The sequence below is a fragment of the Bacillus paramobilis genome (genome assembly GCF_038096195.1).
GTDB classification, from domain to species: domain Bacteria; phylum Bacillota; class Bacilli; order Bacillales; family Bacillaceae_G; genus Bacillus_A; species Bacillus_A mobilis.
Map to the genome: position 1 here is coordinate 3,480,267 of NZ_CP151108.1, position 57,671 is coordinate 3,537,937.

Below are 57,671 nucleotides of genomic sequence, written 5' to 3' on the forward strand. Positions count from 1 at the left end.
ATTTCTACATTCTTGTCTCTTTTAGAAATTTGAATCAAAATCTGTTTTCCGTCTTTCCCATAAATAATACTATTACTAATTACATTTTCGAACAGCCTCACCATAAGCGCTACATCCATTTCCACATGTAACTCCTTATCCCCATTAATACAAAAGCTCATATCGGCATCATCTAGTTGTGGTACAAAATCAATCATGATTTGTTCAATGAACGCTTTCATATTTACTACACTTTTATGTAATTCAATCTCCCTATAATTTATTTGACAATACTCTAATAAATCATCTACTTGATTTTTTAATTCATAACTTTTTCGCTTTAATATACTTACATACTGTTCACATTCTTCTCTATTTGAATGAAGCTGATTTCCTAACAGGTCCGCATAACCGATTAGAGATGTTACAGGTGTTCGTAAGTCATGAGAAATATTACTAATCATTTCAGTTTTCATTTCCTGCGATTTTTTTTCATTTTCGATAGACTCTTTTAAACTTTTAGCCATTCTATTAACATTCGCTGCTAATTCACCAATCTCGTCATTTTTCGAAATAGGTATATGTATTTCCAAATTACCATTACTTATTTCTTTCAAGTTCTTATTTATTTCAGATAACCTTTTCATCATTGTTTTTGTCATGAATGCAAAGTATATTGTAGTTAAAATTAAAAAAGCTATTACATATAAAAGTGAATATTTTTCCTCTAACGCAGTAACATGACTATATATATTTCCAATTACAATTTGAAACGCTATTATACTTACAGTTGCTAACAGAATGCTACATATGAATGTGATAAAAAACTTAGTTCTAATGCCTTGTAATGATTTAATCTTCAATTTTATATCCGACTCCCCAAACATTTTGAATAAACTTCGGCTCTTTTGGATTCTCTTCAATTTTATTTCTTAATCTTGCAATATGAACCATTACTGTATTATTACTTTCATAGGCCCTTTCTTTCCAAACGCTCTCATATATTTCTTCAATAGTGAACACACGATTCTTTGCAGCGGCCATTAAGTACAAAATATCATATTCAGTTCTCGTAAGATTGATTGTTTCTCCATATAACATTACTGTTCTAGACACTTCATCTATTTCTAAACCTCTAATGTTTATTTTCTTTTCTATTTCTTGGACAGCATTTTGATTAAAATATGTATACCTTCTTAATTGAACTTTCACCCTCGCTATAAATTCAATTGTACTGAACGGCTTCACAATATAATCATCTGCTCCAGTACTAAATCCTATTACCTTATCTACGTCCGATGATTTTGCGCTTAAAAACATAATTGGTAAACTATGTTTCTCTCTAATCCTTCTACACAATTCTATTCCATCCATTTGTGGCATCATAATATCCAAAATAGCAAGTTGAATTCTGTTATTATTTATAATTTCTAAAGCCTCTTCTCCATTATGAGCACTAAAAACTTTAAAACCTTCTTGCATTAAATTCGCGTTCACAAATCGAACAATATCTTGATCATCATCTACAATTAAAATTGAATTTTTCTCCATATACAAACCTCTTTTTGAAATATATTCCACAATCAATTTTATCACAAATCATAACCATGCTGCCCTCTTGAATAATCTTTATTTTCAGATTACATTATATAATAACAACACATTCTAGTTTCAGAAGAAATGGAGTGAAAGCATGTTTCCTATATTGAAAACCGACCGACTCATTTTACGAGAACTTACCGAAGAAGATGCACCGGGTATACTACAATGCTTTTCTAATACTGACGTACTGCGCTATTATGGCCAAAAACCATTACAAGATGTTGATCAAGTGAAACAAGTCATTCATAACTTTAAGCTCAGTTACAATGCAAGAAGCGGTATAAAGTGGGGAATCGAATTAAAAGACAAAAAAGAGCTCGTTGGAACAATCGGGTTTCATGATTGGTCTTCTGAACATAAACGAGCCAATATAAGTTATGCCTTTCTCCCTGAACACTGGGGAAATGGATATGCGACGGAAGCTGTTTCTGACGTTATATCATACGGTTTCCACACACTTCATTTAAAACGGATCGGTGCAATTGTCTTTCTTGAAAATGAAGCTTCCAATAAAGTGCTATTAAAACTAGGGTTTGAAAAAGAAGGCGTTCTAAAAAATTATATGTATCAAGATGATATCCCATATGATACGAATTTTTATTCTTTATTAAAATCGGTTTAATAGAATGTATGCGCAAAAAACCTTACTTTTAAAAAGTAAGGTTTTTTGTATTTATTCATTTGCGATATAAGCATTCTTATACGTATAAACACCACCAAATTGGTGCTTCTCAATTCCTTTTACATAATCTTTTTGTACGTAAGCAGAGCCCATTTGATAAAGCGGTGCAACTGCAGCATCCTCTAGTAAAATACGCTCGGCCTCTTGCAATGCTTCCCATCTTTTCTTCTGATCCAGTACTAAATCGCTTTTCGCTTTCTTTATTAATTCATCGTAGTGACGGTTAGAATAATTCATTTTGTTATTTTGATTATCCGTCGTAAAGAGTTCTAAATAACTAATTGGGTCTTTATAATCTGGTCCCCAATTTGCCATAGATATATCGTAATCTCCCATTTGTTCTAACTGTAATTTTTGCTTAAATGGCTGTTGTTTAATTTGTATCGCGAGTCCTGGCAAATGCTTTTCTAAGTCACCTTTTATATATTCTGCCATACGTTTTGCATTATCTTGTTCATATGTTAAAAATTCGAGGTTTACTTCGTCTACTCCCAGTTCTTTTTTCGCTTCTGCCCAAATCTTTTTCGCATTTTGCAAATTATAAGGAGAAAGATCTCCGTTTTCTTTTCTAAAATCTTTACCAGTCTCTTCATGTATATGACCAGCCGGTACAAGTCCGCTTGCAGACTTGGCCCCGTTATTAATAAAGTGAGCAACGAAATCTTCTTTATTTAACGCGAATGAAATAGATTGACGCACCTTTTTATTTGCTAACGCATTATTTTTCTCATTAAAACGTAGCATAGCCATTCCAGGTTCGCTCGACATATGTAATTCCTTATTCCCTTTATACTTATCTACAAATTGAGAATTAATAGGCACCCGGTCTAAATTACCAGCTTCGTATAAATTAACAGCTGTCATTGTATCCTTTACAATCTGAAAGTTTATCTCGTCTAATTTCACTTTCTTTTCATCCCAATATGTAGCATTCTTCTTTAATTGAAACTCTTGTTCATGCTTCCATTTCTCTAATACAAATGGCCCGTTATATATGAGATTACTAGGTTCCAATGCATAATTCTTTCCTTGTTCTTTCAAAAATGATTCATGCTGTGGTAAGTAAATAGGTAGTGATAACAACTGTAAAAAATACGGAATTGGCTGTTCGATTTCCACTTCTAACGTATAATCATTTATTGCTTTAACGCCAAGGTTATCAAGAGCCATTGTTCCTTTATTAATTTCTTTCGCATTTTTCACATGAAAGAGCATGTACGCATATTGAGACGCTGTTTCAGGGTTAATTGCGCGTTTCCATGCAAACATAAAATCATTTGCTGTCACACTGTCTCCATTTGACCATTTTGCATCTTTACGCAAATCAAATGTATATTTTTTACCATCTTCACTTCTTTTAAACGATTTTGCTACCGCTGGAATAGGCTGATCTTGATCATCTAATACATACAAACCTTCAAATATGTTTTGCATAACGTGTGCTGATGTACCATCCATCGTTTTCGCAGTATCAAGAGAAGGAATTTCTTCTGATACTGTTACATTTAATACTTGTTTTTTTGCCTCTGTGTCACTTTTATTCGCTTTATTATTACAAGCTGTTAATAATAAAGATGTAACAAGTGCCATTACCATTAAATGGCTCTTTTTTCGCTTCATGAGTTGTTCTCCTTAAGTATAAAATATTATAAAGCGTTATATATTATAGCAGAAATATGAATAGAAAGATGCGACATTCTTTTGAATATTTATTCGTTCAAGAAAAAAGCGATCCTTTAAAAAAAAGGATCGCTTTTCCTTAATAAAATCAAAACTAATTGTGCCCTCAATTGTATGAAGGAAATGTTCTTTCGGAACTAACTCTTCAACAGAAACTGATACACATTCGTCACAATGATTATTAAAGTACCATCCTAAGAAATCTCTCCTTATTCTCTTTTTATCAGTGTTAACACATAAAAAGAAGCTCAGATAGAAAGTGGTATTTGACAAACCTTATACACTTAAGGTTTTTGTAAGGATCAAGTAAGAAAAACGAGAGCTTTGTTTCGTATAGTCAAAATATGAAGTGAAGGAAGAAAGAGAGATTAAGAGTTACCAGAGTTATTAAGACAAAATCAGTACGGTTGGTTTTAGATGAACATATCAATGGATTAGGCCTTTTTGCACCAGAACCATAATTACCCTGCCTGTTTTTACAATCACATATTGGAGGTTAAAATATGAATAAAAAAAAGAAAATACAAAAAACAGTACTTTCCTTTACCCTGCTCTTTTCTTTTGGCATTTCATCTTTCCCGCTTACAACAGCTATTCACGCAAATACACATGCGAAACAATCTACAGAAAAGGAACGAGTCTCTTTAACAGAGCGTACATCGTTATTTTTTGAATATCTCCAGCAAGGTAAGTATGCAGAGGCACTTCAGTTGACGTCTGCTGCTTTTCAATCTAAGTTTACAGCAAACACATTACAAAACTGGTGGAAACAAAGTGACTGGAGCGGGATAAAAAGTATGGGAACCCCCGTGATAAAAGAACGAAACTTGGTCCATCAGATGGTGGAAATTCCAGGAACCACCCAAGGAGCTACCATACTGTTACTCCTTAAATTCACACCTGGTGGGAAAGTAGATGAAGTTGGGGTAAGGACGCCTCCAGAATCTTATATTATCCCGCAGCCTAGCTACGATCAACCTGCTTCCTATAAAGAACGTGAAATCGTCATTGGAAGTTCTACCTATCCGTTACCTGCCACATTAACGGTTCCGAAACATAAACCTGGTGAAAAGGTACCCGTAGTTGTTCTTGTTCATGGTGCTGGCATCCATGATCGCGATAGTACATATCTGGGAACAAAAATCTTACGAGACATTGCGGTGGGCCTTTCGTCCAACGGAATTGCGGTGTTACGCTATGAAAAACGCACCTTTGAACACACATTAAAGATGAGTGCAGAACCCGTTACGTTAGACCGTGATACTACAGATGATGCCATATATGCAGCAAAATCAGCAGTGCAGCAGGAAGGCATTGATCCAAATAATATTTTCATTCTCGGACATAGCCAAGGAGCTGGCACAATGCCGCGAATACTGAGCAAAGCGCCTTCCTCACTTGTTCGAGGAAGTATCTTACTCGCACCACCTGCACGCCCTTTGACTGACACTGCCATTGATGTGAGTCAATACCTTGGGGCGCCAAAGGAAGTAATCGATGAACTAAAAAGACAGTTCGCTTTTATCCTGGATCCTACTTTCGATCCTGACCATCCGCCAGCTGGCTACAATTTTCCATTTCCGTCTCCTCATTTTATGTATGATGTTACTAGGTGGCGTCCAGTTGAGGAGGCAAAATCACGAAAAGAGCCTTTGCTGATTCTGCAAGGGGCACGCGATTATCAAGTAACAGTAAAAGAAGATTATACAAAATGGCAGGAAGGACTTTCAAACCGCGGGAATGTTCAGTTCAAAGAATATCCGAAATTGAATCATTTCTTCACGGAGGGTGACGGGGAATTGAGTCTTCCAAGTGAGTACGAAATTCCTGCAAATGTTCCCGAGTACGTCATCCAGGACATTATTACATGGGTCAATGAGACAAAAAAATAAGAAAACATCAAAAACCTTCATGCAATCATTATTGCGTGAAGGCTTTTTTGAAACTAGTGATTTTATCTAAACCATTCTCTTCTGTTTTATTAATCAACACTCATAAAAAATTTCTCCTTTCCCTCTTTTTATCAGTGTTGACACATAGCACAGGGAAAGGTACAAAAACAGGCTGTGGAGAAGCACTTCTCCACAGCTTGAAATTACCTATCTTTGTAAACCTCGTTTATAACGACTCGCTTCAAATATAATACGCTCTTCATCTAACGTTTTACATTCGCCATTCCAAACGACTCGTTTTCCGTTAATAATTACATCGCTTATATCTTTTCCACTAGCAGCATATACAAGGTGCGATAATACTTCATCTGCTGGTTGTAGATGCGGCTTATTAGATGGATCAATTGTAATAAAATCAGCACATTTTCCTACCTCAAGTGATCCTGTTTGTTTCATGCCGATTACTTCAGCAGCCCCTTTAGTCGCAAGTGTAAGAGCTGTTTCAACTGGTAATGCTGTTGCATCTTGATGTATACCTTTTTGTAATAATGTTGCTATACGCATTTCTTCAAACATATCTAAATTGTTGTTAGATGCCACACTATCTGTTGCAATTCCTACTTTCATTCCTGCTTCTAACATCGCTTTTACATTCGCTATACCAGATCCTAGTTTTAAATTACTATTCGGGTTATGTGCTACTCGAACATCATGTTCTGCTAAAAATGCACGCTCATTTTCATTTAATACTACACCGTGTGCAATAACTGTTGGACGTTTAAACAATCCGCAACTTGCTGCATATTCTACTGGACGTTTTCCGTACTGTGCTTCAATATCACGTACTTCACGCTCTGTTTCCGAAAGGTGAATATGAACCATCGTTTGATTTTCTACTGCAATACGTGCACATTCTTCTAACAATTCTGTAGAACATGTATATGGGCTATGTGGTGCAACCATCGTAGTTAACATACCACTTTCGTTATAGTAACGCTTCACATATTTTTCAGCTTCTTCGATTGCTTTCTTTTCATCATCTTTCGTTCCGAAGCTAAATAAAGTTCTTGAAACAGCAGCTCGCATCCCACTCCTTGATACCGTTTCCATAATTGCATCTTGATCTACTCCAATTGGATTAAACATGTCAGAGAATGATGTTGTACCACTTTTCATCATTTCAAGTAATCCTAATTCCGTACTAGCAACTGCAAGCTCTGGAGTAAACTGACTTTCAAGTGGCCAAATTCTCGTCTCAAGCCATGGCTGTAATAACATATCATCGCCAATACCTCTTAAGAGACTCATTACAACATGTGTATGTGTATTTACAAGCCCTGGTAATACCCACTTTCCTTTCATGTCAATTACTTCATCTACTACAAAATCATTAGCGAATTCTCCGCTCTTTACATCTATAATTTGATCATTTTCTACAATGATATATCCATTTTCTATCACTTCATTTTGTTCATTCATCGTTACGATTGTAGCGTTTACATAAGTTGTTTTCAAAAGTATTTCCCCTTTCAACTCTATGAAATTCCCTTTAATAAGTTACCACCATTATAGTAACTTATTAAAGATTAAGAGTCAAAAGATAATTTCAATTCTTTCATTATCTTTTCCTTCAAAATGCTATATTGTTTTTCATTTGTATCTGCAAGTGCTTCTTCCCGATTTGATTCCATATCCAAATAATTCAGGTTTTCATTGAATTGAGTCTCTGTAAAATCAAACCTCTCCCCATCTATACAGTTATAAAAGTGCCACTCCTCTCCTATTTTTGTCTTCTTAATTTCCCCTCCGTATATATCTTGAACGACTAAAGCCGTTACACCACACTGTCCCTTTGCTGGATTTTCACTTGTCCACTTTGAACTCGTTTCAATCGACCATGATTTTATTAGTGCTTCATATATTCTTTTTGTCTTTACTTTATCCATTCTCAGCTTCTCCTACTATTAATTGTTTTACACATCATATTTCAAAAGAGGCAGTAAACGATCCTCAAAAACCGTTGATGGTGTCTCTCCTATTAACTTCGCTCCCATCTTCAAGTAAAACCCTTTTGCATTCGGATCACTATCAATTGTAAAACTTTTTATTCCTAGTTCATTTGCTTTTTCTAATACATACTCCCAAAGTATTTTCCCGTACCCATTCCCTTTGTAACGAGGATGAATGTATAAGAAATCGAGAGCTTTATTATTACGTAAAAATGAGAAAAATCCAATCTTCGTATTATCGTTTTCTAAAACATATACAAAATTGTTTTTTATGTACTCATCGGTAATTGTTAATTCTTCCTTACAAGCAAGTATGAATTCTTCGCTATAGTTCCACGTTGCTTTTGAATGTAGTGCGAGTTCACTTAATTCATTTGCTTCACTTAATAATGCTTTTCTTATCTTCATGATTCTTTCTCCTCACCTTCAATATGTAAGCTATTAAAATGATTCGAAAAAATAATTTAAAAAACCTCTTATTTCCGTAAATAAGAAATTACTTTTATAATTCTTCAGAATAGGTAACAATTTATTAAAAGAAAAAGAACGCCATTCCTGAAAATTGGCGTTCTTTTTCTTTTAACCTTTATGGCATATTATATTAAGAATCATTTTTGCACTTCTAAACAGTTTCTACTACCTCTTCAAGCATTGTTCCATTTTTAGCATAATTCGTATGCCAAGAAAAAGCTTTTTCTAAAACATGAGGAGTTTGTCCACCTCTTGTTTGTGCTTCTTCGAAATAAGCTCTTAGCTGGTCACGATACATTGGATGTACGCAATTCTCAATAATTAGTTCCACTCTTTCTCTTGGGGCTAGTCCTCTTAAATCAGCATAGCCTTGCTCAGTAACGATAACATCTACATCGTGTTCCGTATGGTCTACATGTGAAACGAAAGGAACGATACTTGAAATGTTACCAGCTTTCGCTATCGATTTAGTAACAAAGATAGCTAGGCGTGCATTTCTTGCAAAATCGCCAGAACCACCAATACCATTCATCATTTTTGTACCTAAAACGTGAGTAGAGTTAACATTTCCGTATATATCTAATTCTAACGCCGTATTAATCGAGATTAATCCAAGGCGACGAATGATTTCAGGATGATTAGAAATCTCTTGCGGGCGCATCATTAATTTGTCACGATATTTTTCAAAGTTGGAAAATACTTTTTGCATTTTCTCTTCAGAAAGCGTGATCGAGCAGCAGGAAGCAAAATTAACTTTCCCAGCGTCCATAAGATCAAAGACTGCATCTTGTAAAACTTCAGAATACACTTCTAAATCTTCAAACTCCGAATCTAGCATGCCGTGCAATACTGCATTAGCCACTGAACCAATTCCCGATTGTAACGGCGCTAAACGATTTGTTAATCGGCCTACTTTAACTTCTTCTCGAAGGAATTCTATTAAATGTTGTGCCATAATGACAGTTTCTTCATCTGGAGGAACAATTGTCGATGGTGAATCCAGTTGATTCGTAAACACAATCCCCTTCACTTTTTCAGCATCAATCGGGATACCGATCGTTCCAATTCGATCATCCGTTTTTACGAGCGGAATTGGGAGTCTTTCCCCTTGTTTACCTGGTTCATATAAATCATGTAGCCCCTCTAGTTGCGTAGATTGAGCCATATTCATTTCAATAATAATGGACTTAGCATTTAAGGAAAATGCTAAGGAATTTCCAATTGAAGTGGTTGGAATAATCATTCCGTCTTCAGTAATCGCAACCGCTTCCAAAATAGCGACATCTATATCCATAACGTCGGCACGAAGTAACTCTGCTGTATGAGATAAGTGCTGATCCACAAATAAAAAGTCTCCGTTATTAATTCCTTTTCTCATAGTCGCATCAGCTTGGAAAGGCAATCTTTTCCCTAAAATTCCTGCCTCAGCAAATAATTTATCTACATCCGAACCTAAGGAAGCACCGGTATAAACATTTACTTTAAAAGATTTATCATTCTTTACTCGGTTTACAAGTGCAAACGGGACTGCTTTTACATCCCCAGCGCGTGTAAATCCACTTAAACCTAAAGTCATTCCACTTTCAATCCATGAAGCTGCCTCTTCAGGTGTAACTACGCGATCTTTGAAACGTTGATCCCTAATTCTGTCTAAATTATTCTCCATATGTAATCCCTCTCTCAATGAATATTCATAATTATTTTACACATTGACACCATCAAAATATGAATTTTCGTACACAATGCCGAAAATTCAGATAAAACAGCAAATCTAGGTTCTAAAGCAGATAAATTTAGAATCCTAGAAGCTTACGAAAATAGCTAGCGTATGATTGACTCACTGGTACCCTCTCTCCGTTATCCATAGAAAGTAAAAAAGTAGAATGCGTATCAGGGTAAATCGCTTTAATATGATTCACATTTACAATAAAGGAACGGTGGCATCTAATAAAGGAATCTCTCGGCAGCAAGTATTCGAATTCTTGTAGCGAGTACTTATGTGTTCCTGTTAACTCTTCTGAATTCACATATGTCTTTTTATCTTTAGCCTCTAAATACATCACCTTTGAGAAAGGAACTGGAACCCAGCCGTCTGTTGTTTTTAAAGTAACGACTGACTTTCCATCCGTTAAAGCGGGATAAATTGCCGTCACGCACCCTTCAATCTTCCCATTATTTGAAAACGGTACGGCCATTCCATGATAAGGAATACCGAAAACGTCCCGGTTAATAAACTCAGAGGCTTTTTGCTTCGTTACCATTGCTTTATGAGCAATGGTCCCTTCCTTAATAGGATCCCCGGCGCTAATCTTTAAATCAATTCGTTTACTTGGCCGATAGTAAATATATTCTTTCGTATTCGAAACGGCAATTGATATTTCATCTGAAAATAATTCCCCAACTACATCTAGTAGTATACCTAACGTTTTATCTTCCATAGTATGAACACCTCATTTACTATTATACTACTATTATGAACGGGCAACTGTTGCTTTTACATGTAGTGCAAGTTCACTTCATTCACTAGCTTCAATTACTATCAATTTTCTTACTTCCATAATTGTTTCTCTCCACCTTCAAAATATGAACTACTAAAGTATTGCCCCACTCAATAAAAAAACCTTTATTTTTATAAACTTTAAATCAACTTGCTTCTTATATTACTTGCATTATAAAATAAAAATTAATATAAAAACATTTCATTTAGGGGGGATTGCCTATGCCGTTGGATTCCATTTCAGGTAACGAATATTCCAAAATTTAAAGGAGTGCCTGAAATTTGTTAAACTCATATATTAATTCATTTTTATATAAAAATAATGAAAAATTTAACGGAACAATTTTAATAGCCCATAAAGAAGAGACTCTTTATAAGCAGTCATTTGGAAAAGCTAATTATAATTGGGACATACCTAATACATCTACAACGAAGTTTCGTATCGGATCAATAACTAAAATCTTCACAGCAGTTTCAATTTTAATGCTTGTGGAAGAGGAAAAATTACAGCTACATGATACTTTAGATCAATTCATTCCCGATTTCCCAAAAGGAAATCAAATTATGATCAAGCATTTACTAAATCATACTGCTGGAGTTGGTAATATTACTGCTCAACATGATTTTTTATTACAATCTTTACAGCCTCGAACGCCAGATGAATTAATACAATGGATTATTGCGTGTCCCTTTGAATCTAGCCCTGGTGAAAAATTCAATTATTCGAATTCAGGTTATATTATATTAGGAAAAATTATTGAAGTTATAAGTGGAATGTCTTATGAGGAATTTCTTAAAAAGAGCATTTTCTATCCACTCTCTATAATAAACACAGGCGTTGATTTGAATCATATGATTCAAAAGCATAAAGCAACTGGATATGCGTTACATCCAAACCATGGACTACAGAACGCATCATTTATTCATATGTCTAATTCATATGCAGCCGGCGGATTAGTTTCTACAGCCGAAGATTTATATAGATTTGATAAGGCACTAAAAGAAAATCGCTTCTTATCAAGTAGAATGACATCTCGTATGTTTACTGCGGAATCTTACGGATATGGTTACGGTTGGAATATTGTTATGACTGAGAAAAATAATAAGCTTATATTCCATCACGGCGGAATTAACGGCTTTACGTCCTCCTATTTACGATTAATTGACAAAGAGGCTACAATCATCATTTTAAGCAATGTATCTACACTATTAACATCGACTCTTGCTAATGAGATAGCTTCTTATATGGAAAATAATTTTTAAATCTATTATGATTTGTAAAACCGTTCAACAATTTGAACGGTTTTACAAACAATTTAGTTCACCTTAGCCCCATAGCATCTAGCTACCGCAACTGCCTGTGCTATATCTAATTTTACATTTTTCAAATCAAAACTTGTAAAATCAATTCTATCAACTATCGCCCCTTTTAAATTTGCACCGCTAAGTTTCGCCTTACCTAATTGTGCACCGGTTAAATCCGCTTCACGTAAATCTGCTTTTTCTAAATTACATTCATATAGGTCCGCTTCCATGAAACGTATACCCTTTAACATTTGTTTACTTAAGTTCGCAAACCTTAAATTCGTATATGACCAATCACCCGATATGATAGTTATTCCGTCTAAATTCGCTTCTTCAAAATCAGAACCAGTCATTTTACATTCTTCAAACTTCGATACGAATAAATTCGCACCAACAAACTTACAATTCGCAAATGTAGTTCCTTGATGAATAGAAGCGTTAAAAAGAGCACCGGTAAAATCACATTCTATGAAGTTACAATTTTCAGTAGAAACTTCCGATGCATCTATCCCTCTAAAACGGCATTTTATGAATGTACTATTCTTCAATTCCTCTTCTTTAATCAAAACATCTTGAAAATCTATTTCTACATATTCTTTATTAACAAATTCACTCATAACTATTCCTCCAGCTCCTTAAAGAAACCTCACTTCAAAAAGTGAGGTTTCTTCTCATACAATATGCTTATCTAACCAAGAAATCAAATCTTGAAATACTTCATCTTTATTTACTTCATGGAACATTTCATGTCTGCCATTTTCATATAAACGCAGCGTTACATCTTTCACTTCACATTTTTTAAAGTTTTCATATACTTCTTTTACACCTTTCCCCATATCCCCAACAGGATCACGATCTCCTGAAAAAATATGTATTGGAAGGTTTTTCGGTGTTTTTTTGAACTCTTCTAGTTTATTTACTTCTAATACACCAGAAAATAATTCTCGATAAAAACTCGTTGTACAAATGAATCCACATAATGGGTCCGCAATATATTTATCTACTTGACTGTTATCTGAAGATAACCAATCAAATTTTGTACGATTTGGTTTAAAGTGTGAATTGAAGTTTCCGAAAGATAAAAAATTTAACATTGGACTTTTCGTTTTTTCCCCGCGTAATTTCATCTCAATTGTCGCTACTTTATGACCGATACTTCCTAAAACCCCTGGATTTCCACCAGTTCCTGAAATAAGGAATCCATCATATAATTCACCTTTCAGTTGTACAGCACGTCTTGATAAAAAAGAACCCATACTATGTCCAAGTAAAAATAACGGGCATGTCTGCTCTTTTCTTATCGTTTCTGATACAAAAATAACATCAGAAACAGCCTCATTCCAACCTACATTTGGTTTAAAATGACCATAATCTTCTTCTCTTTTCACTGTTTTCCCATGACCTTTATGATCATGTGCATAAACACCATACCCTGCTTTTAATAACGCAGCAATAAAGTCTGTATAAACACCTGCATGCTCTGTCATACCATGTGCAATTTGAATAATCCCTCGCGGATCTCTTTCTGGTAGCCACTTACGTAAATAAATTTCCGATCCATCCAATGCCGTAACGAAACTTTCCTGTACGTTCATTTCGTCAGCCCCCAACTCTATTATGTATATCAAAAAATGAATATCCATTCATTATTCTTATTATGTATTATATGCAATTGCCTTCATTATGACAAATGACTCACTTTTCCAATTAGCTTTTAAACTAATATATTGACGAATAGAAAATAAAATTATATAGTTACTTACATAAAGTAATTATTATATTTTTGGGAGGTTTCTATTATGATGCCATCATTATTTTTAGCACACGGATCACCGATGCTTGCTATTCAAGATACAGACTATACAAGGTTTTTAAAAACACTTGGAGAAACATATAAACCGAAAGCAATTGTTATTTTCACTGCTCACTGGGAAAGTGAAATATTAACGATTTCTTCATCAGATAACGAATATGAAACAATTTATGATTTTGGAGGTTTTCCTCCTGAGTTATACGAAATCAAATATCGTGCGAAAGGCTCTTCTAACATTGCATCTATGTTAGAAACGAAATTTAAAAACAAAGGTATTCCAGTCCATCATAATATGACGAGAGGTTTAGATCATGGCTCATGGACACTCTTGCACCGCATGTATCCAGAAGCAAATATTCCTGTCGTCCAAATTTCAGTCAATCCATTCCTTCCTGCAAAAGAGCAATTTAAGATTGGAGAAGCGCTTAAAGGACTTGGAAAAGAAGATATTTTAATAATCGGTAGCGGTGTTACCGTTCATAACTTACGAGCTTTAAAATGGAATCAAACGACACCCGAACAATGGGCAATTGAATTTGATGATTGGATTATTAAACATATGCAGACTACTAATAAAGATGCATTATTTAATTGGGAGAACAATGCCCCTCATGCACAATTAGCAGTACCAAGAGCAGAGCATTTCGTACCTTTATTTATCGCTATGGGAAGCGGTGAAAATAACGGTAAAATCATTCACCGCAGTTACGAACTTGGTACATTAAGCTATCTTTGTCTTCAATTTTAAAGAAAAGGATGAAGCAATCGTTGCTTCATCCTTTTCCTTTTTTATTCACTTAGTTAACTAACTTCCAAATGTCGTTTCTCTGATACCTCTTCGTTCTTATTATGAAAATAAACCCAAATGCACGCAATAAATAGTAATGATGAAGTAGAGAAGAAAACATATTGGAAGCCCGCATGTGCTGCAATTTGTCCACCAAGTACTGGTCCAATCATATTCCCTAGAAACTGAAACGATTGATTATATCCAAATATTCGTCCCGTTACATGGGTTGGTGTATGTTGTTTTAGTAGAGTTTGTACGGAAGGTAATAATCCTGCTTGTGCGATACCTAATAAAAACCGAAGAATTAATAGTTGCCAAGCTGAGGTTACAAATGCTTGCGGGATAAAAATAATTCCTGCAGCAAACAACGCTACAACTAACGTTTTTTGAGGACCGATTTGATCTGATAATCTTCCTAGTCTTGGTGCTGCCAAAATAACCGCTAACCCTGTCGCTGACATAACTGCGCCTGCAATCATTTCAATATGAGCTGTTCCTGATCCTTCTAAATTCTTTACATACAATGTAATAATGGGTTGAATTGACATGTTCGCAAGTTGAATAATAAATGTTGTTACAAATAAACTAATAATTAAATGCTTAGCTGGAACCATCGTCCATACTTTTTTCGGTTGTACTTTTTTGGCTTGAGCGGAGTGATTTTCTTCATGTAGGAAGAAAAAAACGATGAGAAAAGAAAGGAATAAAAAAGCTCCTGTAACAAGAAAAACATGGCGCATTCCAATTAACTCAGACAAATATCCTCCAAGTAATGGACCGAGTAAAGAACCGCTCACTCCACCAGTTGAAATTGTAGAAATTGCCCAACCTGAATGCTCTTTCGGAGTTTCTGCCGCAATGAATGTCATCGCTGTTGAAAGGAAACCAGATACTGCTCCCATCAAAAATCTTAGTGCGACTAGTTGATACACATCCGTGACAAATCCCATAAGCGTCATAATAATCGCCATACCAAGGCTCGCACGAATCAGCATCAATTTCCGTCCATGTATATCACCAAGCTTTCCCCATATTGGTGATACGATCGCACCCATTAAAAATGTTACACCAAATGCAAGTCCCGACCACTGTGCAATACTTGAAGTGCCAGTTACTCCTAATTCCTCAATATAAAAAGATAAAAAAGGAATTACTAAACTCATACCGGCTGCAGTGGTAAAACAACCTAGCCAACAAATCATCAAATTTCGTTTCCAGCTGGCCATTTTCACACCTTCTTTCTTTAGATACCCATTCTACACCCTTTCTTCTAAAAAGTTTAGTAATTTGCTTTATTTGTAAGATTTACTACAAAACCCGCTATTTTCTAGTAAAAATCACTACATTTCCACATTGTTTTCATAATAAAACCAACTCCACCTAAATGAAGTTGGTTAATTATCCATTATTGGTATTAAACGCGCATTACAACATCGCTCATAAAACTCACCGGACCTGCTTGTCCAATAATTGCGTATTCATATCCATCTTGCTTCATACTATGTAAACAGCGATGTAACAATTGCCTCCCTACACCTTTCACACGATTTTGTTTTGCTGTACCCATTGGACCAAACAATCCTTTCTTTCCTCTCACTACATCATAACAAGCAAAACCTACTATCACTTCTTCTCTTTCTGCTATGTAAATAGGTACATTTTCTTTATATGTACGAAATCCATATTCTATTGAACGTAACCAACGTTCACCAAATTCCTCATTAACAAAACTTGCTAATTTTTCAAAATCAGAAAGGTTAGCCTTTCTAATAGTACAAGGTATATCTTCATAAGTAGGAACAAAACATTTTAGATCAACCGCTAAATCTCTTGGCTCAGCTATAATACGTAATATATCTTTTTGTATTTGTGCATTTCCAATAAACGTATCCGCGCGAAATAGCGCATCTATAACATGCCCTTCATTTATTATTACTTGCCGAAAACGCTCCATACGTTTCTTCGCTATTTGTAAAATTTCTAGCACCTTATAAGATACCTTATATTGTCCTATTTTTTCATACTCTTGATCCATCAAATCATCTTGTTTTCGTAATGAAAGTTTTTCTAAAAAATCCGTACCCACGTTACGAAACAAATACATATGCAACTCGCTACATACTCCCGTACCTTCTTTACACATGCCGATAAACAGATGAGTTGGTTGAATAATATTACTTTCTGCCTCTTCTGCTGCAATATGCATTATGTTATGAACACGTTTCGTAAATTGAAATTCCTCCATATGTATCTCCACCCCCTATTACTTTACTATTAAACCGTAACCGTAAATAAGTGAAACAATTATACCAACTACCAATATACCTGGCAGTAAATTTGCCACCTTAATTTTAATAATACCAAGTAAATTCAATCCAATAGCGGCTATCATAATACCACCTGTCGCTGTCATTTCCACTATAAATTGATTCATTAATGCTTTCGGGACCAAACTATTAATTTGTGTTGCAAAAACAGCAATACCGCCTTCGTATAAAATAACTGGAATTGCTGAAAACACTACACCAATTCCTAAAGTTGTCGTTAATATAATAGAAATAAATCCATCGATAATCGCCTTTGTAAATAAAATATCATGATTTCCGCGAATCCCGCTGTCGAGTGCACCAAGTATCCCCATCGCACCAATGGCAAAAATTAAAGTAGCTGTTACAAAGCCTTCTGATATGCTTCCTTTCCCTTTCGATCCAACTTTATTTTCTAGCCAATCTCCTAACTGTTTTAACTTTCCCTCTAATTGTAGCCATTCCCCGATGACGGTACCAATTACAAGACTTAGTATAACAACAAGGAAATTTTCACTTTTCAATGCCATTTGAAGTCCAAGCACAGTAACCGCTAAACCGATTGCATGCATAATTGTTCCCTTCATGCTTTCTGGAATTCTACTACATAATTTACCTAGTAAAGTACCAAATATTATACAAACCCCATTTACAACTGCTCCTAATATAACCATTTCTCATTCTTCACCCTTCGAATTCTTTATTTCTATATTTTGGTTTATTCATTGATTTACAGGTTATCTATATGTTAACTTAATATTGAGAATATTAACAAATGTTTTTCACTACATAAACCGCAATTTTTTGTAGTTATACATAAAGTGAAACTTTAACTAGCGCGAGTTTTACTGCCTACAAATTGCGGTATAAACTCAAAAGGGAAGGTATTTATGAAAACTTTACTAAAACGATTTCTGTTAATAGCCTTTTGCATTACACCAATTGTTTTATTAGTTAACTACTCTTTTACTTCAAAAGCGAAAGACAAATCCGATTGGCAAAACAAATCTAGTAAAACCGCTTCCACAAATGAAAAGAAAATAGAAGACCCGGAAATCACACTCACCTTTTCTGGTGATACAATGTTCGATTGGCAATTACGTCCTGTAATCGAAAAAAACGGGGCTGATTATCCATTCCAGCATGTAAAAGAAGAAATAACAAAGGCTGATATTTCTTTCGTTAATTTAGAGTCAGCATTTACAACAAGAGAAAAGAAGGCTCCTGGACAACTATTTTGGATTAAAAGTGATCCATCCACACTACAAGCGATAAAAAACAATGGATATGACATCGTAAATATCGGAAATAACCATACACTTGATTATGGGCAAGATGGATTATTAGACACGATTTCTCACGTAGAAAAATTAAAGTTCCCTTACATTGGAGCCGGAAAAAATGTAAAAGATGCATATACAGCACGTGAAATGACTGTAAAAGGGAAAAAGTTCAAATTTCTTTCATTCGTCCGATTTATGCCTGATACGAATTGGGTAGCTGGTGACAATAAACCTGGTGTTGCGAACGGATATGATTTAAATCTCGTAACAAAAACAATTAAAGAACAAAAGCAAGATGCAGACTATTTAATTGTCTATATGCATTGGGGCGTTGAAAAATCAAATCGTCCGGTAGAATACCAAAAAAAATATGTCCCTAAAATGGTTGAAGCAGGAGCTGACGCAATTGTCGGAAGTCACCCGCATTGGTTACAAGGATTTGAGTATTATAATAAAGTTCCTATCGCTTATTCATTAGGTAACTTTTTATTCCCAAGTTATGTGAGTGGGAAAAGCGCCGAAACTGGCGTATTAACTTTAACTTTTAAAGGAAAGGATGTCCAAATGTCATTCAATCCTTACATCATTCGCAATAACCAAATCTCCCCTGTAAATGAGGACGAAAAGAAAAAAGCTCTACAATATTTACAAACAATTTCAACTGACGTAGAAATTGATGATACAGGGAACATAAAAAACAAACGAAACTAGACAACGCAAGATCTATTTCTCTGTAACATACTTTACAGAATAGGTGATGAACATGCTGAAAGACTTATTAGAAAATGTAAGTTTGTTAGAGAATATTTATAAAATATCTATAGCCGTTCTACTTTTATGTTCATTTTTTTCTGTTAGACTTCTAAAAAAAATAAAACGCGAACGAAAGCTTACTACCTTTGAATTTACTATGTATGTAATCATTCGTATTGCGATATTCTTTTGGTTAACTAGCTTTATCCTTCTTGAATATGGAAAATATATAGTTTAACTATAAAAAGATAGATACAAGTAGCTTTTCTGCTACTTGTATCTATCTTTTTTATTTCAATTACAACTGTATGCTAACTCTTTCCTTCTATTAAATAAGCAAATCAAACAAAATAGGATTTTTATTAAGCTCCATAAATTGAATATTATTTTCTTTAAAACGAGTAATTAATTGCTCATAATCCTCTTTATGTTTTAATTCTACGCCGACTAATGCTGGACCATTTTCTTTATTATGTTTCTTAATGTATTCAAAGCGAGTAATATCATCTCCTGGCCCTAATCCTTTATCTAGAAATTCTCTTAGCGCACCAGAACGCTGCGGGAATTCAATGATGAAGTAATGTTTTAGTCCTTCATAAATGAGCGAACGTTCTTTCATTTCTTGCATTCTATCAATATCATTATTTCCACCACTTAGCGTACATACAACTGTTTTACCTTTTATTTCATCTCTATATAAATCAAGCGCTGCAATAGATAGTGCACCAGCAGGCTCAGCTACAATTGCATTTTTCTTATACAGTTCTAAAATTGTCGTACAAACTTTTCCCTCTGGTACTAAAACAATGTCATCAATTACATCTTTACAAGTTTCAAATGTTAACTTTCCTACCTTTTTAACAGCTGCCCCATCAACAAAACTATCTATTTTCTCTAATGCGATATTTTCATTTTGAAGAAAAGCCTCTTTCATAGATGCAGCTCCCATTGGCTCTACACCAATGACCTTTGTAGCAGGACTAACACCTTTCACATATGTACCAACACCTGATGCTAATCCACCACCGCCGATTGCTGTAAAAATAAAGTCAACCGATTTCTCCATATCATGCATAATTTCAACTGCCACTGTTCCTTGACCAGCAATAACATACGGATCATCAAACGGATGAACAAACGTCATTCTATTTTCCTCACAATAGCGCTGTGCTTCTTGGAACGAGCTATCAAATGTATCACCAACTAATACAATCTCCGCAAAATCACCACCGAAAAATTGTACTTGCGATACTTTTTGTTTAGGTGTCGTTGTTGGCATGAAGATTTTTGCCGGAATCTTCAATAAATTACACGTATAAGCAACTCCTTGTGCATGATTGCCAGCACTTGCACAAACAACGCCGTTTTGTAATTGTTCTGCCGATAAACTTTGAATCAAATTGTACGCACCACGAATTTTAAAAGAGCGAATCAATTGTAAGTCTTCTCTTTTTACATAAACGTCACAATCATATTTCTCAGATAAAACTGTATCACGTTGTAACGGTGTTTTAATAACGATATCTTTCATGCAATTATGAGCCATTAAGATATCTTCAATTTTCACTCTCTCCTTTACCTTCTGCACCATCTCATATCATCCTTATCTCTTTTAAATTGGCTCAATCGAAATTCGGGATTTTTAGGACTGCACCTGTATTCGCCGATGTTACCATTTGTGCATAACGTCCAAGCCAACCAGTTTTCACTTTCGGTTCTGGTCGTTTCCACTCTTTTTTACGCTGATCTAATTCTTCATCACTAACTCTTACTTCTAACAATCTCTCCTCAACATCGATACAAACGATATCCCCTTGTTTAAGAAGTGCAATCGTTCCGCCCGCAGCCGCTTCGGGTGAAATATGCCCTACCGAAATACCACGTGAAGCACCCGAGAAACGTCCATCCGTTAATAGCGCAACATCTGCACCTAATCCCATACCAGCAATCGCTGACGTTGGTGCTAACATCTCCGGCATACCAGGACCACCTCTTGGTCCTTCATAACGAATAACAACTACATCGCCTTTCTTAACTTTCCCAAGCATAATGCCCGCAAGCGCCTCATCTTGTGAATTAAAAATAACACAAGGTCCTTCAAATCGTTTTACTTCGGTCGCTCCGCTTTTAATAACTGCCCCATCTTTCGCAAGGTTTCCTTTTAATATACGTAATCCCCCTTCTTCACTATGAGGGTTTTCGAGAGAATGAATTACTTCCTTATCTTTAATCTCTGCATGAGCAATATTTTCTCTTAACGTTTGCCCAGTAGCAGTAATACGATCTAAATGAAGCACACCTTCTTTTCGGCTCATCTCTTTCAAAATAGCACTAATCCCGCCCGCTCGATCAATATCTTCCATATGCCAATTGGAAGCAGGGCTTACTTTACATAAATGTGGTACACGTCTTGAAACGGCATCAATACGGTTCATATCGTAATCTAATCCAGCCTCTTGCGCGAGCGCCAATGTGTGCAACACTGTATTTGTTGAACCGCCCATCGCCATATCAAGTGCGAACGCATCATCAATTGCTTCTTCTGTTACAATGTCTCTTGGTTTAATATCTTTTTCAATTAAAATCTTTAATTTCTCTGCTGCTTGTTTAATTAATTCTTCGCGTCTTGGATCGATGGCTAAAATACTTCCGTTACCAGGCAGAGCTAAACCTAACACTTCACATAAACAGTTCATAGAGTTCGCTGTAAACATACCGGAACAAGAACCACAAGATGGACAGCCATGATCTTCAATATCCTTTAATTCTTCTTCTGAAATTTTACCAGATTGATAAGCTCCTACCCCTTCGAAAACAGAACTTAAATCGACAACGTCTCCTTTAGATGTTTTTCCAGCCGCCATCGGACCACCTGAAACAAATACAGTTGGAATGTTAATACGAAGTGCAGCCATCATCATACCAGGTGTGATTTTGTCACAGTTTGGAATACAAATCATGCCATCAAACCAATGTGCATTTACAACCGTTTCTACTGAATCTGCAATGATTTCACGACTCGGAAGCGAATAACGCATACCGATATGCCCCATCGCAATACCGTCATCTACTCCAATTGTATTAAATTCAAATGGAACCATACCTGCTGCACGCACTGCTTCTTTAACAAGTTTCCCAAACTCATTTAAGTGCTTATGTCCTGGAATAATTTCAATAAAAGAATTACAGATAGCTATAAACGGTTTATCAAAATCTTCATCTTTCAAACCAGTTGCTTTTAATAAACTACGGTGCGGCGCTTTATCAAAACCTTTTTTAATCATGTCACTTCTCATCTTGTCAAATCCCCTCTTACGTATTTTTCACTTACTATCACTTACTCTATTTCTTTACTAATTCTTTCGGTGCATGAATCCAGCTCATCATTTCACGAAGCTCTGCCCCTACTTTTTCTAACTGATGATTTTGCTCTGCTTTTTTCATCGCATTATATGTTGGACGCCCAGCTTGATTTTCTAAAATCCATTTCTTCGCGAATTCACCTTGCTGAATTTCTGTAAGTACTCGTTTCATTTCTTTCTTCGTTTCATCTGTAACAATTCTCGATCCTGTTACATAATCTCCGAACTCAGCCGTATCTGAAATAGAATGGCGCATGTTCGTTAAACCACCTTCGTACATTAAATCAACAATTAACTTTAATTCATGTAAACATTCAAAGTATGCAATTTCAGGACGATATCCGCCTTCTGTTAATGTTTCAAAACCAGCTTTCACAAGTGCCGTTACCCCGCCGCAAAGCACTGCTTGCTCTCCGAATAAATCTGTCTCCGTTTCTTCTTGGAATGTCGTTTCAATTACACCTGCACGTGTACAACCTACACCTTTTGCATACGCAAGCGCTACACTTAATGCCGTTCCCGTAGCATCTTGATGTACTGCAACTAATGCTGGAACACCATTTCCTTCTTCGAATACACGACGAACGAGATGACCTGGACTTTTTGGTGCGACCATCGCTACATCTACGTAACTTGGCGGATTAATTTGTCCGAAGTGAATATTAAATCCATGTGAGAAAAGTAACATTTGCCCTTCACGGAGATTCTCTTCTACTTCTGCTTTATACACATGTGCTTGCTGTTCATCTGGCAATAACATTTGTACAACTTGCGCGGTTCGAACCGCTTCTGAAACAGACATTACTTCAAACCCATCTGCTTTTGCTACTTCAAAAGACTTACCATGGCGAACACCAACTACAACTTCCACACCAGAATCATGTAAATTTTGTGCCTGCGCATGACCTTGAGATCCATAACCAATTACCGCAACTGTTTTCCCTTGTAATAATTCTAACTTTGCATCTTTCTCATAATACGTTTTCATATTCCATACACTCCTTATAATTTATTTACTTGTAGTACATCAATTAATTTTTTCAACTGACCAACAAGTAATGTCGCTTCATTTTCAGTACAAACTGCTGTGAGTTTCATTTCAGAAACACCACTAGTATCTCTTTCGTCTAAATGTAAAGAAGAAATATAATAACCACGCCGAGCAAAAATTCCACTTATACGTAATAAGACGGTTGGCTCGTTATGAATAACGAGTGAAAAAGTATGACTCATTCTTCCCACCTCTTCATAATCATTTCGTTATTCCCTTTGTTTGGCGGAACCATCGGAAATACGTTTTCACCTTCTTCTACACAAAAATCAACTACGACAGGACCGTCATGAGCAATTGCTTCTAACATCACTTGTTTCGCCTCGGTTGAATTCGTCGCTCTTAATCCCTTCACTCCATAAGCTTCTGCCACTTTCACAAAATCTGGCGATCCGATTTTTGACTCTGATAAACGATTTTCATAAAACATTTCTTGCCATTGCCTTACCATCCCTAAAAATTTGTTATTTATAATAAATACTTTTACAGGAATATTATTTTCAGCAATTGTTTGTAGTTCTTGAATGTTCATTTGAAAAGAAGCATCGCCTGCAATACAAATGACGAGTTCTTCTTCTTTTGCAAGCTGAGCACCAATTGCTGCCGGGAAACCAAACCCCATCGTTCCTAGTCCGCCAGATGTTAGAAAAGTCCGTGGATTTTTCGCTTTATAAAAATGCGCAGCCCACATTTGATGCTGTCCGACTTCTGTCGTAACAATCGCTTCACCATTCGTTACTTCACTTACTATGCTAATAACATGTTGTGGTTTTAACTCACTTTCTTTTTGATTGTAGGAAAGAGGGTATTCAGCTTTCCATTCCTCGATTTTCGTAAGCCATTCTTTTGTTTGTGTACAAATTTGCATATGTAACAGCTTGTGTAACGCTTTTTTTACATCACCGACAACCGGATATTCCACAGTTACATTTTTATGAAACTCTGAAGAATCTATATCAATATGTACCTTTTTCGAATGCGGAGAAAAGAGTTCTAATTTTCCTGTTACACGATCATCAAAACGAACACCTAAAGCAAGTAGTAGATCACATTCTGTTACTGCCATGTTTGCAGCATACGTTCCATGCATGCCGAGCATTCCTAAAAATAACGAATCTCCCGGCGGATATGCACCAAGTCCCATTAAAGTGGAAACGACAGGAATACAATTTTCCCTCGCAAACTGAATAAGTTCATCAGAACCACCCGAATGAATGATCCCTCCTCCAATATAAAGAAGTGGACGTTTTGCTTCGGAAATTGCTTTAGCTACCTCTCTAAGCTTCCTACTGTCTGGCATAGGCTCTAGTTTATATCCTGGAATCTCAATTACTTCATTATAAAAACTTGTTACCTTTTCATTTTGAACATCTTTTGGAATATCAATTAATACTGGTCCTGGTCGCCCGCTTTCGGCGATGTAAAAAGCCTCTTGTACAATACGTGATAAATGATTCACATCACGAACTTGATAATTATGCTTCGTAACAGGTACTGTAATCCCGACAACATCTGCTTCTTGAAATCCGTCTTTTCCGATGAGAGGTTTTGCAACTTGCCCTGTAATAACAACTAAAGGAATCGAATCCATATAAGCATCTGCTAAACCCGTAACTAAATTTGTCGCCCCTGGTCCAGAGGTAGCAAAGACTACCCCGACCTTTCCAGAAGCTCTCGCATATCCTTCTGCCGCATGAATGGCAGCTTGTTCATGACGAGTTAAAACGTGCTTCAAACCACTTCCGTATAACGCATCGTACACTGGCAAAATCGCTCCGCCCGGATAACCGAAAACAGTCGTTACACCTAATTTTTTCAAACATTGAATAACGTGCCCCGCTCCTGTTACATCTTCACACTGTAATTTCTCACGTGCTGTATGCTGCTCCATTTTAATTTACTCCTCTCCCTATCTACAGTAAGCTCTCCGCCAGCCCTGGAACACGTACTCCTCTTTCTCTCGTTAACTTTTTAAATTCCTCTGTCAATTGTTTCGTTACACTTCCTGGTTTCCCATCTCCAATTTCTCTTGAATCAACTTTCACAACCGGAATTAATTCTGCTGCCGTTCCCGTTAAAAATACTTCATCTGCTACATATACGTCATGGCGAGTAAACGGTCTTTCCTCACACCGAATATTAAGTCGCTCACATAACTCAATCACACTATTTCTCGTAATACCTTCTAGCGCTCCTAAATAAGAAGGAGGTGTTAACACTTTTCCATCTTTCACAACGAAAACATTATCTCCAGATCCTTCACAAACATATCCTTGTTGATTTAACATAAGTGCTTCTAGCACTCCAGCTTGTGCCGCTTCAATTTTTACAAGTACGTTATTTAAGTAGTTCATTGACTTAATACGTGGATCTAATGCATCTGGCGTGTTACGTCTTGATGCAACAGATACAACGCTTAATCCATTATCGTAAAATTCCTGAGGGAATAACTTTAATTGTTCTGCAATGATAATAACGCTCGGTTTCACACAACTTCTCGGATCGAGCCCTAAGTCACCTTTTCCTCTTGAAACAATTAACCGAATGTAAGCATCCGCATACTCATTTTTTTGCAATGTTTGTAAAACTGCTTCTTCCATTTCTTCAACCGTCAGCGGGATTGTAAGTAAAATAGATTTTGCCGATTCATATAATCGTTTTACATGTTCTTTTAAACAAAATACATTTCCACCGTAACTACGAATCCCTTCAAATACACCGTCTCCGTATAAAAAACCGTGATCATATACTGAAACAACTGCCTTTTCTTTTTCTACAAATTCCCCATTCATATAAATGTACTGGTTTCCCATCTCACATCGCTCCTCTTTTTTTCTCTCTATTTTTGCAACCTATTTCTATATCGATTGCTGAGATGAGTATTTTTAACAGAATATTCAGTATATAGATCTTAAAAATATACTCGTCTCAACAATCGATTACATACATACTTGTAGCAATCCATTGCTGAGACGAGGGAATCGTGGTACCACTCAGCTTCCTTACACTTCTCACGAAATATAAGCTCTGCAAGTCCAATTAGACTTTTTGTTTTTCTATCGGAAACAACTCCGCTACTTTTTACTAGTTTTCAAAAGTAGTGCTCCGTGGTGATCTTCAATGATGAAATTGTTACTACCCTCACAGCTTGTAGGCAGCTCTCTGAAACAATTTTTATCATTTACTCTCCGCTTCTACGCATTCTCTTATTTTATTTTTAAAATAAAAACTCTCGCCTCAGCAATCAACTACTACAATTTAGTAGCTTTGATTGCTGAGGCGAGAGTTTCGCGGTACCACTCAGCTTCCTTATATTTCTCACGAAATATAAGCTTTGCAGGTCCAATTAGACCCCCGTCCTTTTACCGGAGACGATGCCGTCGCCCTCTACTCAGTTTCCCTTTCGCAAGCGATGCTCCGAGGTGATCTTCAATGATTCGATTGTTACTACTCTCACAGCCTAGGAGCAGCTCTCTGAAACGATCATAACCATCTACTTTCCTCTTCTTTGCATATACAACATATAAAGTTAGAAAATTCTTAATTCACTTTTATTTGTTAAACGTATTATAGGACGTTGTTCTTTTCGTTGTCAACATGTTTTTCTAAAAAAAATAAAATTCAATCAATTTAAAGGAAGTCTATTTATTTTTTCTCAAAACAAAATCGGAATGAACTTCTTACACATACTCATATATTACTTAAGTATGTTCACATTACTACATAAAGAAAAACAACTTAATAACATATAAAATTTTATGAGGAGATGAGAAAACTATGTTAAAAGGAAAAGTGGCATTAGTTACAGGAGCAAGCCGAGGAATTGGACGTGCTATTGCAAAACGTTTAGCAAACGACGGTGCATTAGTTGCTATTCATTACGGAAATCGAAAAGAAGATGCTGAGGAAACTGTTTATGAAATTCGATCAAATGGCGGATCTGCCTTTTCTATCGGTGCAAACCTTGAATCTTTACATGGTGTAGAAACCCTTTATAGTTCTTTAGATAACGAATTACAAAAAAGAACTGGTGGTACTAAATTTGATATTTTAATAAACAACGCTGGAATTGGTCCTGGTGCTTTTATTGAAGAAACGACTGAACAATTTTTTGATAGAATGGTTTCAGTAAATGCAAAAGCACCATTCTTTATCATTCAACAAGCTCTATCTCGTTTACGTGACAATAGCCGAATTATTAACATTTCATCCGCTGCCACTCGTATTTCATTACCTGATTTCGTTGCATATAGTATGACGAAAGGCGCTATTAATACAATGACTTTCACACTAGCAAAACAGCTCGGAGCACGGGGAATAACAGTGAATGCAATACTTCCTGGATTTATTAAAACCGATATGAATGCAGAACTCTTGAGCGACCCAATGATGAAACAGTATGCCACTACTATTTCCGCCTTCAATCGCTTAGGTGAAGTAGAAGACATTGCCGATACTGTTGCATTTCTTGCTTCTCCAGACAGCCGTTGGGTTACTGGACAATTAATTGATGTGAGCGGAGGGTCTTGTTTGTAATTTCTTAATCTATTTACGCAAAAAAGGCCAGCATTTTTGCTGGTCTTTTTCACTGTGTAAAACGATAACCTACTCCCCAAATTGTCTCGATATATGATTTATCGAATGGATCGAGTTCAATTTTGTGACGAATATTTTTCACATGTACAGCAACCGTTGCTGCATCACCAATTACATCCATCCCCCATACAGTTTCAAAGAGACGATCTTTACTAAATACTTGATTTGGATGTTCTGCCATACAAGTTAATAAATCAAATTCTTTTCCTGTTAGCATGACCTCAGTTCCATTTACAAATACACGTCGGGCCGATTTATCAATAAGCAATCCTCGAATACGAATTTCATCTTTTATTTGTTCTCGTTTTCCTGTTAAACGATCATAACGAGCTAGATGAGCATTTACACGTGCCACCATTTCACTCGGGCTAAACGGTTTTATAATATAATCATCTGCTCCAAAACCTAACCCTTTAATTTTATCGATTTCCTCTTGTTTTGCGGACACCATAAGTATTGGTATGTCCTTTTTCAATCGAACTTGTTTACAAATTTCATATCCGTCTATTCCTGGTAACATTATGTCTAAAATTAACAAGTCATAATCTTTCAGAAGAACTCTTTGTAAACCTTTTTCGCCAGAATAATCAATATCTACTGTATACCCAGCAACCTCTAAATAATCCTTTTCTAACTCTGCTATAATAGCTTCATCTTCAATAATTAAAATTCTTTTCAAGATGCTCTCCTTTTTCTAATTGATTTTTTGTAATGTAAATGCCAGTGTCGTTCCTTTACCTTTTTTGCTTTCTACCCAAATATCACCACCATGTTGTGTGATAATCTGATGTGCAATTGACAAACCAAGTCCACTTCCACCTGTTTTAGAATTTCTAGAATGATCTGCACGATAAAACCTTTCAAATATATGAGGCAACGCCTTCTCTTCTATCCCTACCCCATTATCTTTTATGTAAATCGTTACATAATCAATAGATTCAGTCATGCGAATTCCTATATATCTTTCTTCTTTATCCATATACTTCACACTATTCCAAATGATATTTGTAATAACACGACGTAATTTTTCACGATCACCTTTTACCAAAATAGAAGTATCCTTTTGAGCATCCCATCTCACTGCAATTCCCTTATCCTGTAATTCAAGCTGTAGTTCTTCTATACAATCAGATAAGTATTGATTAATTTCAACCTCTTCAAATTGAAACGGTTCCTCTTTTAAATCAAGTTTTGAAAAGAGAAAAAGCTCGTCAATTAATTGATCCATATCAAACACTTTATGATAAATAATCGTTAAATATTTATCTAATTGTTCTGGAGTTCGAGCGATACCTTCTTTAATTCCTTGTACATAACCTTTAATAGCCGTTATTGGCGTCCGTAAATCATGAGAAATATTTGAAAGCAACTCTTTACGATTTTTTTCATATTCCATTTGCAACTCGACCGATTCCTTCAACCTGCCACGCATCTCTTCAAACGATAAACTTAATTCACCTATTTCATCTTTCGCAAGTGGCTTTACTTGAAAATCTAAGTCACCCTTTTGAATTCTTTCCGTTGCCTGCTTTAATGAATGCAATGGTTTAATAATACTCCGTGATATAAAATATGTTAATATTCCATTCGTAATAATTAGCCCAAGTATTAAAGAGAATACGAAATATGGGAAAAATTCTCTAATCATTTCTTCTAAAGGATTTACATACTCAAATACAAAAATACTAACCTTATCCTTCTCTTCATCGTAGTAATCAAATTGCTTATAGTAAAAAGAATTACCCTCTATTTTCACATCCATTCCCTTTCTTTGTCCCTCCGTTTCAAATGCGGGTAGGTATTTATCAAACGAAGAGATTTTAAAATATGGGGATGAATATGTAAGCTCATCATTTTTTCGAATTAGTAATCCTGCTTGATTATCGTTTAATTCTTTATCAGTTTCCTTTAAAAAATTTATATCCTCCAATTTATCTGGAGCATACGATGAAAGAATTTTCAACCTACTAAAAATATCATCTTCATCTTCTTTTGTACGAATAGCTCCCTCCTGTTCTTTATCAATGAGAGAATGACTATTTTGATTAAGACCAATAATTGCTTTTGCAATACGAATATCACCAAATAAAGTAACACTAATTAACATAACTGCTATACCGCAAAAAACGATTGGAATAATTACCATCGCAACATACGACAACAGCAATCTAATACGGATTGACATTACAGAACTCCTATGAACATTATAATTTTAGCTTGTTACAGAATTCACCGGAAACGAAACTTGACTCATCCAAATACCAGCTAATAATACGAGTATAGCTAGAACAATTTCTAAGAGCAATAAACGGCGATTAACTGTTCCAATATCGTTATCCCATGTTTTCGTTTGTCTCCATGCTACAATTGTAATTATACATACAGTAAAAATCTTTATATTTAAAAGGTTCGTCCATATTGAATTAAAATTAAAAAGTACCCAATTCCTTGTCTGTAAAAACACAATTAATTCCCCAGAAAGAAATGCTATAATAAATGAAATACCAGCAATAATGCTAAAATGTTTACGAAAACGCTTTTGATCAAATGTAATTTTGTATAATGTTGTCCATGCTATAACAAGAGCTAAATAAATAAGTGCTCCTAGCCACACTGCAATACTCATAACATGGACCATTCTAATTATAATTGCTGCCCAATTTGGATTCGTAATCCATACATGACCTGTGAAAGAAAAACTTGCAACAAGAAATCCCCAAACTAGCGCATACCATTCGTTCCCCATATGCTGTAAAGACATAAGAACTAATAATAGCAGTTGAATCATAATAATAACTGAAAATGGCGAATGAATAAGTAAACTTCCCTTCGGAATAACTGACTTATATACTATTAATTCGGCTATTAATCCTACTACAAGTATAGAGAAGAAAATCTTTTTCATATTCTTCATGCTTTGCAATATGGAAGGTAATCTATAACGTTTTACAAACATATCGAGCCACTTTACTCCTGCTCCAATTAAAATCATTCCCTCTACAATATAGCGTAGTGTTACTATCATAACATCTGAAAATACTGAGCCACTCGCATTTCCCTCTACCACTACATTAGTTTGTAATTCTTCTCCAATTGAAAAGGGATAGCCTCCCTCACTCGGATGTCCGTCTGCAGAAATCATAGACCACCTTACTGTGTAAGTACCATTATTTAAGTTTGGTAATTTCACTTTTATTTTTGTTGGGTTATCTAATATTTCAACCTTTGATACTTGCACTCTCTTTGCACTTGGATCTAGCAGTTCAATATTGACTACATTTCCTGTAACTGGTTCACTAAATTCAAGAATAATCTGTTCCGGTTGTACTGTAAGAACTTCGCCCTCCTTAGGAGTGGCTCCTACAACACTTGTATGAGCAAATACACTACTATGAGAAAACAAAAATATACTTACACTTGTTAAAATAAATACTATAATTCTATAAAGCATGAAAACCTCCGTATTATTATTCTGGATGATTACCTGAGTGATCTCCGGTAGAAAATGGAGTAGTTACCCCTTCATAGTTCATCATCGTATGCATTCCTTTTTCCGCATGAACAAGATGATGACAATGAACCATCCATAGTCCACTATTATTTGCCTCTAAAGCAATTTCATATTCTTCTCCCGGAAAAACATTAACTGTATCTAAGTAAATCGGACTTCCCTCCATTGGTTTACCATTTTTAGAAATAACTTGGAATGTATGTCCATGCAAATGCATTGGATGAATTTCTTCTCCCTTATTTTTAAAGCGAATCTTAACTTTATCCCCTTTCTCTACTTTAATGGGTGGAATATCAGGTGATGTCTTTCCATTAATCGTATACACCCATTTTTCTTGTCCATTTACATCTTTCACACCTTCTGCCAAATCCATATCATAGACCTTTGTAAACTTTGAATCTATCGTAAACTTGCCAACTTCTTTTTCTCCATATTTCGTAAAGTCAAACCATGGATAACTCTTTATATCAATAGGTTTTTTCGGCAAAGAACCGTTCCCAATAGTCGCCGTTAACATTCGATTCATTTTCTTAGATGGATCCACATTAATAAGTTTTACACTCGTTGTTTCCGGCATTTTAAAAACAAGGTCATAACGTTGTGCAGCTCCCATCGGAAGAATTGCTTTATCTAGCACGTCCCCACCTTTTATATCACGACCATCTAATGCAATAATTTGAAATGGCGCCCCAACTAATGTCATTAAATGCGTATTATTCCCAGCATTAATTAAGCGAAGGCGTACTGTTTCACCTGGTTTTGCATCCAATCGTAGTCCCTCACTTGTATCGTTTAATGTAAATACATCGTAATCATCTCCATCAGATAAATCTTTGAGTTGATCATTACTTGGCATCATTAACGGTCCTTCTAAAGTTTGCGCCTTTTCATTTCGAATATGATTGCTAGGATAGCTATCCCAATCTTTATCTTGTTCGCCATTATGCTTACGGGTTTGTATGGCTCCTGTTTTCCATTCATGGATCGCCACTGTATAATCCTTTTCATATTTTACAGCTGGTTTATTCGGTTCAATAACAATGGTTCCAAATAGTCCCCGCTCCGTTTGTATTGCACTTTTTTGATGTGAATGATACCAATATGTCCCCACCTGATCAGCATTAAATGCGTATGTATATGTTTCACCTGGTTTTATAGCATTTTGCGTAACACCTGGAACACCGTCTACCGCCGCAGGAACATCTAATCCGTGCCAATGGATTGTAACTGGTTCTGGCAATTCATTTTTCAAATTTACAACAATACGTTCACCTTGTTTAACTCGAATTTGAGTACCCGGTGATGTTCCATCAAAGGTCCATGCATCTACCTTTTTCCCATCTCCCAAATCTAAACTTGCTACTTTCGCCGTAACATTAAAAGTTTTTGTAACCCTTTTTTTGGCATCTGAATTAGCAAGCGATGTAATTGATTCTGTAGTAGATGTTGCATCTGTTAACTTCTTTTTTTCATTTGTACCTGGGTAATTATTTATTAAAAAATATCCAAAAATAACTAACCCTAATAGTAAGCATGCCGCAATCAATATATTTCTTAAATCGCTTTGTATAAATTCCTTTTTCATATTAGTCTCTCTTTCATTTTTTGTTGTAAACTATTAATTTCCCTACGTGGATTCATTGCCTATCACCTCACATATTCACTTCGATTTACATCATAACACTCAGAAAAAAAGAAACTTTGAAGGAATTTTAAAGACTTTATAAAGAAATATATTTCAATTTTTCTTTACTTCTAAATCTTTTTTATTGCGCAATAAAAAAGATTGTATAATACTATATAAAACATATACATTTAGGAGGATTACAACAATGTCCGAAAAAACATACGAACTCGCAACCTTCGCAGGCGGTTGCTTTTGGTGCATGGTAAAGCCATTTGATGAACTTCCTGGTATTCATAAAGTACTTTCTGGCTATGCAGGTGGTCATGTAGAAAACCCAACATATGAACAAGTAAAAGCTGGTACATCTGGTCATTTAGAAGTTGTACAAATTACATTCGATCCTTCTATTTTTCCATATGAAAAATTACTAAATTTATATTGGCCACAAATCGATCCAACTGATGATGGCGGACAATTCTTTGACCGCGGTCCCTCTTATCGCACTGCTATTTTTTATCATAACGAAACGCAAAAAGAGCTTGCTGAAAAATCAAAACAAGCTCTTGCAGAAAGCGGTATGTTTAAAGAACCAATCGTAACTGAAATTCGCCTGGCTGCACCGTTTTATGAGGCTGAAGAATACCATCAACATTTTTATAAAAAAAATCCGGAGAAATATTCTACTGAGCAAAAAGAATCTGGCCGTGAAGACTTTATAAAAGAAAATTGGCAAAAAAAATAATAAAAATGCATCGTACTTTCTTTTCAAAGTGCGATGCGTTTTTACTTTTGAAAAAAGTACCATACAATTATGAGAACAACCGCTGTTAATGTCCAAAGTATTATCTCATTTTTAGCTTTATTCTTTTTGTTAGTCATTTCAGTTTCTCCTTTTAGCTATTCAATATGTTCAAGATTTCCTCTGTTTAATCGTCCACCTTATATACGTGAATACATCCTTACATATTCTTATAACAAGACCACCAATTATTCCGATTGCAATCGACATTAATAACATCTGTCCAAAACTAAAAGAATTTGTATATGTTATGTAGAAAACAATACACACAAGTAAAATATCTGGTAAAGAAAATAAAATCTTTTTAAACAATTCTTCACCTCTCCTATGCTTTTTTTATAACTTATATCGTCTACTGTAACTTTAAAAAGTTCCATTTTGACACTCATTTTACAGAAAAAATAAGAACCTCTTTTAAAAAGGGATTCTTATCTACATATCCTATTCCATAATTACTCCTAAAATAGAATAATATTACTAATGATTTGTTGTACATTAACTATTTGCCAGGCAATCGGATGTTACGCCAGCTACCTACATCACATTGACCGTATGTATTGTCACCTACCGCTACCACGGTGCCATCTAATTTAAGACCGACCGTATGCACACAACCAGCCGCTATCGCTACAATATCGCGCCAATGCCTTACATTACATTGACCATACTCATTCCTGCCCACTGCCACCACGGTACCGTCTGATTTAAGTCCGATTGTATGATTACTTCCTGTCGCTATTGCCATAATATCTTTCCAGCTGCCTACATCGCATTGACCAAGTTTATTATTACCTACTGCCATCACTTTGCCATCCGATTTCAGACCAACAGTATGAAGATAACCTGCCGCCAACTCCACCATACCACGCCAGCCACTTACATTGCATTGGCCATATCGATTATTCCCCACCGCGGTCACTGTGCCGTCCAATTTAAGACCAACTGTATGCCAGTCACCCGCCGTGACCGCCACAATATCACGCCAGCTACTTACATCGCATTCTCCTTCTTTATTTCGCCCCACTGCTATTACCTTACCATCCGGTTTAATGCCAAGGGTACGACGCCACCCCGCCGCAACCGATACAATATTATACCAGTCGTTTACATCACATTGATCATGCTTATTCCACCCCACCGCCTCCACGGTATTATCACTTTTCAGAGCGATTGTATGAGCATTACCCGTGTTCGTCGCCATATGAACATTGCCCGCAGCGACTGCTTCAATATCACACCAGCCACTTACATTGCATTCTCCTTCTTTATTTCGCCCCACTGCTACAACCGTACCATCTGATTTAAGAGCAACTGTATGCCCCCGGCCTGCCGCTATCGTATCTTTAGGCCACCGTTTCACTTTTAACATCTCTTCTTTCAATGAAATGTAATTCATGTTTTACCTCCTTGCATATAAGCAAATGTATCCAAATAGATATTTTTATCTAATTTCATTATAAATGACCCGACTTTTTTTATAAATTTACAGCTACAAAAGAGGCCTATTATTAATTCTTTCAAAAATAAAAACCTCCAGTTTAAATACTAGAGGTTCCTTCTTTATTTCTTCAATCGTTCAATAAAATCGTTCAATTTATCAAGTGATTTCATATTCTGATTACAAGCTACACCATCTTTGCAAATATAGTTTCCCTTTTTAACGAAAGTTCCTTGTACATCACCTTTAATTTCAACTAAAAACATTCCTACTTCTTCATGCCCATGACATAATGAACAAATGCTTTTTTTATTTAAACTTTGGAACGTTCCTTGCAGACCAACAAACTTATTTTTATCATTTTTCGCTATAATAAATTTCCTGCTTGACCCTTTATCAATCCAGCTTAAATAAGATAATTCTTTCATGTTCAGTTCTTCCATATCAGGAAGTTTTAATTTTTTCGCTTTAGGAAATAATTTTTTTAATGTTTGCGCTGTAACTTCCTGAAACGGAATGACATACGGATTTATTTTCATTAAAAACGATTCTGCATCTTCTCTATTTTGAACTGTTAATACCGTATCAATTAACTCTTTTTGTTCATCCGTTAAATTCTCAAATACATGTATTATCTTTTCAATCGCAAGTGATTTTAACGCTTGAATTACACCTCTATCATTTGCCGTTGCATGCCCATTTGCTAAAATATAAGCTTGTGATTTTATAAAATTGTATTGATCACTTCTAATAAAAGCTTCCATCTTTATCACTCCATACAAATTGTTGATCTAGTTTTATTGTATACAAAGATTCAGCTTTTTGATATGTAAAAGATAACTTAGAAACGAATATTACATACTTCGATTATGTTCTACCGCTTCATTTCCTGACAAAAGAAACCATCGTCTGTTTTCCATTCTGCATATAATACATCTTCAAATTTAGTAATCCCTTTTTTCTTTATTTGTTTATACAGCCATCCTTCATCGAAGCCAGCTTCTCTCAAATTATCTTTCACTACTTTTCCATCACTAATTAATGAAATCGGTAAATATACAGGCTTATGCTTTAAACTTAAATCATTTATAGTGGGTGATTCGTATTTACTCTTTTTCAGAACACTTATGTTCCCATTAGGTTCCAAAATCATATATTCAACTTCTCTGATTGAAAATATGTCTTTTTGTTGCCTAAGCATTTGTTGTAGTTGGTTAATATCCAAATGATTTGAACTTAATTGTTCTCGGTCGATCTTTCCATTACGAATAATAATCGAAGGATACCCTTCAAAAAACCTTCTTGTTCCTCTTATTTTTTGTGTTATCACTTCTATTGAATAAATTAAAATTACCCAAACAAATACTGAATATAAAATAGACCACACTTTAATTTTAGGATCATATATTGAATTTCCAACGAGCTCACCAAGAACGATAGCAGAAATAAAATCAAAAGGGGTTAGCTGAGATATTTGTGTTTTCCCTAGTATTTTTGTAGCAATTAATAGAACAAAAAAGCCAACTAAAAGCTCTATCGTTATTTGTCCAATATGATTCATAAATGTTCCCCTTTCTGCTTTTCACTCAAATGTTCTATATTCTATTTAGTAAAAAAACGGCATATTTTTCTATTATCTTTCCCACTCATACGTAATATATCCAATAGATACAAAGCAAAAAGAGTCTAGTTCAAAATAATATTTGAACTAGACTCTTTTATCTTCATTTAGAATACACTATCTTTTTAATCGTTTCTCCGGATAGAAAATACTCCTCTGCAAGTTGATGAACGGAAATCCCACTTTTAAACGCTTCTTTAATCGCTTTATTTCTTTCATCTAGTTGTTTTCTTCCTCCAGATCGTGTACCCCATTTATAATGTTTCGTTTCTTGTTTTGGAATGTAAATTGTTTCACCTTGTATATACTTTTGAATTTCAATAATTAAACTTTCTGGTAAAACCGTCGCAGCTTTAACGTATTTCATTTCTGCTCGCCCCTTATTTTTTATGGTTCATTTCAATAAGGTGCAAAGCCAAATATAAAAAATGATACGAGCTCATTTAGGCGATTGTATATTACTTATCTACCTCACGCAAAGTATCGCCATTTCCATACTTGGCTTTGCATGAGACGCTGCAGTGTCTGGCAATTGAATTATAATCGCCATATAAACACCTCCTAATATACCTTTTGCATTTTATTATATGATAAATTCCTTCCCCTTGCATCCACATCCTTTTTCAAGCATGAAATTACTTAGTTTGATATAATACTTTTTAGTCCAATCCAAAAGTATAGTGAGGTTGCTTTATGAAAAAGAAAATAATCATTACAATCGTTACATTATTCATTATTACTGTAGCATTACTTGGAACATACAAATTGATGAACGCAAGAAGTTTTCAATTGTTTGGAGATTTAACAAATCGAGTAGAAACAAATGAAAAAGTGATTGCTTTAACTTTTGATGATGGCCCTACGAACAATGTAAAACAAATATTACCGCTACTAGATACATACAATGCAAAAGCTACATTCTTTTTAATCGGCAATGAATTAGAGCAAAACCTATCGTTAGGAGAAGATATCGTACAATCCGGACACCAAATTGGAAACCATACATACTCTCATAACAGAATGGTTTTTAAAACACCTTCTTTTATTAAAGAAGAAATAGAAAAAACGAATGCATTAATCCGCCAAACAGGATATACAGGCGAAATTGATTTTAGACCACCTAACGGAAAAAAGCTAATTGGTCTGCCCTATTATTTAAATAAAAATAATATCGAAACAATCACATGGGACCTTGAACCTGATACTTTTTATAAATCTGCTGCTGATAAAATTGAGTATGTTAATAAAAGTGTAAAACCAGGTTCTATCATTTTACTGCACTCTATGTATGATGAGTCTAATGAAAATTTACAGACCATTGAAGGTATTTTAGACTCATTATCTAAGAAGGGCTATCAGTTCGTAACAGTAAACGAACTGCAAAAAAGAGCAAAGTAAAAAGGTAGCGTATCATAGAGCGATACGCTACCTTTCTTTTTAAATAATGCCAAGTACATTTAAGAATACGATAATAATCGCGATTGGTGCGATAAAGCGAAGTAAGAATAACCATAATACGAACAGTTTATAGCCTTTATTTTTACTTACACCAAGCTCTTTCATTAATACATCTTTCTTCATTTTTAAAGGAACAAAGATAGAAACTAATAAAACACCAAGTGGCATTAGTACGTTACTCACTGCATAGTCCGCTAAATCAAAGATTGTCTTTCCGAAAATCTTCAGATCACTTAATATACCAAATGATAATGCTGATGGTACTCCAACAACGAAGATTAATAACCCTACGATTAAGGCCGTTTTTTCACGTTTGCCTTTACCTTTTGATGTTAACGACGCAACACTAATTTCTAGCATAGAAATAGCAGATGTAATCGTTGCGAAGAAGAACAGCAATAAGAAAATAACGAAGAACACTTTTCCGAACGCCATTTTACTGAAAATAGCAGGTAATACGATAAATAATAATCCTGGCCCTTGAGATGGTTCTAATCCAAATGCAAATACAACTGGGAAAATTGCAAGTCCTGCAAGTAATGTAATTACTAATGTTAAAGCTACGATAGAAAATGCTGAACGCGGTAAACTTTCTTCCTTCGGTAAGTATGAACTATATGTTACCATTACTGCTACACCGACCGATAATGAAAAGAACGATTGACCCATCGCATATAAAATAACTTCTGATGTTACATGTGAGAAATCAGGTTGTAAGAAGAAACGAACCCCTTCTCCCGCGCCGTCTAATGTAAGAGCACGAACAATTAATACAAAGAATAAAACGAATAGCGCTGGCATAAAATATTTATTTACTTTTTCAACACCGTTTTGTACGCCTTTACTTACGATAAAAATTGTAATAAGTATGAATAATAACTGTGCTCCTACTGCTAAATAAGGATTGGAAATGATTTCACCAAACGTAGCTTCGTATGCGCCATTTCCTTCCCATAGTCTACCTGTAATTGCATTCCATAAGTATAATAAAATCCATCCCCCTACAACACTGTAGAATGAAAGTAATATGAAACAAGTTACAATCCCTAATTTCCCTAACCATGGCCATAATGTTTTTGGTGCGATTTCTCTATACGCATCAACGGCCTCTTTTTGTGTACTTCTTCCGATAACGAATTCAGCTAATAATAGCGGTAAACCAATTAATAATGTGAAACCGATGAAAATAAGGAAGAACGCTCCGCCTCCTCCGATACCGGCCATATATGGGAATTTCCAAATCGCCCCAAGGCCAATTGCTGAACCTGCTGCAGCTAATACGAAACCTAATTTCGATGTCCATTGCTGTGAATTCATTTGTTAATCTCCTCTCTGTCTCTTTTTCTTTGTTTCAGTTCAGTATTTATATTGTTCTATCAATACTCTTTTCTAATACGTTCACTTCCTCCCTAATCATAAAAAAACGCCCCTACGTAAATACGTAGGGACGACAAAAATATCGCGGTACCACCCTAGTTATGAAGATACAACAAAGTTAGGACCTAAATAAAAAACGTCCCTACGCAAATACGTAGGGACGATAAATTATCGCGGTACCACCCTAGTTATGAAGCCACAACAAAGTTAGGACCTAAATAAAAAACGTCCCTACGTAAATACGTAGGGACGATAAATATCGCGGTACCACCCTAGTTGTGAAACAATCTTCACCACTTTATTTGATAACGGTATAAACTACCGTCTTTCATTTCCTCATAATGTGAGATTTATGAAAGATGCTCCAGGACGAACTTCATGAATAATCTATATACTGATTCACACCAACCATCAGCTCTCTGAAATAGGGAGATATTCACTACTATACCCTTTCATTGCCCAAATATTATTTTCCGAATTGATTACTATCATTTTTATCATACATTAAAAATAGTGTCAACTTATATTTTGAATTTTATGTATTACATTCTATTTAAAAATGTAAAATATGACTTTTAAATGAATAATATTAGAATATTTATGTTCCATACTATATTAACTACTCTAACAGGTTTATAGTAGTATACGATGAATGCAAGACAGCACGAGTAGGAGGAAAGAATTTTGTCTACTTCAAAAGTTTTAAAAGGTACTGCTTTATTAAGTGGTGCAACAATGATATCACGTATATTAGGTTTTATATACTTCTTCCCTTTTCAATTATTAGTCGGAACACAAGGGGTCGCTTTATATGGATATGCATACTCTTGGTACGGTATTTTATTAAGCTTCTCAACTGCCGGTATTCCTATTGCCGTTTCTAAATTTGTTGCAAAACATAATGCGCTCGGTGATTATAGTACAAGCAAAAAATTATACAACTCAAGCGTAAAATTAATGCTGTTTATGGGCTTTTTAGGGTTTTTAACTTTATTTATTGGAGCACCGTACATATCACAATTTATTATTCGCTCAAAAACGCCAGATCCACAATTTATCGCTGACGTAACACTTACGATGCGAGCATTAAGTTTCGCACTTATTATCGTACCAGCTATGAGTGTTACACGTGGTTATTTCCAAGGTTTTCAACATATGAAACCAAGTGCCGTTTCTCAAGTCGTAGAACAAATTGCGCGCGTTGTTTTCATTTTAGTTGGTAGTTTTATCGTCTCAAAACTATTAGGAGGTTCAGTCGCCTCTTCTGTTGCAGTTGCTACGTTTGGCGCTGTTATCGGAGCACTTGCCAGCGTTTCGATTTTAATGGTGTACTGGAAAAAATATAATAGATTAAAGCCTCCCGAAGGAGAATTAAAGTCAAGGGCATCGAATATCCCATTAAAAAATATTTATATGGAATTACTACGATATGCAATCCCAATTGTATTTGTCGGCATTGCAATTCCGCTCTATACGTTAATAGATCAATATACTGTAGCTGATGTCCTTAGAGCTATGGGAGAGCCTTTAGAAACAGCGAATGCAGTTTTCGCTTATATAACGAACTATGCCCAAAAGTTAATTATGATTCCAGCTTCACTTGCTACTGGATTCTCGTTAACGATCATTCCGGCAATAACGAAATCTTATACAAGCGGGAAACTAGAAGAATTACAAGAACAAATTGCAAAGATATTTCAAGTCTTGTTATTCTTCACTATCCCAGCTGCATTCGGTCTTGCTAGTATTGCTTATGATGCATTCCGTATGGTTTATGTAAATCCTGAAATTGCACTTGGTGGATCACAATATTTAATTTCATTTGCACCTTCTGCTATATTAAGTGCGATTTTCACAGTTTCAGCAGCTATTTTACAAGGAATCGATTATCAAAGAAAAACGATGATTGCTTTCTCAGTCGGTATTCTCGTTAAAGTTTTAGTAAATACACCGCTCTTACATTTATTTGGTGGACACGGTGCTGTACTTGGAACAATTCTTGGATACCTCGTTTCCAATGTTATTATGTTGTACTGCATCATTAAGTTTGCGAAATTTAATATTAGTGAAACAGCAAAAACAGTACTTCTTATTACAATTTACTCCGCAGCAATGTCTGCTGTTGTAATTGCATTAAAAGCTATTTTAAAATGGTTAATTCCTGGACAATCTTATATGGAATCACTTCTCATTGTTGTTATATGCGGCGCTGCAGGAGGAATTGTTTACCTTTTATTCGTCCTAACGAGCGGACTTGCTTCACATATTCTCGGTGATAGGATTCAGCGATTACCCGTACTAGGTAAATTAGTCAAATAAAAAGAAGGGATGTAACGCATTGTTACATCCCTTCTTTTCTACTTCGCATATTGAATATGTTTTTGTTGTTCAGCAATATGTAATTCTGGAGCATGTTGTTCTACTAAATATAATAACTCTTCGATTAACACCTCTAACTCCTGTACACTATACTCCGGTTTCCCTATTAACGTATTCGCCATACGCTCATATAAGTTTTCAGGCTTAATACTCATTCGTTCCACATTATTCGGCATCCATTTAAACGCCGGGTGATGCACATACATTCGGTTTAAACCAAATAAGACCCCAAATATATTTCTTTGTACTTCACAAATAACATCATATAACATAAGCCAGTCTTTTCGTTTTAAAAGCGCCTCTCGATTATGCCAGCGATTGCTTAACCAAAGATTTTCTGAAATCATCTGTTTCGCAAGGTCTTCTGGATATGGTACCACTCTATCTTTTAATTCATTTACTTTCTCGTCTCCATACAAACTAGCACCGTCATGAACGGATGATACGATACATTGTTTTTCATAACTTATATCATATTGATCCACCACATCCGAAATAACTTTCTCTACTGTTTCTGTTAAAAAGTTACTGATTTCTAATTTAATTCCCTCTTTTGTCAAATATGTTTCCGACCATTCTTCTTCCTCGTAAGGATGATATGACAAAATTGTTCCACCAATATGATTAATAGGCCCTTTACGATCCTTATCCTCTGGTGGCGTTGACCACAATATATGTAATTCTATATCTGAATGTTCATCTTCTAACTTTCTAGCTACTGAACCTGCTAAAATAACAGCCTCCACTTTCGGATTCTTCCTATAAATCTCCGACATTTCTATTGCTTTCTCTTTTAATCCCACTTCATTTCCCCCCTAAAATTGCAGTACACCTTTACTTTTTCATTTATCTATTTCGATATTGCGCATTGTATTCCCTTTTCAAAGTTCCACTAAATCATATTTCTACCCAATAACGCTGAACAATTTCACCAGTATGAGAAGAAACTACTTCATTTTCTATCACACCACCAACCTTTTGAATCGTTTTAGCCGAAGCAATATTAGCTTTATCACAAGTTATTAACACTTTCTGCAATCCTAATTTTTGTGTTTCATATAATGCGAGTTTCAATTGTTTTGTCGCGTAACCTTGGCGACGTTTATTCGGATGAACACTATATCCAATATGACCACTTTCCCTCAATAATTCTTGGTTTAATCGTTTTCTAATATTCACAAAACCTATAAGTTCTCCTTGTTCAACACTTAAAAATTGACTAGAAGGTACTCGATTACCTTGTAAGTTTTCTCCCAGTTCCTGTTTACTCACTTTTTCAAACCATTTATCAAGTGAATCAAAATTTTGTAAAGAACTACTGCCATGTGGTTGTTCATCTGCATGTAAAAATGCCTCTCGATACTCCATAATTTGTTCGCTAAATTCATATGTCGGTTTTAATAGTTTCATTGTGTTTCTCCTCTCTTAATAACCTATAACAAACCCCTTAATAGCACTATTTCACCATTAAGGGGTTTCTATCATTTTCATTCAAATAATCCCATACTCAAATACCGTTCTCCCGTATCAGGTGCAATACATAAAACTTTTTTACCAGCGCCTAATCGTTTTGCTATCATGATTGCTGCGTAAACAGATGCTCCAGACGATGGCCCAACTAATAACCCTTCTTGTCTAGCTAAGTTTCTCATTGTCGTTAAAGCCTCTTCGTCTGCAATTTGAATAATTTCGTTATACACTTCTGTATTTAAGTTTTTCGGGATAAACCCTGGACTTGTTCCTACTAGTTTATGAGGACCTGGAACACCGCCTGATAAAACGGGAGATCCTTTCGGTTCTACTACTGCAATATATAAGTTTGGTAGTTTCTCTTTTAACGTTTCCCCAGTCCCTGTAATCGTCCCACCAGTTCCAGCTGTTGCTACAAATGCATCCAGCTTACCATCCATTTGTTCATAAATTTCAAGTGCAGTCGTATAACGATGAATATTTGGGTTTGCTGGATTTTCAAATTGTTGCGGAATAAAACTATTTGGGATTTGCTTTTGCAGTTCTAACGCCTTCGCAATTGCTCCTGGCATTCTTTGTTCTGCTGGTGTTAAAACTACTTCTGCACCATATGCTTTCAATAAATTTATACGCTCTTTTGACATATTATCTGGCATAATTAAAATCGCTTTATATCCTTTAGCAGCTGCATTCATCGCTAAACCAATTCCTGTATTACCACTTGTTGGCTCAATAATTGTATCACCTGGTTTGATAAGACCATTCTCTTCTGCAACGTGCAATAAATTATAGGCAGCACGGTCTTTCACACTGCGTGACGGATTAAACATTTCTAGTTTCACATACACATCCGCTGCGCCTTCTGGTATAAATTTAGATAATCGGACAACAGGTGTATCTCCTATTAATTCTGTAACATTTTCACATAATTTCATAGTGCATCCCCTATTCTATCGTTTTCTTATCACTTGGCAATAACCAAGAAGTAAGTCCAATTAATGGTAGACAACTGCATAGTAACATAATGAATTGTAGACTATATATGTCAGCTAATTTCCCAAGGACTACAGAACCTAAAGCGCCGAGTCCAAACGCAAGCCCTACAATTAATCCAGATACCATCCCTACTTTTCCAGGAACAAGCTCTTGCGCATAAACAACAATTACACTAAAACTACTTGAACTAATAAAACCGATACATATAAATAGCGGTACGACCCACACGAGCGAAACGTGAGGTAATAACAGGGCAAGTGGCGCCGAACCTAGCATTGAAAATACAATAATTGTTTTCTTTCCAAATCGATCTGCTAATGGACCACCGAAGAAAGTTCCTAATACACCAGCAATCATAAATGCAAATACGAAATACTGAGCATTTTTTATAGATAAACCATAATGCTCAATTAAGTAAAATTGATAAAAATTCCCGATACCAGCACCGTACCAAGAGCGTACAAAAGTAAGAAAAACAAGAAGTAAAATAACAAATTTAATATGTGTACTTACAATTGCATTTTCCGCCTCAAGCGCAGCCCTCTTTTTTCTTCTCACAGCACCAGTAGCTAATTCATTCCTATACCAATTTGATACGAAAATTAATAATACAATCCCTACCGCTGCAAATGCGGTAAAACCTAAAGAGCCAATTTGGCCGAGCGGAACAAAAATTAAAGCTGTAAAAATAGGAGCTAGGGAATTCCCTGTATTTCCTCCCACTTGATAAATCGCTTGCGCTAAACCTCGTTTTGCACCGGCTGCCATATAAGCAACTCGAGCACCTTCTGGATGAAAGACTGCGGAACCTAATCCGATAAATAAAACAGAAATAATAACAATAATAAAATTCGGTGCAAATGCAAGTCCGATCATCCCAAGCATACTCGAGAACATACCGAGGGGTAATAAAAATGGTGATGGCTTCTTATCCGAATACATACCAAAAACCGGTTGCATAATCGATGATGTCATATTTAACGCAAACGCAATCCACCCTACTTGCATATAGGATAAATTCATCGTTTTTTCCAAAATAGGAAACAACGCGGGCACAACTGCTTGCATCGAATCATTTAAAAAATGACCGAAACTAATCGCAAATAATATTCGATATATTGTCGGTGTTTCTACTGTGTTTTTTTGCGAAACTGCCTGCATATATGAATCTCTCCTTCCTGTACAAAATATATATTTATTACAGTAGGTGTAATAAATTCTGACTTTTGAAACATTTCTATTCTATACTGGTTTCATTTCTTTTTCCAGAAATATCACTTCTTACATAATATATTTTTTCTATACGTTTTATCGGATTTATTTATAGAAATTTTCTATATTTTCTTTTATACTAAGGCAGAGATGAAGGAAAGGATGACAACTATGAAGAAAAAAACAAAAGGGATCGTTGCACTCTCAATCACATTATCTATGTTTTTAACAGCATGTGGTCAAAAACAAGAGGCAACAACTACTGGGGAAAAGAAAAAAGAATCTTCAAAACAAGTATTAAATATTGTAGAAGCTGGGGAAATTTCTACACTTGATTCGTCTATCGCAACCGATGGGTTTTCTTACGCTGCATTAAACAACGTAATGGAAGGATTATATATGCCTGGTCCTGACAATAAACCTGTTCCTGCGGCAGCTGAATCATACAAACTGAGCGAAGACGGAAAAACATATACATTTACATTACACGATTCAAAATGGTCAAATGGTGATCCAGTAACTGCTCATGATTTTGAATATGCATGGAAACGTGCCGTAAATCCAGAAACTGTTTCTGAATACGCACATATTATGTTCGATATTAAAAACGCTGAAAAAATAAATAAAAAAGAATTACCAATTGACTCATTTGGTGTAAAAGCAATTGACGATAAAACGTTAGAAGTACAGTTAGAACACCCTGTTCCATACTTTTTAGGATTAATGGGATTTGCAACATTTTATCCTCAAAACAAAAAGGTTGTAGAAGCGCAAGGTAAAAATTACGGGCTTGAAGCTGCAAATGTAGTTTATAACGGGCCGTTCCAATTAAGTGAATGGAAACATGATACAAGTTATAAAATGACAAAAAATCCGAACTACTGGGATAATAAAAATGTGAAGCTAAATGAAATCAATGTAAATATCGTAAAAGATACTTCAACAGCCGTTAATTTATTTGAAAGTAAACAAGTGGACCGAATTACGATTAATTCAGAGTTTGTTGATAAATATCAAAAAGATCCGAGCTTAAAGAAAATGGAACGTCCTTCTATGACATTTTTCCGATTTAGCCAAAAAAATCCTTTATTAGCAAACCAAAACGCTCGAAAAGCTATTTCGCTTGCTTTTGATAAACAAGGAATCGCAACAACAATTTTAAATAATGGTTCTATACCTGCGAATGCATTCGTTCCGAAAGGATTTGTAAAAGGACCTGATAATAAAGATTTTCGCAGTACAAGTAATGTAAAAGTAGAAACAAATGTGAAAGAAGCTAAAACACTATGGGAAACTGCGAAAAAAGAAACAAATTTACAAAACGCTTCTCTTTCCATCATAACAACTGATGAATCTAACGATAAAAAAATTAGCGAGTTTTTAAAGGGTGAACTAGAGAAAAACTTACCAGGATTAAAAATCACATTACAGCCCCTTCCAGTAAAAGCATTTTTAGATCGTGAAGGGAATGGTGACTATGACATTTCACTTTCTACATGGGGGCCAGATTATCCTGATCCTACAACATTCTTAAATATGTTTGTCACTGACGGACCGTTTAATAAAATGAGTTATTCAAACAAACAATACGATGAATTAATTGAGAAAACGAGCTCTACTTTAGTAACTGACTTACCAGCACGTTGGAAAGCGTTCCAAGATGCTGAGAAAATCTTACTTGAAGATGATGCGGCTATCGCTCCAATCTTCCAATCAGGACTTGTATATTTAGAACGTCCAACAGTAAAAAGTGTTGTTGTTCGTCCATTTGCAGGAATTTATTCTTATAAGTGGGCCTCTATTACAGAATAAGAAAAAGGCGATCCTAAAACATATTAGGATCGCCTTTTTTATTAAATTGCAAAACGCTTATACTTTTCGTAATCGCTCGTCTTACATTCTACTTCTAGTTTCGTACCTTCGTTTTCATAACTCGTAGATAGAACGTGCGCATGATTATTGAAATAAGAAACTACCTGTCCTTGATCATACGGAATTAACATTTCACACTTCGTATACTCTTTATAGATGTGTGAGCGAATCATTTTTACAAGTTCTTCAATTCCAACGTGTTTCTTCGCTGATAAATAAACACGGTCTTCTTGTACTTTCGGAATTTCAACATCTACCATATCTGATTTGTTATAAGCATAGATTGTTGGGATATTCTCTACTCCAATTTTCTTTAACGTTTCATTGGTAATATCAATTAACTGTTCGTAATTTGGATTTGCGTAATCTACAACGTGAATAAGTAGGTCCGCTTCCGCTACTTCTTCTAACGTTGAACGGAATGCTTTCACAAGGTGATGCGGTAATTTGCTTACAAATCCAACTGTATCCGTTAATAAAAATGATTTGTTATCTGGTAAATCAATATTTCGCACAGATGTTTCTAGCGTCGCAAATAACATATCTTTTTCAAATACTTGTTTTTCTTCTGTACCATTGTAAATTTCAAGCATCGCATTCATCGTCGTTGATTTTCCTGCGTTCGTATAACCGACTAATGCTACAACAGGTACTTCATTTTTCTTACGTTGCTTTCGCTGCGTTTGACGCTGCGCAACAAGAGCTTCTAAATCTTTATTTAAAACTGAAATCTGTTCTTCAATTTTACGACGATCTAACTCTAATTTCTTCTCACCGACACCTTTATTTTTCGTACCTACTCCGCCGCTCTGTCTTCCTAATGATTCACGAAGCCCGATTAAACGAGGCATCATATACTGAAGATGCGCTACCTCAACTTGCAACTGCGCTTCTTTCGTTTTCGCACGTTGCGCAAAAATATCTAAAATTAATATGGTACGGTCAATTACTTTACAATCTAAATCCGCTTCTAAATTTCGAATTTGTGAAGGAGACAATTCGTCATTAAAGATTACCATATTCGCATCTACTTCATTTACGTAGGCTGCTACTTCTTCAATCTTTCCTTTTCCAATATAATGTGATGGATTTACTCGTTGTAAATTTTGCGTCACTTGCCCAATTACCTCTACATCACAAGCTTCTGCAAGGTTTGTTAGCTCTTCCATTGAATATGCAAAATCATCTTCATTACCTAAATTTACTCCAACTAAAACTGCTCTTTGTAATAATTCTTCCATATATTTATTCCTCCATTTCGATTACGTAAAATAAAAAACACAGGTTACTGCCTGTGTTTTCGTAAACGGATAAGGGTTCACCAAAGAAATAGAAGAAAGTTATACTTTCATCCTATCTCATAGTCAAAAAGTCCCATGATCATATAACGCATCCACAATAAGTGTTCACCTATACGATCTCATTCTATTTATAAAGGCAAAACAAAAAGAGGGCGTATTCGTCCCTCCCTCTTTTTCACATATAAGCTTAATAAAGGGTTCCTTTAAAATAGGCAGACCAATCCCGTTCACTCTGTACACAGACAGAGCCTTTGAGCGCTATTCAATTATTGGCACAAAGTATTGAGACGTAATCTGATTAAGATCAAAGGAAGCCCCTCCGTTCATTTTAAGTTACATAAAGTGTAGCATAAGTAATTCGCTTTCACAAGATTAAACCACCTATAGAAACAGAAAGAAAATCTTTATATATTTACTTTAATCGTCATTTTTTGCACGTTCTTCTTACAATAAAAATCACAAGAACTACTATCAGTAACAGACCTACAGAAAGAGTAACAACTTGCCACCAGCTTAAACCGTTCAACATGCCACCTTTTAAATCGACTTTCTTCGTCGGAACAGATTCTTTTGCAATTTGACTTAAAGCCACTTTGTCCGCTCCTGCCTCATCTAATCTCTTCGTTCCACTACACATAGATGTCTCTAAGTTTTCCTCTCCTCTATAAGAAGAAAAGACTAAGTACTCTCCCCCCTCCGCAAAAGGAAATGTACAACTACTAAAACTTGTATATACAATCACTTGCGAAGAGCTTGTCCCTTTCCAAATTCTCTTCACTTCAAATAATGTTTTCATTTTTCCGTCCTTCTCTTGAACCTCTAATACCTTACCTTCAAACACTACATCATTGTTTTGTAACTTCTCTTCTGGTGATGCTTTCACACACTCACAAGCGTAAGACTTCTCTGGTAAAATAAAATAAGTAAGGCTGCAAATTAAAACTAGAGACAATACATATACGATTCTTTTCAAGAATCTCAAACCCCTTCATGATCAATTTTAGAAGCTTTCCGTATATTATTTGGACATCACTCCTCAAATCCCTTTTCGTTTTATTAAAATATAATGATTTCCACAAACAAAAAATCTTTATTGACATTTTTATAACCTGATATTAGTATCAGATTATAAAAATGAGTTAGGAGATGTTCCTATGCATTCTAAATCTCGTATTACTGCAATCGGTACTTATGTCCCAGATCAAATATTATCTAATAACGATTTAGAGAAAATGATTGATACGAATGATGGATGGATTGTACAAAGAACAGGAATGAAGGAAAGACGAATCGCGAGCGAAAACGAATACTCCTCACACTTAGCCATTAGAGCAATTGAAAAGTTATGTACAACTTTTAAAAAGAACTTAGAAGATATAGACTGTATCATCGTCGCTACAACAACCGCTGACTATGTTTTTCCGAGTGTCGCGTGTCAAATACAACAACACTTCAACATACCTCATACAATAGCATTTGATTTAAATGCAACTTGCGCTGGTTTCACATATGGCCTGCACGTCGGTAATAGCTTAATCACTTCTGGATCACACGAAAAAGTACTTGTCGTAGCAACAGAGACATTATCTAAAGTTACTGATTACAGCGATAGAACGACTTGTATTTTATTTGGCGATGGTGCTGGAGCTATTTTATTAGAAAGAGATGAAAACAAACCGAGCTTTATTGCTGCTCATATGGGAACAAATGGGCACGGTGGCATTCATCTATACCGAACAAACTTATCTACTACTATGAATGGTACACCACTGCAAACAAATGAAAAAATCGTTCAAAATGGGAGAGAAGTATATAAATGGGCAACTCGCATAGTACCAGCAGGCATAAAAGAACTATTACATACCGCAAATATGAAAATAAATGATATAGACTGGTTTATTCCTCATAGTGCTAATTTAAGAATGATTGAATCTATTTGTGAAAAATCTCAAATTCCAACACAAAAAACATTAACGAGCGTGGAATATATGGGGAATACATCTTCCGTCTCTATTCCACTCGCTCTAGATTTAGCTAGAAAAAAAGAAAAATTAAATAACGGAGACACACTTTTACTATACGGATTTGGCGGTGGTCTTACGCATTTAGGCCTTATTGTGGAGTGGGATTTAAACTAACATTTTTCTTTTATATAACTAACTACAAAAAAGCTGCATTCAAAGATTGGTTACCTCCCTTTGAACGCAGCTTCTTTTATCTTAATTTTATTTACCTGTCCGAGCCCATATCACAATTGGAATAAGCATGAAAGCTAAAACTCCTCCAGCTAATGACAATGCCGCATAACTTGAATTCGCTACTACCATACCTGACATGGCTCCGCCTGAAGCTCCAGCTAGCGCAATAAATACATCTATTTTCCCTTGTGTTTTTGCACGTGTGGAAGGTATAGTTGCATCAACAATTTGAGCAGTACCACTTATTAAACCGAGGTTCCATCCTAATCCAAGTAAAGACAAAGCAACGATTAAAAGTATTAAAGAGTCGCTCGGCGCTAACGCAGCTATGACACCTGCTGCCAGTAAAATTACTCCACCAGCTATACTCATCGTAGTTCTTCCAATTTTATCAATTAGCATTCCCGTAACGAGAGATGGAAGATACATTGCACCAACATGAAAACCAATCACAAGCCCTACTTCACTTAATTCATGACCGTGGTGTCCCATATGAACGGGTGTCATCGTCATAATTGCAACCATCACGACTTGTGTAAGTATCATTACGATGGCTCCAACAGTAATACCTCGTTTGTTTTCTGTCGCTTCTTCTGTTACTGCTTGCCCTTTATATGTATGTTCTTGTTTATATGTTTCTATTATATTTGCAATAAGTAACGGATCTGGACGAAGCATAACAAAAAGGACAAGACCTGCCAGTATAAATGCAGCTGCTGATAATATGAATGGACCAGCAAGTTCAGGAATTCCAATTGAATGAGCAAACCTTCCCATTACTCCTACTAAATTCGGACCTGCGACTGCACCAAAAGTCGTCATTACCATAGTAATACTAATAGCAGTTGCTCTTTGCTTCTTATTCGCTAAATCTGTTCCAGCATAACGCGCTTGTAAATTCGTAGCTGTGCCCGCGCCATATATAAGTAAAGAAACTAGTAAAAGAATAATACTATTTGTTAAAGCTGCCACTACAACTCCAATAGCCCCTAGTCCACCTACTATAAAACCTCCTGCAAGCCCTATGCGGCGACCATGTTTTTGCGATAACTTCCCAACAAAGAAAGCTGCTACCGCAGATCCCATTGTAAACATAGCTGCCGGCAATCCTGCATATGCATCTGTCCCAAGCATTTGCTGCGCAAGAAGTGCACCTACTGTAATGCCAGCAGCTAACCCTGCTCCGCCGAACATTTGTGAAATACTTACGATTAGTAATGTTCTTTTGTATAATTTTTGTTGTTCTTCTTCTGTATATATATGATTACTTATTGAAGCATCTGCTGTATCTATCATTTTCTCACCCTTTCTATAAAACTAATACCTCTTGTTAATGTACTATAGAACAACAAAATCCCCAAATTTAAAATACTAAAATTTATTTATACATGTAAAGAACCCCACGGTTTATGTTTTCCCATTACCGAGGGGTTCCCAAACTTACAGGGTAACTCTACTTTATATTTCATATGTAAACTCTGTACTATTTTACAACTGCATCTTCATTAGTTGCAAAACCCTCTGTCTTTCCCTCTTTTATTTCATAATAATACGCAGGTAATTCTATATTATGTTCTAAGAGATAATCCTCAATTAATGAAATAATCACTTTCAACGTTTTCAATCGAGCATATAATTTATCGTTACTCGCGATAATTTGCCATTTCGCATTTGGCTTATTTGTTTTTTCAAACATGTCTTCCATTGCTTCAACATACTCATCCCATTTTTCACGGTTGCGCCAATCTTCGTCTGTAATTTTCCATTTTTTCAAAGGGTTGTTCTCTCTATCTTTAAACCTCTTTAATTGTTCATCTTTACTAATATGATAGAAGAACTTTCCGACTATATAATGATCATCTGTTAATAGTTTTTCAAAATCATTAATCTCATCATATGCTCTCGTCCACTCTTCCTTTGTAGCAAAACCTTCAACACGCTCAACTAACACACGACCGTACCATGAGCGATCAAAAATAGTAATTTGCCCGTACTGAGGTAATTTCCGCCAGAAACGTTGCAAGTAATGGTACCGTTTTTCATGAGGTGCTGGTGCTCCAATTGGATTTACTTGGAACCCACGTGGATCAAGGTGTTCTGTCACTCGCTTAATCGCTCCGCCTTTTCCAGCCGCATCCCAGCCTTCCATAACGAGCATCACTGCGATTTTTTCTTCTTTTACTATTTGCTGTAATGCTAATAAGCGCCTTTGATATTTTTCAAGTTTCTTATTGTACTTAGATTTCGATTCAATTCTTTTCGTTACATCTACTTTAGCAAGAATTCCATTTTCCATAAAACAAATCCCCCTTGTTGTATGACAATGTTATTTCAACATTTTTTGGAAATTATTTCATGATTATATTCCTTTTGACTTATACTTCAAATCGAAGACCGAAATGATAAATCACATCCGTAAATACTTTATAGTGCATCATTAACGAATGTATATTCCCCTTAAATCCCAAAATAAAAACAACCATCACCTTCTACATAAACAAGATGATGGTTGTGTGAATTGAATAAAAAAGCTCTACACATGTTAACTATTCTCGATAAATACCTTCTAAGATTATAGATTATATATTTCACATCGATTCAACGCTACATAACAAGCTCCATATACACCAGCATCATTATGTAATGATGCTAAAACGATTTTCACCTTATTTTGATAGATGTCCATTATTTTGTCATAGAACCTTTCTTGAATTTGTTTCAAAAATGGTTCACCTTGCTCTGTAATACCTCCCCCAATAATAATTAATTCGGGGTTAAATATATAAGTAATATTTACTAAACCAGCAACAACATACTGTAGAAACTGTTCATATACATTTTTTGCCAATCGCTCTCCTCTGTACATACGTTCTATAATTTCTTCACCTGTGATTGTGCCTATCTCTAGCCCTTGAATTTTGGATGCTTCTTTATACTGACGGATCAACGCCGAAGTCGATGCATATCTCTCATAACATCCCTCTCCGCCACAACTACATTTTTCTCCATTATGAACAATTATCATATGACCAAGCTCTCCTGCTAGCCCTTTCACTCCCTGAAGCATTTTGCCATTTGTAATGATTCCACTACCAATCCCGGTTCCAAGTGTGATTAAAACAATATGTTCTTTCCCCCTCCCTGCTCCTTTCCACATTTCACCGAGGCAAGCTGAACGAACATCATTTTCAACTATCGCCACATACCCTGTCTCACTATAAATGTAATCTGCTATTTTTGTACCGCTATATCCCGAAATATTGGCAGAATACAGAACTTCCCCTTTGATATTATCGATAATCCCACACGATGATACACCTACAGAATGAATTTTATAGCTCTTTTCAAACTCATATATTACTTCACAAATACGATACAAAATTTCTTTCTTTTGATTTTGTACTGGTGTTGTTATTTTCCCTTGTTCATGTACTATTCCTTGTTCATCAATCATTGCATATTTTATAAAAGTTCCTCCAATATCAAAACAAGCAACGTACTTCCCCATATTTCTCCCCTTCCTACTTTTAGACAATTATAATTTCATTATAGAAATTCTCTACATTTTTAAGCTGTATGTAACCTGTTATTTCCTCAGCTGCGTTAGCCATTCCACACGCCACTGAAAAACGAAGTGCATCCTTTATCCCATACCCCTTTGCGAGTGCTAACGTTATTCCTGCAACCATTGCGTCACCTGAGCCAACAGCATTGATAGTTTTTATTTCTGAAATAATTGCCCTTATGCTTCCATCTTTTGTAATAAGTATCGCTCCTTCTCTTCCAAGTGATAACAAAACATACTGCACGCCCCTCTCGCAGATTTTAGTTGCTTCCGCAATCATTTCTTCCTGTGACACACGTTTTTTTTGAAGCAACTGGCAAATTTCTTGCCTGTTTGGTTTAATTAAAAATGGTTTTCCTTGTATGCCATGCAATAATGGTTCTCCACTTGTATCTAATATGAATTTTTTACCATTTTCAGCTGCCTTTTGTGCCAACTGCTGATAAAATGAATTTGGAATACCCTTAGGTAAACTTCCCGATGCAACAATAAACTCAAAATCTTTTACTATCCTTTCATATTTTTTTATAAAAAGAGCTATTTCATCCTCTGAAATAGCTGGTCCTGCTTCTAATACTTCAGTAGCTGACGCAGATTTTTTTGTGATTAACGCTATACAATTGCGAGTTTCTTCTTTAACGGAAACAAACTCATCAATAATTGATAAATCTTTCAAGTTTTTTCTTATAAACTCACCATTACTACCACCAAGTAACCCGGCTCCAGTTACTTCTTCTCCTAGCAAACGAAGTACTCTCGATACATTAATGCCTTTTCCACCCGCAGTTTTTTCATAGTCTTTCGTGCGATGTACTTTGTTTAGTTTTAATTCTCCTAATTCATATCGCATATCAACAGATGGATTCAATGTAATTGTCGCAATCATAAGAATATCTCCTTACACACGATTTAAACTTTTGCACATCTTTATTTTATCTGCAACAACCAGTTTCATCGCCATAATTGCATCTGAAAAATATTTACGCGGATCATTTTCTTCTGGATGAGAAAATAAATAATGACGTAATGCTGTTCCGAATGCAATTTTTAACTCTGTTGCGATATTCACTTTACAAATTCCTAAACGAATCGTTTCTTGCACTAAACTGTCCGATAATCCGGAGGCACCATGTAATACAAGGGGAATATCAACTTGCTTTCTAATATTTGTTAATCTTTGTAAATCTAATTTTGGTTTCCCTTTATATAGTCCATGTGCCGTTCCAATTGCAACTGCCAATGAGTCAATATTTGTACGTTCTACAAACTCTTTCGCTTGGTAAGGATCTGTATAAATTGAGTTTTCCACTACTATATCTTCTTCTATTCCTGATAATTGCCCTAACTCAGCCTCTACTGTTACTCCATATTGTTTTGCATACACCGAAACTTCCTGAACAATCTGAATATTTTTTTCAAATGGATGATGCGATGCATCAATCATAACAGAGCTAACTCCTAAATCGATACAATTTTTAATATCACTTATATCTTCATGATGATCCAAATGTAGACTAATTGGTATATCATATCGCTTTCTCGCTGCTTCAATCATATGCAAAAGATATTCTTTTCCCATATATTTTATCGTGCCTGGTGTAGCAGCTATAATAACAGGTGACCTAAGCTCTACTGCTGATTCAATTACCGCTTTTAAAGTTTCTAAATTATGAATATTAAAAGCTGGTACTGCATAGCCCTGTTCTTGTGCATTTCTCAGTATAAATTGATTTGAAACAAGCATACTCTCAAATCCTTTCTTTTTTCTTTTTATATTTCATTTCTCCACCAACAACTGTTCCTATAAGATTTAAATCCTCTGTTAATATAAGAAAATCAGCTCTTTTCCCTGGTGCTATACTTCCAATTTCATTATCTACTCCAATACTTTTAGCAGGAATTAACGAGCCCATATGAACACATTCCCATAACGATGCATTTGTCCATTTCTCCATATTCTTCACACCATCAATAAATCGAAGTGTACTTCCTGCTAAAGAACCTGCCTCTGTTCGGGCAATGCCGTCTTGCACTTGGACAACAAATTCTCCTAAATTATATGTGCCATCCCCTAATAAGCCCGCTCGCATACAGTCACTAACTAAACATGTTTTGTCGTATCCTTTACATTTATATAAAATATTCACTACACTTGGATGTACATGATGTCCATCTGTAATGATTTCACTATACGCGTGCTCGGTTGAAAGTGCCGCTCCAACAACGCCAGGTTCACGGTGATGTAATCCTTTCATTCCATTAAACGTATGCACAAAAATCGTCGCTCCTGCTTGAATCGCACTCTGGCATATCTCATAGTTTGCATTCGTATGCCCAATTGCTACACGGACATTCTTTTTCACAGCATGACGTATACAAGCAATAGCATCTCTTCTCTCTGGTGCCATTGCAATTTTTTTAATTGTCCCTTCTGATGCAGCAATCCATTCCTCTAACATTTCAACGGTTGGATCAATAAAATATTTAGGGTTTTGTGCACCTTTATAGACCTCCGTAAAACAAGGTCCCTCAAGAAAAGATCCAATAATACTTGCCCCTTTCACTCCTCTTTTTTTTGCATGAGCTATATTTTTCAAAGCTCCCATTATATTTTCCGAAGAATCAGTTAATGTTGTAGGCAAAAAGCTCGTAACACCATTTTCCAATAACTTAATAGAGATATTGTTTAACGATTCATATGTGCTATCCATGACATCATGTCCCGCTACACCATGAATATGTGTATCAACAAATCCTGGAGAAATAATTCTACCTT

The 57,671-nt window shown here is 35.5% G+C and carries 52 protein-coding genes, 1 pseudogene and 3 other annotated features (2 of these 56 cut by a window edge); of the genes and pseudogenes, 12 read left to right on the forward strand and 41 right to left on the reverse strand.

Annotated elements, in window-relative coordinates; genetic code table 11:
- Both AABL52_RS17755 and AABL52_RS17760 read right to left on the reverse strand, forming a co-directional pair.
- A protein-coding gene (locus AABL52_RS17755; protein WP_341518082.1) for a sensor histidine kinase crosses the window boundary here: on the reverse strand, nucleotides 1–842 show its 5' portion. The gene continues 226 nt to the left of window position 1, outside the view; the window shows 842 of its 1,068 coding nt (coding positions 1–842); its start codon is at nucleotides 840–842; the stop codon falls past the left edge of the window.
- On the reverse strand, nucleotides 832–1,530 hold the full coding sequence (locus AABL52_RS17760; RefSeq protein WP_341518083.1) for a response regulator transcription factor: 699 nt from the start codon (nucleotides 1,528–1,530) through the stop codon (nucleotides 832–834). The genes AABL52_RS17755 and AABL52_RS17760 overlap by 11 nt, the downstream gene beginning before the upstream one ends.
- 142 nt (nucleotides 1,531–1,672) lie before the next feature.
- On the opposite strand from AABL52_RS17760, the gene AABL52_RS17765 reads away from it, so the two are divergent.
- Nucleotides 1,673–2,203 (forward strand): GNAT family N-acetyltransferase, encoded by a 531-nt coding sequence (locus AABL52_RS17765; RefSeq protein ID WP_341518084.1) that lies wholly within the window; start codon nucleotides 1,673–1,675, stop codon nucleotides 2,201–2,203.
- Nucleotides 2,204–2,254: 51 nt separating this feature from the next.
- On the opposite strand, the gene AABL52_RS17770 is transcribed toward AABL52_RS17765, so the two are convergent.
- Nucleotides 2,255–3,883 carry a peptide ABC transporter substrate-binding protein gene (locus tag AABL52_RS17770; protein ID WP_341518085.1) on the reverse strand — a complete coding sequence of 543 codons (1,629 nt, stop codon included), beginning with the start codon at nucleotides 3,881–3,883 and terminating at the stop codon, nucleotides 2,255–2,257.
- A gap of 563 nt (nucleotides 3,884–4,446) precedes the next feature.
- On the opposite strand from AABL52_RS17770, the gene AABL52_RS17775 reads away from it, so the two are divergent.
- The gene (locus AABL52_RS17775; RefSeq protein ID WP_341518086.1) at nucleotides 4,447–5,835 is read left to right on the forward strand and encodes an alpha/beta hydrolase; all 1,389 of its coding nucleotides are present in this window, start codon (nucleotides 4,447–4,449) and stop codon (nucleotides 5,833–5,835) included.
- 207 nt (nucleotides 5,836–6,042) lie between these two features.
- Here the strand turns inward: AABL52_RS17775 and AABL52_RS17780 are convergent, their stop codons facing one another.
- From AABL52_RS17780 to AABL52_RS17800, 5 genes are all read right to left on the reverse strand, one after another.
- The gene (locus tag AABL52_RS17780; protein WP_341518087.1) at nucleotides 6,043–7,368 is read right to left on the reverse strand and encodes a bifunctional S-methyl-5'-thioadenosine deaminase/S-adenosylhomocysteine deaminase; all 1,326 of its coding nucleotides are present in this window, start codon (nucleotides 7,366–7,368) and stop codon (nucleotides 6,043–6,045) included.
- Between the two features lie 53 nt (nucleotides 7,369–7,421).
- The gene (locus AABL52_RS17785) at nucleotides 7,422–7,781 is read right to left on the reverse strand and encodes a YunG family protein (protein WP_098237672.1); all 360 of its coding nucleotides are present in this window, start codon (nucleotides 7,779–7,781) and stop codon (nucleotides 7,422–7,424) included.
- A 27-nt stretch (nucleotides 7,782–7,808) separates the two neighbouring features.
- Nucleotides 7,809–8,252 carry a GNAT family N-acetyltransferase gene (locus tag AABL52_RS17790; RefSeq protein ID WP_341518088.1) on the reverse strand — a complete coding sequence of 148 codons (444 nt, stop codon included), beginning with the start codon at nucleotides 8,250–8,252 and terminating at the stop codon, nucleotides 7,809–7,811.
- Nucleotides 8,253–8,466: 214 nt separating this feature from the next.
- On the reverse strand, nucleotides 8,467–9,981 hold the full coding sequence (locus AABL52_RS17795) for an acetyl-CoA hydrolase/transferase family protein (protein ID WP_000429785.1): 1,515 nt from the start codon (nucleotides 9,979–9,981) through the stop codon (nucleotides 8,467–8,469).
- A gap of 127 nt (nucleotides 9,982–10,108) precedes the next feature.
- Nucleotides 10,109–10,753 carry a LytTR family DNA-binding domain-containing protein gene (locus AABL52_RS17800; protein ID WP_341518089.1) on the reverse strand — a complete coding sequence of 215 codons (645 nt, stop codon included), beginning with the start codon at nucleotides 10,751–10,753 and terminating at the stop codon, nucleotides 10,109–10,111.
- A 341-nt stretch (nucleotides 10,754–11,094) separates the two neighbouring features.
- Here AABL52_RS17800 and AABL52_RS17805 point away from each other — a divergent pair, with 341 nt between their 5' ends.
- Nucleotides 11,095–12,075 (forward strand): serine hydrolase domain-containing protein, encoded by a 981-nt coding sequence (locus tag AABL52_RS17805; RefSeq protein WP_341518090.1) that lies wholly within the window; start codon nucleotides 11,095–11,097, stop codon nucleotides 12,073–12,075.
- Nucleotides 12,076–12,128: 53 nt separating this feature from the next.
- Here the strand turns inward: AABL52_RS17805 and AABL52_RS17810 are convergent, their stop codons facing one another.
- Both AABL52_RS17810 and AABL52_RS17815 read right to left on the reverse strand, forming a co-directional pair.
- Entirely contained in the window at nucleotides 12,129–12,734 is a 606-nt protein-coding gene (locus tag AABL52_RS17810) for a pentapeptide repeat-containing protein (RefSeq protein ID WP_341518091.1), read from the reverse strand.
- A gap of 54 nt (nucleotides 12,735–12,788) precedes the next feature.
- Complete coding sequence (locus AABL52_RS17815; RefSeq protein WP_341518092.1) at nucleotides 12,789–13,712, reverse strand: alpha/beta hydrolase; 924 nt, start codon at nucleotides 13,710–13,712, stop codon at nucleotides 12,789–12,791.
- Nucleotides 13,713–13,916: 204 nt separating this feature from the next.
- Between AABL52_RS17815 and AABL52_RS17820 the strand changes: the two genes are divergently transcribed.
- Nucleotides 13,917–14,678 carry a DODA-type extradiol aromatic ring-opening family dioxygenase gene (locus AABL52_RS17820; protein WP_341518093.1) on the forward strand — a complete coding sequence of 254 codons (762 nt, stop codon included), beginning with the start codon at nucleotides 13,917–13,919 and terminating at the stop codon, nucleotides 14,676–14,678.
- A gap of 53 nt (nucleotides 14,679–14,731) precedes the next feature.
- Here the strand turns inward: AABL52_RS17820 and AABL52_RS17825 are convergent, their stop codons facing one another.
- The 3 genes and pseudogenes from AABL52_RS17825 to AABL52_RS17835 form a co-directional block, all read right to left on the reverse strand.
- Complete coding sequence (locus AABL52_RS17825; protein WP_341518094.1) at nucleotides 14,732–15,946, reverse strand: multidrug efflux MFS transporter; 1,215 nt, start codon at nucleotides 15,944–15,946, stop codon at nucleotides 14,732–14,734.
- 168 nt (nucleotides 15,947–16,114) lie between these two features.
- Nucleotides 16,115–16,965: pseudogene (locus AABL52_RS17830) on the reverse strand (GNAT family N-acetyltransferase).
- 18 nt (nucleotides 16,966–16,983) lie between these two features.
- Complete coding sequence (locus AABL52_RS17835; protein ID WP_000236055.1) at nucleotides 16,984–17,700, reverse strand: DUF554 domain-containing protein; 717 nt, start codon at nucleotides 17,698–17,700, stop codon at nucleotides 16,984–16,986.
- 216 nt (nucleotides 17,701–17,916) lie between these two features.
- On the opposite strand from AABL52_RS17835, the gene AABL52_RS17840 reads away from it, so the two are divergent.
- Both AABL52_RS17840 and AABL52_RS17845 read left to right on the forward strand, forming a co-directional pair.
- Nucleotides 17,917–19,020, forward strand: coding sequence for a CapA family protein (locus AABL52_RS17840; protein ID WP_341518095.1), 1,104 nt, complete (start codon nucleotides 17,917–17,919; stop codon nucleotides 19,018–19,020).
- A gap of 52 nt (nucleotides 19,021–19,072) precedes the next feature.
- Nucleotides 19,073–19,300 (forward strand): hypothetical protein, encoded by a 228-nt coding sequence (locus tag AABL52_RS17845; RefSeq protein WP_000910220.1) that lies wholly within the window; start codon nucleotides 19,073–19,075, stop codon nucleotides 19,298–19,300.
- Between the two features lie 90 nt (nucleotides 19,301–19,390).
- Here AABL52_RS17845 and ilvA read toward each other — a convergent pair whose 3' ends face one another.
- From ilvA to ilvE, 6 genes are read right to left on the reverse strand one after another with little or no spacing between them, the layout of a single operon-like run.
- Nucleotides 19,391–20,653: a threonine ammonia-lyase IlvA gene (gene ilvA, locus AABL52_RS17850; protein WP_341518096.1), complete on the reverse strand. Its 1,263-nt coding sequence runs from the start codon at nucleotides 20,651–20,653 to the stop codon at nucleotides 19,391–19,393.
- Between the two features lie 31 nt (nucleotides 20,654–20,684).
- Nucleotides 20,685–22,358: a dihydroxy-acid dehydratase gene (gene ilvD, locus AABL52_RS17855; protein WP_063263766.1), complete on the reverse strand. Its 1,674-nt coding sequence runs from the start codon at nucleotides 22,356–22,358 to the stop codon at nucleotides 20,685–20,687.
- Nucleotides 22,359–22,404: 46 nt separating this feature from the next.
- On the reverse strand, nucleotides 22,405–23,412 hold the full coding sequence (ilvC, locus tag AABL52_RS17860; protein WP_341518097.1) for a ketol-acid reductoisomerase: 1,008 nt from the start codon (nucleotides 23,410–23,412) through the stop codon (nucleotides 22,405–22,407).
- 14 nt (nucleotides 23,413–23,426) lie between these two features.
- Complete coding sequence (locus tag AABL52_RS17865; protein WP_341518098.1) at nucleotides 23,427–23,657, reverse strand: ACT domain-containing protein; 231 nt, start codon at nucleotides 23,655–23,657, stop codon at nucleotides 23,427–23,429.
- Nucleotides 23,654–25,366: an acetolactate synthase large subunit gene (gene ilvB, locus AABL52_RS17870; protein WP_341518099.1), complete on the reverse strand. Its 1,713-nt coding sequence runs from the start codon at nucleotides 25,364–25,366 to the stop codon at nucleotides 23,654–23,656. The genes AABL52_RS17865 and ilvB overlap by 4 nt, the downstream gene beginning before the upstream one ends.
- 22 nt (nucleotides 25,367–25,388) lie before the next feature.
- Nucleotides 25,389–26,288 carry a branched-chain-amino-acid transaminase gene (gene ilvE, locus AABL52_RS17875; RefSeq protein ID WP_000528140.1) on the reverse strand — a complete coding sequence of 300 codons (900 nt, stop codon included), beginning with the start codon at nucleotides 26,286–26,288 and terminating at the stop codon, nucleotides 25,389–25,391.
- A 152-nt stretch (nucleotides 26,289–26,440) separates the two neighbouring features.
- Nucleotides 26,441–26,681, reverse strand: a binding site (T-box leader).
- 66 nt (nucleotides 26,682–26,747) lie between these two features.
- Nucleotides 26,748–26,993: a binding site (T-box leader), on the reverse strand.
- 259 nt (nucleotides 26,994–27,252) lie between these two features.
- Between ilvE and AABL52_RS17880 the strand changes: the two genes are divergently transcribed.
- On the forward strand, nucleotides 27,253–28,011 hold the full coding sequence (locus AABL52_RS17880; protein ID WP_341518100.1) for an SDR family oxidoreductase: 759 nt from the start codon (nucleotides 27,253–27,255) through the stop codon (nucleotides 28,009–28,011).
- A 49-nt stretch (nucleotides 28,012–28,060) separates the two neighbouring features.
- Here the strand turns inward: AABL52_RS17880 and AABL52_RS17885 are convergent, their stop codons facing one another.
- Genes AABL52_RS17885 through AABL52_RS17900 form a run of 4 tightly spaced genes read right to left on the reverse strand, consistent with a single transcriptional unit; the run spans nucleotide 28,061 to nucleotide 33,167 of the window.
- A complete protein-coding gene (locus AABL52_RS17885; protein ID WP_341518101.1) occupies nucleotides 28,061–28,750 on the reverse strand; it encodes a response regulator transcription factor in 690 nt (229 codons plus the stop codon).
- 15 nt (nucleotides 28,751–28,765) lie between these two features.
- Nucleotides 28,766–30,256, reverse strand: coding sequence for a sensor histidine kinase (locus AABL52_RS17890; protein WP_341518102.1), 1,491 nt, complete (start codon nucleotides 30,254–30,256; stop codon nucleotides 28,766–28,768).
- A 27-nt stretch (nucleotides 30,257–30,283) separates the two neighbouring features.
- Nucleotides 30,284–31,522, reverse strand: a complete 1,239-nt coding sequence (locus tag AABL52_RS17895) for a copper resistance CopC/CopD family protein (RefSeq protein ID WP_341518103.1) — start codon at nucleotides 31,520–31,522, stop codon at nucleotides 30,284–30,286.
- 16 nt (nucleotides 31,523–31,538) lie between these two features.
- Nucleotides 31,539–33,167, reverse strand: a complete 1,629-nt coding sequence (locus AABL52_RS17900) for a multicopper oxidase family protein (RefSeq protein ID WP_341518104.1) — start codon at nucleotides 33,165–33,167, stop codon at nucleotides 31,539–31,541.
- Nucleotides 33,168–33,414: 247 nt separating this feature from the next.
- Here AABL52_RS17900 and msrA point away from each other — a divergent pair, with 247 nt between their 5' ends.
- Nucleotides 33,415–33,951 carry a peptide-methionine (S)-S-oxide reductase MsrA gene (msrA, locus tag AABL52_RS17905; protein WP_199712825.1) on the forward strand — a complete coding sequence of 179 codons (537 nt, stop codon included), beginning with the start codon at nucleotides 33,415–33,417 and terminating at the stop codon, nucleotides 33,949–33,951.
- Between the two features lie 168 nt (nucleotides 33,952–34,119).
- Here msrA and AABL52_RS17910 read toward each other — a convergent pair whose 3' ends face one another.
- The 5 genes from AABL52_RS17910 to AABL52_RS17930 all read right to left on the reverse strand — a co-directional run bounded on the left by AABL52_RS17910 (nucleotide 34,120) and on the right by AABL52_RS17930 (nucleotide 37,434).
- Entirely contained in the window at nucleotides 34,120–34,320 is a 201-nt protein-coding gene (locus tag AABL52_RS17910) for a hypothetical protein (protein WP_097843468.1), read from the reverse strand.
- 187 nt (nucleotides 34,321–34,507) lie between these two features.
- On the reverse strand, nucleotides 34,508–35,404 hold the full coding sequence (locus AABL52_RS17915) for an RCC1 domain-containing protein (RefSeq protein WP_341518105.1): 897 nt from the start codon (nucleotides 35,402–35,404) through the stop codon (nucleotides 34,508–34,510).
- Nucleotides 35,405–35,568: 164 nt separating this feature from the next.
- Complete coding sequence (locus AABL52_RS17920; protein WP_000387070.1) at nucleotides 35,569–36,210, reverse strand: FusB/FusC family EF-G-binding protein; 642 nt, start codon at nucleotides 36,208–36,210, stop codon at nucleotides 35,569–35,571.
- A 110-nt stretch (nucleotides 36,211–36,320) separates the two neighbouring features.
- Complete coding sequence (locus tag AABL52_RS17925; protein WP_341518106.1) at nucleotides 36,321–37,007, reverse strand: DUF421 domain-containing protein; 687 nt, start codon at nucleotides 37,005–37,007, stop codon at nucleotides 36,321–36,323.
- A gap of 163 nt (nucleotides 37,008–37,170) precedes the next feature.
- Entirely contained in the window at nucleotides 37,171–37,434 is a 264-nt protein-coding gene (locus AABL52_RS17930) for a CD3324 family protein (protein ID WP_016088411.1), read from the reverse strand.
- A 326-nt stretch (nucleotides 37,435–37,760) separates the two neighbouring features.
- Here AABL52_RS17930 and AABL52_RS17935 point away from each other — a divergent pair, with 326 nt between their 5' ends.
- Nucleotides 37,761–38,465 (forward strand): polysaccharide deacetylase family protein, encoded by a 705-nt coding sequence (locus tag AABL52_RS17935; protein WP_341518107.1) that lies wholly within the window; start codon nucleotides 37,761–37,763, stop codon nucleotides 38,463–38,465.
- 39 nt (nucleotides 38,466–38,504) lie between these two features.
- Here AABL52_RS17935 and AABL52_RS17940 read toward each other — a convergent pair whose 3' ends face one another.
- On the reverse strand, nucleotides 38,505–39,842 hold the full coding sequence (locus AABL52_RS17940; RefSeq protein WP_001088179.1) for a sodium-dependent transporter: 1,338 nt from the start codon (nucleotides 39,840–39,842) through the stop codon (nucleotides 38,505–38,507).
- A 302-nt stretch (nucleotides 39,843–40,144) separates the two neighbouring features.
- Nucleotides 40,145–40,367: a binding site (T-box leader), on the reverse strand.
- A gap of 219 nt (nucleotides 40,368–40,586) precedes the next feature.
- Between AABL52_RS17940 and AABL52_RS17945 the strand changes: the two genes are divergently transcribed.
- Nucleotides 40,587–42,221 carry a putative polysaccharide biosynthesis protein gene (locus tag AABL52_RS17945; protein WP_341518108.1) on the forward strand — a complete coding sequence of 545 codons (1,635 nt, stop codon included), beginning with the start codon at nucleotides 40,587–40,589 and terminating at the stop codon, nucleotides 42,219–42,221.
- Between the two features lie 38 nt (nucleotides 42,222–42,259).
- Here the strand turns inward: AABL52_RS17945 and AABL52_RS17950 are convergent, their stop codons facing one another.
- From AABL52_RS17950 to AABL52_RS17965, 4 genes are all read right to left on the reverse strand, one after another.
- A complete protein-coding gene (locus AABL52_RS17950; protein WP_341518109.1) occupies nucleotides 42,260–43,084 on the reverse strand; it encodes a DUF4037 domain-containing protein in 825 nt (274 codons plus the stop codon).
- 94 nt (nucleotides 43,085–43,178) lie between these two features.
- A complete protein-coding gene (locus AABL52_RS17955) occupies nucleotides 43,179–43,691 on the reverse strand; it encodes a GNAT family N-acetyltransferase (RefSeq protein ID WP_097845727.1) in 513 nt (170 codons plus the stop codon).
- Nucleotides 43,692–43,768: 77 nt separating this feature from the next.
- Entirely contained in the window at nucleotides 43,769–44,686 is a 918-nt protein-coding gene (cysK, locus tag AABL52_RS17960) for a cysteine synthase A (protein ID WP_000762287.1), read from the reverse strand.
- 10 nt (nucleotides 44,687–44,696) lie between these two features.
- Entirely contained in the window at nucleotides 44,697–45,908 is a 1,212-nt protein-coding gene (locus AABL52_RS17965) for an MFS transporter (protein ID WP_193671567.1), read from the reverse strand.
- A gap of 222 nt (nucleotides 45,909–46,130) precedes the next feature.
- On the opposite strand from AABL52_RS17965, the gene AABL52_RS17970 reads away from it, so the two are divergent.
- Nucleotides 46,131–47,771 (forward strand): peptide ABC transporter substrate-binding protein, encoded by a 1,641-nt coding sequence (locus AABL52_RS17970; protein ID WP_341518110.1) that lies wholly within the window; start codon nucleotides 46,131–46,133, stop codon nucleotides 47,769–47,771.
- A gap of 41 nt (nucleotides 47,772–47,812) precedes the next feature.
- Here AABL52_RS17970 and hflX read toward each other — a convergent pair whose 3' ends face one another.
- Entirely contained in the window at nucleotides 47,813–49,072 is a 1,260-nt protein-coding gene (hflX, locus tag AABL52_RS17975) for a GTPase HflX (protein ID WP_000391882.1), read from the reverse strand.
- 484 nt (nucleotides 49,073–49,556) lie between these two features.
- Entirely contained in the window at nucleotides 49,557–50,105 is a 549-nt protein-coding gene (locus AABL52_RS17980; RefSeq protein WP_341518111.1) for a cobalamin biosynthesis protein CbiN, read from the reverse strand.
- Nucleotides 50,106–50,286: 181 nt separating this feature from the next.
- Here AABL52_RS17980 and AABL52_RS17985 point away from each other — a divergent pair, with 181 nt between their 5' ends.
- Nucleotides 50,287–51,270 carry a ketoacyl-ACP synthase III gene (locus tag AABL52_RS17985; RefSeq protein ID WP_341518112.1) on the forward strand — a complete coding sequence of 328 codons (984 nt, stop codon included), beginning with the start codon at nucleotides 50,287–50,289 and terminating at the stop codon, nucleotides 51,268–51,270.
- 87 nt (nucleotides 51,271–51,357) lie between these two features.
- On the opposite strand, the gene AABL52_RS17990 is transcribed toward AABL52_RS17985, so the two are convergent.
- The 6 genes from AABL52_RS17990 to nagA form a co-directional block, all read right to left on the reverse strand.
- Nucleotides 51,358–52,626 carry an MFS transporter gene (locus AABL52_RS17990; RefSeq protein ID WP_000567338.1) on the reverse strand — a complete coding sequence of 423 codons (1,269 nt, stop codon included), beginning with the start codon at nucleotides 52,624–52,626 and terminating at the stop codon, nucleotides 51,358–51,360.
- Between the two features lie 187 nt (nucleotides 52,627–52,813).
- Nucleotides 52,814–53,626 (reverse strand): polyphosphate kinase 2 family protein, encoded by an 813-nt coding sequence (locus AABL52_RS17995; RefSeq protein WP_341518113.1) that lies wholly within the window; start codon nucleotides 53,624–53,626, stop codon nucleotides 52,814–52,816.
- Between the two features lie 276 nt (nucleotides 53,627–53,902).
- Nucleotides 53,903–54,838: an ROK family protein gene (locus AABL52_RS18000; protein ID WP_016134135.1), complete on the reverse strand. Its 936-nt coding sequence runs from the start codon at nucleotides 54,836–54,838 to the stop codon at nucleotides 53,903–53,905.
- A gap of 19 nt (nucleotides 54,839–54,857) precedes the next feature.
- Nucleotides 54,858–55,781 carry a 1-phosphofructokinase gene (gene pfkB / locus AABL52_RS18005; protein ID WP_000562122.1) on the reverse strand — a complete coding sequence of 308 codons (924 nt, stop codon included), beginning with the start codon at nucleotides 55,779–55,781 and terminating at the stop codon, nucleotides 54,858–54,860.
- A 12-nt stretch (nucleotides 55,782–55,793) separates the two neighbouring features.
- Complete coding sequence (locus AABL52_RS18010) at nucleotides 55,794–56,639, reverse strand: tagatose-bisphosphate aldolase subunit GatY (RefSeq protein ID WP_341518114.1); 846 nt, start codon at nucleotides 56,637–56,639, stop codon at nucleotides 55,794–55,796.
- A 4-nt stretch (nucleotides 56,640–56,643) separates the two neighbouring features.
- On the reverse strand, nucleotides 56,644–57,671 hold the 3' portion of the coding sequence (gene nagA / locus AABL52_RS18015; protein ID WP_001110425.1) for an N-acetylglucosamine-6-phosphate deacetylase. The gene runs 136 nt beyond the window's last position; only the last 1,028 of its 1,164 coding nucleotides appear in the window; its start codon lies off the right edge, out of view; the stop codon is at nucleotides 56,644–56,646.

Coding starts and splice junctions, on each gene's coding strand:
- AABL52_RS17760 (WP_341518083.1), bottom strand. CDS start 1,530: ATGGAGAAAAATTCAATTTTAATTGTAGATGATGATCAAGATATTGTT.
- AABL52_RS17765 (WP_341518084.1), top strand. CDS start 1,673: ATGTTTCCTATATTGAAAACCGACCGACTCATTTTACGAGAACTTACC.
- AABL52_RS17770 (WP_341518085.1), bottom strand. CDS start 3,883: ATGAAGCGAAAAAAGAGCCATTTAATGGTAATGGCACTTGTTACATCT.
- AABL52_RS17775 (WP_341518086.1), top strand. CDS start 4,447: ATGAATAAAAAAAAGAAAATACAAAAAACAGTACTTTCCTTTACCCTG.
- AABL52_RS17785 (WP_098237672.1), bottom strand. CDS start 7,781: ATGGATAAAGTAAAGACAAAAAGAATATATGAAGCACTAATAAAATCA.
- AABL52_RS17790 (WP_341518088.1), bottom strand. CDS start 8,252: ATGAAGATAAGAAAAGCATTATTAAGTGAAGCAAATGAATTAAGTGAA.
- AABL52_RS17795 (WP_000429785.1), bottom strand. CDS start 9,981: ATGGAGAATAATTTAGACAGAATTAGGGATCAACGTTTCAAAGATCGC.
- AABL52_RS17800 (WP_341518089.1), bottom strand. CDS start 10,753: ATGGAAGATAAAACGTTAGGTATACTACTAGATGTAGTTGGGGAATTA.
- AABL52_RS17810 (WP_341518091.1), bottom strand. CDS start 12,734: ATGAGTGAATTTGTTAATAAAGAATATGTAGAAATAGATTTTCAAGAT.
- AABL52_RS17815 (WP_341518092.1), bottom strand. CDS start 13,712: ATGAACGTACAGGAAAGTTTCGTTACGGCATTGGATGGATCGGAAATT.
- AABL52_RS17820 (WP_341518093.1), top strand. CDS start 13,917: ATGATGCCATCATTATTTTTAGCACACGGATCACCGATGCTTGCTATT.
- AABL52_RS17825 (WP_341518094.1), bottom strand. CDS start 15,946: ATGGCCAGCTGGAAACGAAATTTGATGATTTGTTGGCTAGGTTGTTTT.
- AABL52_RS17835 (WP_000236055.1), bottom strand. CDS start 17,700: ATGGTTATATTAGGAGCAGTTGTAAATGGGGTTTGTATAATATTTGGT.
- AABL52_RS17840 (WP_341518095.1), top strand. CDS start 17,917: ATGAAAACTTTACTAAAACGATTTCTGTTAATAGCCTTTTGCATTACA.
- AABL52_RS17845 (WP_000910220.1), top strand. CDS start 19,073: ATGCTGAAAGACTTATTAGAAAATGTAAGTTTGTTAGAGAATATTTAT.
- ilvA (WP_341518096.1), bottom strand. CDS start 20,653: ATGGTGCAGAAGGTAAAGGAGAGAGTGAAAATTGAAGATATCTTAATG.
- ilvD (WP_063263766.1), bottom strand. CDS start 22,358: ATGAGAAGTGACATGATTAAAAAAGGTTTTGATAAAGCGCCGCACCGT.
- ilvC (WP_341518097.1), bottom strand. CDS start 23,412: ATGAAAACGTATTATGAGAAAGATGCAAAGTTAGAATTATTACAAGGG.
- AABL52_RS17865 (WP_341518098.1), bottom strand. CDS start 23,657: ATGAGTCATACTTTTTCACTCGTTATTCATAACGAGCCAACCGTCTTA.
- ilvB (WP_341518099.1), bottom strand. CDS start 25,366: ATGGAGCAGCATACAGCACGTGAGAAATTACAGTGTGAAGATGTAACA.
- ilvE (WP_000528140.1), bottom strand. CDS start 26,288: ATGGGAAACCAGTACATTTATATGAATGGGGAATTTGTAGAAAAAGAA.
- AABL52_RS17880 (WP_341518100.1), top strand. CDS start 27,253: ATGTTAAAAGGAAAAGTGGCATTAGTTACAGGAGCAAGCCGAGGAATT.
- AABL52_RS17890 (WP_341518102.1), bottom strand. CDS start 30,256: ATGTCAATCCGTATTAGATTGCTGTTGTCGTATGTTGCGATGGTAATT.
- AABL52_RS17895 (WP_341518103.1), bottom strand. CDS start 31,522: ATGCTTTATAGAATTATAGTATTTATTTTAACAAGTGTAAGTATATTT.
- AABL52_RS17900 (WP_341518104.1), bottom strand. CDS start 33,167: ATGAAAAAGGAATTTATACAAAGCGATTTAAGAAATATATTGATTGCG.
- msrA (WP_199712825.1), top strand. CDS start 33,415: ATGTCCGAAAAAACATACGAACTCGCAACCTTCGCAGGCGGTTGCTTT.
- AABL52_RS17915 (WP_341518105.1), bottom strand. CDS start 35,404: ATGAATTACATTTCATTGAAAGAAGAGATGTTAAAAGTGAAACGGTGG.
- AABL52_RS17920 (WP_000387070.1), bottom strand. CDS start 36,210: ATGGAAGCTTTTATTAGAAGTGATCAATACAATTTTATAAAATCACAA.
- AABL52_RS17925 (WP_341518106.1), bottom strand. CDS start 37,007: ATGAATCATATTGGACAAATAACGATAGAGCTTTTAGTTGGCTTTTTT.
- AABL52_RS17930 (WP_016088411.1), bottom strand. CDS start 37,434: ATGAAATACGTTAAAGCTGCGACGGTTTTACCAGAAAGTTTAATTATT.
- AABL52_RS17935 (WP_341518107.1), top strand. CDS start 37,761: ATGAAAAAGAAAATAATCATTACAATCGTTACATTATTCATTATTACT.
- AABL52_RS17940 (WP_001088179.1), bottom strand. CDS start 39,842: ATGAATTCACAGCAATGGACATCGAAATTAGGTTTCGTATTAGCTGCA.
- AABL52_RS17955 (WP_097845727.1), bottom strand. CDS start 43,691: ATGAAACTATTAAAACCGACATATGAATTTAGCGAACAAATTATGGAG.
- cysK (WP_000762287.1), bottom strand. CDS start 44,686: ATGAAATTATGTGAAAATGTTACAGAATTAATAGGAGATACACCTGTT.
- AABL52_RS17965 (WP_193671567.1), bottom strand. CDS start 45,908: ATGCAGGCAGTTTCGCAAAAAAACACAGTAGAAACACCGACAATATAT.
- AABL52_RS17970 (WP_341518110.1), top strand. CDS start 46,131: ATGAAGAAAAAAACAAAAGGGATCGTTGCACTCTCAATCACATTATCT.
- hflX (WP_000391882.1), bottom strand. CDS start 49,072: ATGGAAGAATTATTACAAAGAGCAGTTTTAGTTGGAGTAAATTTAGGT.
- AABL52_RS17985 (WP_341518112.1), top strand. CDS start 50,287: ATGCATTCTAAATCTCGTATTACTGCAATCGGTACTTATGTCCCAGAT.
- AABL52_RS17990 (WP_000567338.1), bottom strand. CDS start 52,626: ATGATAGATACAGCAGATGCTTCAATAAGTAATCATATATATACAGAA.
- AABL52_RS17995 (WP_341518113.1), bottom strand. CDS start 53,626: ATGGAAAATGGAATTCTTGCTAAAGTAGATGTAACGAAAAGAATTGAA.
- AABL52_RS18000 (WP_016134135.1), bottom strand. CDS start 54,838: ATGGGGAAGTACGTTGCTTGTTTTGATATTGGAGGAACTTTTATAAAA.
- pfkB (WP_000562122.1), bottom strand. CDS start 55,781: ATGATTGCGACAATTACATTGAATCCATCTGTTGATATGCGATATGAA.
- AABL52_RS18010 (WP_341518114.1), bottom strand. CDS start 56,639: ATGCTTGTTTCAAATCAATTTATACTGAGAAATGCACAAGAACAGGGC.